This window comes from Desulfuromonas acetexigens, assembly GCF_900111775.1.
Classification (GTDB): domain Bacteria; phylum Desulfobacterota; class Desulfuromonadia; order Desulfuromonadales; family Trichloromonadaceae; genus Trichloromonas; species Trichloromonas acetexigens.
In genome coordinates this window covers 341,942-398,008 of sequence record NZ_FOJJ01000001.1, presented here as the reverse complement: position 1 = coordinate 398,008, position 56,067 = coordinate 341,942, and the positions used below count along the sequence as shown (strand labels likewise).

The window sequence follows — 56,067 nt, the reverse complement described above, 5'->3', positions numbered from 1 at the left end:
CTCAAGGAGTTCATCGCCGCCTTCGGCTTTGACGTGCTCGCGCTCCCCGACCTGTCGACCGCCCTCGACGGCCATCTCGGGGAGAAACAGGCGGCTCTCTCCAGCGGCGGCATCGCGGTCGGGGAGATCCGGCGCCTGGCCGACGCCGGGCTGGTGGTGAGCGTCGGCGATTCCATGCGCGGCTGCGCCGAAGCCTTGCAAAAGAAAAATCCCTTCATCCGCCACCGGCACTTCGCCCAGGTGAGCGGACTTTCCGGCACCGACGCCCTGGCGTCCTGGCTGCTTGCCGAAAGCGGCCGCGAGTTGCCGCCGCCGGCCGTCGTCCGCTGGCGCAAACGCCTGCAGGACGCCATGCTCGACAGCCATTTCTCCCTGGGCCAGACCCGGGTTCTCGCCGTCGGCGAACCGGATCAGCTGGCCGGTCTCTGTCTCACCCTGCACGAGGCCGGAGCCAGGGTCTCCGTCGCCATCAGCACGGTGGCTTCGTCCTCGTTGGAAAAGATTCCGGCGGAGCGTGTACTGGTCGGCGATCTTGAAGATGCCGAGAACCTGGGGGGCGACTACGACCTGGTCGTCGGCAACGGCCACTGCGAGGCCCTGGCGCACCGGTTGCACAAGCCCTTGGTGCTGCGCGGTTTTCCCAATTGGGAGGAGGTGGGAAATCCGTTAAAACATGATGTGTTGTATGAAGGTGGGGCCTACTTTTTATGCGAGTGCGCCAACGCGGCGGAGAAGTTTAGGGGGCATGGGTGATCCCCCTCAAACGGAAGGAAGAGGGGGGGCACGCGGTTTAACGGATATGGCAATAACGATCTGCGGCTGGATTAGGGCGTGAGGAGAGGGCAGACTGGCAGGAAGCGACCACCCCGAGAAAATTTTGCAACAGTTGCTCCCCAACCAGATGCAAGCTGAACTGCCGCCGCTGGAAATCGGTGATCAGTGGTCCTTTGTCCAGGGCCTTTTCGCACCAGTCCCGCATGATTGTCCCGTCGATCTCCGGGTGAAATTGCACCCCCCAGGCCTTGCCGTAACGAATGGCCTGAGCCGGACAATCGGCCGTCGAGGCCAGAAGCTCGGCCCCTTCGGGGACTTCGAAGCTGTCGTTGTGCCAATGGAAGACGGGAAAGCTGTCGGGCAGCCCGGCGAAGAGCGGATCTTTGCGCCCAGCGGCGCTCAGGGTCAAAGAATGGCAGCCCTGTTCACCGGAATGACCGGAGTGCACCCCGGCGCCGAGAGCCTCGGCCAGCAGCTGGCCGCCGAGACAGATGCCGAGGCAGGGCAGATTTTCCGCCAGGATCTCATGGACGAAAGCCTTGACCCGGGCCAGGAAGGGGTGGCTCGCCTGATCATGAACGCCCAACGTGCCGCCGAGGATGATGACGCCGCCGGCCCGGCGCAGGGGCGGGGCGGTTTCCCCGGCATAGGGACGCCACACCCCGTGGGAAACCCGCCAGTCCCGCAGGAGCTTGCCGTAGAGCCCCGCCGGACAGCGGGGGTCGTTTTCGACGATGAGAATCATGGTTCCTCCTGGTCTTCGTTGTTCATCTGAAAATCAAGACAACGCCCACTACGGAGGCACAGAGATCGCGGAGCAAGCAAAAACATCGAGTTAAACTCTTTTGCTAAGCATTAGCTTTTAACTGACTGTTTTTTCTAAGTGTTCTCAGTGGCTCAGTGGTTAAAAATCTTTTCCAAGTAACTACAAGGGCCGAAAGGCCGACGCCTTTATAATCGCGTAAATCTCCGCTCCCTCCCGAATGTCCAACTCCCTGGCCGCCTCGCGCACCAGTTGCGAAACGAGGGGCTGACCGCCGCAATCCAGTTCAATGCCGATGCGGTTGCCGCTCTCGAAGATCTGCGCGACTCGGCATGACAGAAGATTGCGGGCACTGCTCGCCTGGGGACGGCCTTTGAAGAGGGTGACATCCTTGGAGGAAAGCTGGAAAAGGGCCGATTTCCGAGCGGCACGTTCGGTAAGAATCAGCTGTTGCCCACCCCAGTCGTAAGCCCAAAGATCATCCGCCGGACGGGGACGTTCCAGGCTCAGCAGGTTGATGTAGCCCGCCTGCCGACTCCCCATCAGGCTTCGCGCTAGTTCTTCCGCCGGGGACTGGGAGATCAGCCGACCTTCGTCGAAGAGCAGAACGTCATCGGTCATCAGGCGCATTTCGTTGAGGGAATGGCTGATGAAGATCAGGGGGATGCCGAACTCGGCGAAGACCGCCTTGAGATCGGGGATGATTCGGTACTTGCTCCCGTCGTCGAGCCCGGTGAGGGGTTCGTCCATGAGGATCAGGCGCGGACAGGCCAGCACCGCGCGGCCCAGGGCAACCCGCCGCCGTTCCCCGCCGGAAAGGGTGGCGACATCACGCTCCAGCAGGGGGCCGAGGCCCAGCACCTCGCCGAGGGCTTCGGGGGCGATGCGGCGGTCGCGGCGAGGAAGGCGCTTGTAGCCGTAGAGCAGATTGCAGCGCACGTTCAAATGGGGGAAGAGATGGGCGTGCTGGAAAACCACGGCGATGCGCCGCCGCTCTGGCGGGATCAAGACGTTGCGCCCCCCGTCGTAGAGGGTTTCCCCGTCGAGGCGGATGAGACCGGAATCGGGGCGGACCAGTCCCGCCAGCATCCCCATCAGGGTCGATTTACCGCTCCCCGACTTGCCGTAAACCCCGATGCGTCGGCCTGCCACGGCGAAAACGGCGGAAAAGCGGAAATCCCCCAGACGTTTTTCCAGCGCGACTTCCAGTTTCATGAGGACTTCTCCGTCCCGGCGCGCCGACGGCCGACTAAGCGTTCGCTCCCCAGCAGAACGCACAGGGAGAGGCCGATGGCGACCAGGCAGAGGGTCAGGGCCTGACTGTCTCCCCCAGGCACGGCGGCATAGTCGTAGATCGCCAGCGGGATGGTGCGGGTCGAGCCGGCGATGTTGCCGGCAATCATGATGGTGGCGCCGAACTCGCCGAGCCCGCGGGCGAACATCAGCGTCGCGCCGGCCAGCAGCGACCGCCAGGAGAGGGGGAGGATCATGGTGAAAAGCTGGTCGTGCCAGGGGGCGCCCAGGGTCCGCGCCGCCGCGAGCAGGTCTTTGTCGATGCTCTCCATGCCGATGCGCAGCGACCGTACCAGCAGAGGAAACCCGACGACCAGGGCTGCCAGCACCGCCGCTTTCCAGGTGAAAATGACGCGAATGCCGAGGGTATTGAGCAGGCCGCCGAACCAACTGTCTTGTCCCACCAGCAACAGCAGCAGATAGCCGACCACTACCGGCGGCAGCACCAGCGGCAGATTGACCAGTCCTTCCAGCAGCGCCTTGCCCGGCAGGCGGACGAAGACCAGCAGGGCGGCGATGGCGAAGCCCGCCGGCAGGGCGAGCAGGGTCGCCAGGGTCGCCACCTGGGCCGAGAGCCAGATGGCCTGATAATCGTTGGCGGATAGTTCAAACATCGGAGCCTCCCCGGTCAGGGGCCTGTCGAACTCGTCAGGAAACCGTGCCGCGCCAGAATTCGCCGTGCCGCGTCACTCTGGAGGAACGCGAAGAATGACACTGCGGCCGGATTCTCCTGCCCGGACAGGGTCAGCGCCATGGGGTAGCTCACCGGATCATGCAAATCCCCGGGGATTTCGTAGAGTATTCGTGCCTGCCGGGCGAGGCGGGCGTCGGTGCGATAGACCAGGGCCGCGTCCACCTCGCCGCGCTCGGCGAGGACCACCGCCTGACCGACATCCTGAACCGGCACCAGGCGCTTGCGCAGGGGCTCATGGAGTTCGGCGGCCGTGAGCGCCTGCTCGGCGTACTCGCCGGCCGGCCCGCTTTTCGGATTGACCAGGGTGATGCGCTCCAACTTCAGCAGATCGTCCAGTCCGGTCAAGGTGGCCGGAGCGCGGCCGATGACTACCAGCTGATTGCCGGCGAGGACGGCGGGCGTATCATTGAGCAGCCCCTTCCTCGCCAGATAATCGAGCCATTTGCCGTTGGCCGAAACGAAGAGATCGACCGGGGCGCCCTGCTCGATCTGCCTGGCCAGGGTGCCGGAAGCGCCGAAATTGCTCGAAAAGCGAACTCTGTCGGTTTCGGCGGCGTACTCTTCGGTCAATGCCCCCATGACTTCGCGCAGGCTCGTCGCCACCGACAGCCGCACCTCGTCGGCCATGGCCGGCGAGACAAACAGGAGCAGTCCCAACAACCCGACCGGGATGATCGCTTTCATGGGACCCTCCTTCAAATGGCTTGGGCGTGCAAGGCTTCCAGATCGATGTCCCGTCCCACCACCCCGGCTGCGTCGGCGCGGCACTGTTTGCAGTGGCGGGCCTGGGAGAGAATCAGTTCGGCCTGGTTTCGCACCATCTCCATCACTGCCTCCGACGGGGGTTCGATCTCCTTGAACAGGCCCAGGGGGATAACCGGGATGATGTTCATCATCGTCGCGCCGAGTTCGCGGACCCTGACCGCCAGATCGAGGGTTTCGTGGTCGTTGACGCCGGGGATGTAGACGTGGTTGATCTTGACCATCAGCCCGGCTTGGGCGGCCGCCGCGACCCCGGCCAGTTGCCGTTCGAGCAGCACCGCCGCGCCTTCCGCCCCACTCAAACGGCGGCCGTCGAGACGGATCCATTCGTAAACCTTGCCCCCCGTCTCCGCCGTCAGGGCGTTGATGGTGACGGTCAGGCTATGGACGCCAAGGTCGACGATTTCATCGAGCCGTTCCTCCAGCAGCAGGCCGTTGGTGGAAAGACACAGCATCAGCTCGGGAAAGGCCTGTTTCACCAGTTGGAAGGTGGCGAAGGTCTTTTCGTTGGCCAGAGGATCGCCGGGGCCGGCAATGCCGACCACCTTCAGGCGCGCTTCCCCTTGTTTTTCCATGTGTCGCCGCACCAGGCGTACCCGTTCCAGGGCCTCGTCCGGCAACAGCACCCGGCTGGTGACGCCGGGGCGGCTTTCGTTGGCGCAGTCGAACTTGCGCTCACAGAAGCCGCACTTGATGTTGCATCCCGGCGCGACGGGGAGATGCAGACGACCGGCTTTATGATGGTCGCCGCCGAAGCAGGGGTGGTCGGTCTGGGCTTTCATTCGCATCATCGGGCAGCCGTTGGCCATGGGATTCTCCTTTCCGCCGGGTAAGCCGGAGTCGCTACATTTCAAGGGTCGTGAAAGTGAAACACTTCTTTGGGCAGGTCACGCCGCAGCCGGCGCAGCCGATGCAGTTGTCGGAGTTGACGATGGTCATGACCATGCGTTCGGTATCCGTTTCTTCATCGTAGATATCGCCGGGGCCGAGAACCTTACGGGAGCAGGCTTTGAAACAGCGGCCGCAACCGATGCATTTTTCGGGGTCGATGGCGTCGGCGAAGGTCGGGGTCCAGCTCTTGCCGCCGCGGGTGAGTCCGGTTAAAAGGGGCATGGGGATTTCTCCTTGTTATGTGTTCGATTTGTGTTTTTCTGGATGGAGGGGCGCAGCATGCTGCGCCCTTACTTCGTTGTCTACCGGCCTGTTTCCGGGAAACGCTTTCCTCTTCCCTACGCTTCCAATCCCGGCCGTTCCCCTTTCAGCAGCGCCTTGCGCAGCCAGGGGGGCGGGCTGTCGCGCAACACTTCCTGAAGTTTCGCGACGACGGTGGTGATCGGCTCCCGCTCCTTGCTCTTGATCGGATGAATCTTTTTCGCCACCAGGCGGGCGGCGGCCGGCCCGCCGATTTCCGCCACATAGACCAGGGCGCAGTCGGCCAATCCGGAACAGCGGGATTCGATGCGGTCGGCTTCGTCGTCCCCCTCGGTTTTGACCTGCACGACGCCGGTAAATCCGGCCTCTTCCGGACCGACTTCCCAGATCATGAACTGCTCGGCACGGCCGAAATGCTCATTCACATGAATCTTGTCGTTGCTGGCGAATGCCACTTTCATGCACAGACCTCGCTTTCTGCTGCTGTCGATGATGTCGAAACGTCGGGTGCGGATCATGTGACACCCTTTCGGGGAGAAGGTTCGAGGATAAAGGCTAAAGGAGAAAGGTAATGCCAAATCCTTTTTCCTTTGACCTTTATCCTTTTGCCTTTTTTACCTCATCATCTCGAACCACTGGTTTTCACAGGTTTCATCCTTCATATCGAGGAACTTGTTGGCGATCATGGTCAGCATGTTCACCGCTCCCTGATAGCCGATCACCGGGCTGCGATGCAGGTTGACCCGGTCGATGATCGGGAAACCGATGCGGAAGAGGGGGATCTTCGCATCGCGGGCCGCCCATTTGGCATGGGTGTCGCCGATAATGCCGTCGACGGGGTCGGTCATCAGCAGGGAGCGCAGGTGCCAGAGATCCTTGTTGATGTAAACCTTGCCCGTCGCGCCGAAGGGGGAGGTCGCCAAGAGCGCCTTCATCTCCTTTTCGAACTTCTTGGTGGTGCGCGAGCAGAGCACGTGGTAGGGGATCGCGCCCATTTCCAGCAGGAAACTGACGATGCCGAGCAGGTAGTCGGGGTCCCCGGCGACGGCGAACTTTTTGCCGTGCAGGTACTGGTGGGCGTCGGTCATGGCGTCGACGGCGCGGCCGCGTTCGGCTTTAAGTTCTTCCGGAACCGGCTTGCCGAAGAGTTCGGCGAGCTTCATCAGGAATTCGTCGGTCTTCTTGATGCCGAAAGGCATGGGCATGGCCACCTTTTCGCCGCTGTACTCTTCCTCGATCCACTTCATGGTGTTGGTCGTGGAATATTTCTGCAGGGCCAGCGTCACCTTGCCGTTGATCGACTCGGCCGCATCTTCGAGTTTGGTTCCCCCGGGATAGAGGCGGTAGTGGCCGTCGCAGGGGGAATCGAAGACCTCGGAGATGTCGGCCAGCACCGTGTAGGGGATACCGAAAAGTTCGAGGATGCGCTTGTACTCGCGGATGTTGGCGGTATTTCCGTCAAAGCCGGGGATCAGGTTGAGCTTGCCGGTACACTTGCCTTCGATCTTTTGTCCCGCAGTCAGGGTTTCGAGGATGCTCTTGAGCATGGAGTCGTAGCCGTGGATGTGGGTGCCGTTGAAGCTCGGGGTGTTGGCGTAAGGGATCGGCAGATCCTCGGGCACATGCCCTTGCAGCCGGGCATTTTTGATGAATGCGGTAAGGTCGTCGCCGATGACCTCGGGCATGCAGGTGGTGTAGACCGCCAGCATCTTCGGCTTGTACAGGGCGTAGGCGTTCTCCAACCCCTCGAAGAGGTTGTTCTGGCCGCCGAAGACGGCGCCGTCCTCGGTCATGGCGTCGCAGGTCGCGGCGGCCGGCTCGCGGAAGTGGCGGCTGAAGGTGCTGCGGAAGTAAGAGGCACAGCCCTGGGAGCCATGCACGAAAGGGAGTGTCCCTTCGAAAGCGGTGGCGACCATCTGTGCTCCCAGCGGCTGGCAGGCGTGGGCCGGATTGACCACCAGGGCCTCGCGGGCAAAGTTCTTTTCTTTGTACTCCTCGGTGTCGATCCATTTCTCGACCCGCGCGATCTCTTCGGGTGGAGTTTCGGTCACTAATTTCACGGCGGCTTCAGCGCTCATATAGAATCTCCCTTTGGGCGTTTTACTTTAAGGGCGAGGCGATGCCTAGCCCAGGGCGACCCGGCGGGTCGCCCCTACGTAGGGGCGGATTGCATCCGCCCAGGGCGCATATCGGTGCACCTCTACCGTTACATCCACTTAAAACGGACTCTTCACCAGCTTCCAGGTCGGCGAGTTGATCGCCATGTCGATATCGCGGGCGAAGATCTTGAAGCCTTCGTAGCCGTGATAGGGCCCCGAATAGTCCCAGCTGTGCATCTGGCGGAAGGGGATGCCGGCCTTCTGGAAGACGTACTTCTCCTTGATGCCGCTGCCGACCAGGTCGGGCTTGAGTTCCTCGACGAATTTTTCCAGTTCGAACTCGGAGACGTCGTCGTAAATCAAGGTGCCCTTTGCCATCTCCGGCGAGGTGCGATCGTAGTCGTCCTGATGGGCGAACTCGTAGCCGGCGCCGGTGATCTGGATGCCGAGGTCCTCGTAAGCGCCGATGGTGTGCCGGGGGCGCAGGCCGCCGACGAAAAGCATGGCGGTTTTGCCTTCCAGGCGTGGCCGGTATTCATCGAGCACTGCCTGCATGGCCGGCTGGTATTTGGCGATGACCGCTTCCGCCTTCTCCTGGATGGTTTCGTCGAAGCGGGCGGCGATGGCGCGCAGGCTTTCGGCGATCTTGGTCGGGCCGAAGAAGTTGTACTCCAGCCAGGGGATTCCCCACTTTTCTTCCATCACTTTGCACATGTAGTTCATCGAGCGGTAACAGTGGATCAGGTTGAGCTTGACCTGATGGGTGGCACCGATCTTCTCCACCTCGCCGTCGCCGGTCCAGACGCTCTTGACGTTGAGGCCGATCTCTTCGAGGATCGGTTTGGCCGCCCAGACGTCGCCGCCGATGTTGTAGTCGCCGATCAGCGCCACGTCATAAGGCCCGACCGGCTCTTTGAACTCGAACTTGCCGATGATGTGGTCACGGATCGAATCGTTGGAGATGTGATGTCCCAGAGACTGACTGACGCCCCGGAAACCCTCGCAGTTACAGGGAACGACCAACTTGCCGAGTTCGGCCTCCATCTTCTTGGCGACGGCGTTGATATCGTCGCCGATCAGTCCGACGGGACACTCGGAGAGGATCGACAGCCCTTTGTTGAGGGGAAAGAGTTCGTCGGCCTCGCGCAGGAGCACTTCCAGTTTCTTGTCGCCACCGTAGACAATGTCCTTCTCCTGGAAGTCGGAGGTAAAGTCCATGGGAAAAGAAGTTACGCCGGGAATCCCTTGCATCAGGTTGCGCCGCGTCCCCCAGCTGTAGACGCCGCAGCCGATAGGACCGTGAGAAACATGAATCATGTCGCGGATCGGCCCCCAGACCACCCCCTTGGCGCCGGCGTAGGCGCAGCCGCGCTGGCTCATGACGCCGGGTACGACCTTGCGGTTCGACTTGACCGCGCAGCAACTCGCCGTCGGGTCGTTGGCACCAAGGTGGGGTGCCCGTTTTTTCTGGGCCTTCTCCGGCATCTCGGCGAGGGTTTCCGCGATGAGCTTCTCGGTTCTTTCCGTGGTCACGCCCGGGACGGGCTTTCTTTCGTGCTTATCGTCACCTTGGTACATATAAGCTCCTATATCGGTCATTGTTCCGTGATTCCCGTAGGGGCAAGGCATGCCTTGCCCAAGGCGACTCATGCGTCGTCCCTACGCATTTTCCGCCAGGCCGACGACGGTTTCGTCCTCGGCTTCCATGATGCCGAACTCCATGAGTAGCTCTTCGAGTTCCTCCATCTCCAGCGGCGTGGGGACGACGAACATCTTGTTATCGGCGATTTTCTGGGCCAGTTGCCGGTATTCCTCGGCCTGTTTGTGTTCCGGGGAGTACTCGATGACCGTCATGCGCCGTAGCTCGGCGCGCTGCACCTGATTGTCGCGAGGGACGAAGTGGATCATCTGGGTGCCGAGTTTTCGGGCCAGGGCTTCGATGAGATCGGCCTCGCGGTCGGTGTTGCGGCTGTTGCAGATTAACCCGGCCAGGCGGACGCTGCCGGAGGCGGCGTACTTGACGATCCCTTTGCAGATGTTGTTGGCGGCGTACATGGCCATCATTTCGCCGGAGACGACGATGTAGATTTCCTGGGCTTTGTTTTCGCGGATCGGCATGGCGAAGCCGCCGCACACGACGTCGCCGAGGACGTCGTAGAAGACGTAATCGAGGTCGGGGGTGTAGGCGCCTTCTTCTTCGAGAAAGTTGATGGCGGTGATGACCCCACGCCCGGCGCAGCCGACTCCTGGCTCGGGGCCGCCCGACTCGACGCACATGATGTCGCCGTAACCACGCTTCATGACATCTTCCAATTCCAGGTCTTCAACGGTGCCGAGCTCGCGAACCTTGTCCATGACCGTGGCCTGGGCCTTGGCATGGAGGATCAGGCGAGTCGAGTCGGCCTTGGGGTCGCAGCCGATGATCAGCACTTTCTTGCCGAGGGAGGCGAGACCGGCCACGGTGTTCTGGGTGGTGGTCGATTTGCCGATGCCGCCTTTGCCGTAAATCGCGATCTGCCGAAGTTTTTTCTCTGCCATGGGTTGATTCCTTTCGTTCGCGGATTGAATGGTTGCGATCAGCCTGTCGGCGCCTTCGGATCGACCACCGGTGGTCGTTTGCCAAGGAACTCCGTCCAATGCCCCGCAAGTCCTTTTGACGTAAAACGCCCCATCCGGACCGTCCGGATGGGGCGTCATCGCCCGGGCGCGGCCGCCATGGCCACGCAAAAAATCCCTTTGATGAAAAAACGCCCAGAAGAAAAATCCCCCGGGCGCCTTTGCCTGTGTGACTTGAGCACTGCGTTGTGCCCTTTGATCAACTCTAAAGCAGAGACCGTGCCAATTTGTTTTATCGATAAAATACAGCAACTTGAAGATTTTTATGTTTTTTTAATCATTTTTTTGGAAGACGATTTGCCTATTAATTGAACACCGCCTGCCCGGTCCCCGTGCAGAGTTTTCTGAAGGAGCCTGTGCACCGATCAATCCGTCTTCGCTGAACACCACCAGGGGGATAGTTCGATCAAGGTTTCAGCGGCCGTTTCAACTTCCCGCCGTATCGCTCCATCAAGCTTGCGAACCCAGCTTTCAGGAATCGATTGCCGACCGTAATGGGCGCCGGCGAGCATGCCGGCGATGGCGCCGGTGGTGTCGGCGTCGCCGCCTTGATTGACCACGGCGATCAGACATTCTTCGAAGGTAGAGGTGGTGAAAAAGTGGTGGAAGACGGTGCGCAGGGTGTCGACCACGTACCCCGAAGCCTGGCCGTTATAACGGTTAAAGCGGAAATTGGGGTGATTCCGGATCAATTCACGGGTGATTTCATGCAGCGCCACGGTGTCGGCGCCGAACAACGCTCGATGTAACATCTGCCCAATACAGAGGCAGGCGCTGTCGGAAAGGGGATGATGATGGGTGAGGCGGGCCTGTTCAAGGGCACAGCGCCGCAGCAGCTGGTCGTCTCCCAGGGTGAACAGGGCGACCGGCGCCATGCGCATAACCGCGCCGTTGCCGGCGTCCCATTCGTTGCAGGGAGTTTCGAGGACGCCGTTGAGCAGGTAGTTGCGGATACCCTTGCGACAGGTGGAACCGATATCGATCGGTTTGCCCTTCATCCAGGCGACGAAGTTATCGGCGATGCCGGTGAGATCCCAACCCTTCGCGGTGATAAGAGCGCGAGCGATACATAGGGACATTTCCGTGTCGTCGGTCACCTGCCCCGGCTTCAGTCCGAGCCAGCCGCCGCCGCGGATCTTGCGATGGACGCCGTATTGGGCCTGGATTTCCCTCGGGGTCATGAACTCGGTGGTTGCGCCCAGGGCATCACCGACGGCCAGGCCAAGAAAGGCCCCCTTGGCCCGCTCACAAACCTCTTCACGCCATGCCGAGATAGTCATTTTTGCTTTCAGCCGCCGGTTAAAACCTGGACTTCATACTCGCCGCCGATAACCAGCAGTTCCCCTTCGCCATGCAACAGTGAGGTCGGCAGCAGATTTCCGAGAAAGGCGATCTTCACCAGTGGCACTTCGGCGCGCAGAACCTTGTTGCCGAATTCCCAGGCCCGTTCGAAGTCGTCGGTGAAGGAGTTGAGGTTGTTGAGCCGCAGCAGATAGCAGTGTCGGCCGAGTTCTTTGAGGATCAGGTGTTCGTCCAAATCGTTGATGCCGCGATAGAGGGTGAAGTGGGTCCGTTCCGGGTGACACCGGGCCAGCTCATACTGGACGAATTCGAAGAGAACATCGAGTTGGCTGTTGATAGCGCTGGTGCGAGCCGAGCCCTGCATGCGGTCGACCAGATAACGGAAGTAGGCCTCGCCGTGGATATCCCTAATCGTCTCGCGATGAAAGGTCGGCGGCAGGCCGAAACGGCTTTCCACCCAGCCCTTGAAGACCGCGCCTTCCCGGGAGTTGGCGTCGAACATCCAGCCGCGCAGAAAACGCAGATAACTGTTCTTCAGGCTTTTGCGCGCCGAAGCCGTGGTCTCTCCGGCCCACTGATGGAGCTGGAAGGTCACATCCATGTAGTCGTGGAAATAGACGCCGCGCTCAGCGGCATCGTCGAGTCCGTCCAGATGTTCGAAGAGCCGGCGGTTGGCTTGCCGCACCCCCTGAATCTCCAGCCGTTGCGGATGGTGATTGAAATGGCGCGAGGCGATGGCCCAGGGGGGCAGGTTGCAGAGATTGAAGGAAGCGGAGAGCATCGCCGCTCAGTCTTCCATCAGCAGAATGGCTTCGGCGACTTCCCGCAGGGTTTTACGCTTATCCATGGATAGTTTTTGCATGCGCCGGTAAGCTTCGGGTTCGGACATCCCCTGCCGGATCAGCAGACCTTTGGCTCGTTCGATCAGCTTGCGCGCCTCGAGACTTTCCGTGAGCCGCGCCACTTCCTTCCGTAGTCCGGCGATCTCCTCAAAATGCTGCAAGGTCAGCCTGATGCCGGCAATCATCTGGGCCGCCGAAAAAGGTTTAAGCACCAGATCCAAAACCCCCGCCGCCCGGGTACGATCGAAATCGATCGGGGTGTGCGCTTCCGCCAGAAGAATGATGGGAATCGGATGCCGTTTGCTTATTTTTTCAGCGACAGTGATGCCATCCCAGGCAGGTAGCGCAGCATCGAGGATGATCAGTTGCGGCTTCCGCACCAAGGCGAGGTCGACCGCCCGGGGACCGTCTTCGCTTTCGAGGATGTCGTCAAATCCCTGGTTTTTCAATATTTCTGATAAGTTATGGCGGAGCTGGGGGTGCTCGTCGGCGATCAGGGCAAGATTCATTAACAGGCTCCTCCAAGTTGGGAATGGGTGGGCAGGGTGCCCGCGAACTGTCCTTTTTGCATAAGGAGTGCCGGGATCAGAAGGTGAGGGGAAGAAGGTGAGGGGAAGAAGGTGAGGGGAAGAAGGTGAGGGGAAGAAGGTGAGGGGAAGAAGGTGAGGGGAAGAAGGTGAGGGGAAGAAGGAAAACGCCGTCCTCTTTCGAAATGACGGGAGGCATGCAATCATAATTGTCGAAAGCAGTCAGCTTTAGCCTTTATCAAAAAAATCGCTCGATGCATTAAAAAGGCTTTCCGGGTTGCGGATTTGTGCTATAAAATTAAGAAAATTTCGGGAGGTCACGCCATGATGATCCGGGTCGTCTATCACGATGGTCGCTATGACATGGTTAAACGCTGGGCGTTTGAAACCCTGCTGGCTCAACGTAAAATCCAGGGGTTTCGCCGTTCCAGTGGCTGGGTGCGGATCGATCGGGATCCCCTACGCGGTTCTCGTCAGACCCTCGACTATCAGGGAGAAGATCGTCGGGTTCCAGTCGAGCATCCGGCGGTTATGGAGATGTGAACGCTCCCGGTTAATAGAAGCATGTTCCCGCTGCGGGGGAAGAATTCCTTCCCCCGCCGTTTTTTAATCCTGCTTTTTTTCTTCCTTCCGTCAGACAATAATCTCGGTAAGTTACGGCGTTACCACATTTTCGGGTCGTTTTTGGGGTTGCCAGGGGTGTCCGGGCTTTGTTATAACTGCTCAGTCTCGACTGGAGGCATGCTCCAAAAACTACCGAAAAGAGAGATATTTTGCCGATGTCCGATGTCCTGTTGCCTGGGTCTCCAAACAACAGTATTTCGCGCCGCACTTTGTTAAAATCTGGTTTGATCCTCCTGGCCGGCGCGGCGCTACCCACCGAGGCCCTGGCCCGATTGGCCCAAAAATCCCTGCCCGAACGTTCCCTTTCCTTTTACAACACCCACACCGGCGAACAACTCAAGCGCGTGGTTTATTGGTCGAACGGTCGCTACGTTCCCGAACATCTGCGGCAGATCAATCGTATTCTGCGCGACCACCGCACCGATGAGATCCGCAAGATCGACGTCGAGCTCTTGGACATGCTCTTTTCCGTGCAGAATCGTCTCCAGGTCCGGGAACCGCTGCATATCATCTCCGGCTACCGTTCCCAGCAGAGCAACGCCCAGTTGCGTAAGAAGTCGAAGGGGGTGGCCAAGAAGAGTCTGCATACCAAGGGGCAGGCCATCGATTTCCGCATCCCCGGACGGGATCTGCGCGATGTGCGCAAGGTCGCCCTGGCGATGAAGCAGGGGGGCGTCGGTTTCTATCCCGGTTCCGAATTTGTCCACATCGACACCGGACCTTTTCGCACCTGGTAGACTTTCTCCATCACCAAAACACTCAAGCCCGCGCCGAACGCCGACGCGGGCTTTTTTGTTCCCGATGATTTCACGGGTGCCGGGCGACAATTCCGGCGAGGCTCCCCCCTTTGCTCGACGGTTCCAGCCCTTCCTCGTGCAGCAGGATGTCCCAGCCCTGGAAAATGGTTGGCAGTTCCCCCGGCGCGAGGACGAACTCGGGGTGGCGGGGTTGGCCGGGAAAGTTTCCGGCAGAACTGAAGGTGCGCACCACCAGCGTCCCGCCGGGGCGCAGACACGCCATCAGCGCTGCGAAGAGGGGACGATGCAGATAGAAAAAGTCGATGACCAGATCAAAGGTCGCATGGGGCAGGTCGGGGGCCGCTTCCAGATCGAGGCGCTGGGTCGTGATCGCCAGGCCCCGTTCTTTGGCAGCGGCGCGTAATTGGAGGAGTCCTTCTCTGGAATGATCGACGGCGGTCACTCGGTACCCCCGCTCGGCCAAATAAAGGCTGTTGCGCCCCCGGCCGCAGGCAACATCCAGCGCCTCACCAACCGGAAGCAGAGGGAGAATCCTGACCAGCCAGGGATCGGGCGTGGATGTCTCGCCGTTTTTCTCTCGCCAACGGGTGTTCCAGTCGACCGGCGTGGTGGCGTTATGGTTGGGATCGGAAGGGTTCATAGGTTTCAGCGAATGTAGGCCTCGGTCACGTAGCGGCGCATCATGACATGGGTGTTGAAGTAATAAGCATTCTTGCCGATGGCGTTTTTCATGACCCGGATCCAGCCCGGACGATTTTCATAATAGAGGGGGAGGATGACCTTTTCCAGCTTGGTGTAGAGATCTGCCACATCCTCGGCTCCGTGGTTTTCCGTGACCGAAGTTTCCGTGGCGGCCGGGCCGATGGACCAGCCGGTGACCCCCTCGATGTGCCCTTCGATCCACCAGCCGTCGAGAACGCTGAAATTGGGGACGCCGTTGAGTGCCGCTTTCATGCCGCTGGTCCCCGAGGCTTCGAGGGGGCGGATTGGGGTGTTGAGCCAGAGATCGACCCCGGGGATAAGCTGGGAGGCGACCTCCATATTGTAATTGGGCAGATAGACGACCTCGATCTTGCCGCGCAACTGTTCGCCGTCTTGGATAATGTGCTCGATCATGCGTTTGCCCGGCTCGTCCTGGGGATGGGCCTTTCCGCCGAAAACCAGTTGGAGCTTGCCGCCGGCGATGCGCACCAGTCGCTCCAGATCGGTGAAGATCATATCCCCCCGTTTGTAGGTGGCCGAGCGGCGGGCGAAGCCGATAGTCAGCAACTCGGGATCGAGGCGGCGGCCGGTCGTTTCCTCGATGTACTGAAAAAGAAAGGCCTTGGCGCCGCAATGGGCGTCCCAGATCTCCTCGTCGGGAATATTGTCGACCCGCACCAGCAGTTCCGGTTCGTGCGCCCAACTCGGAATATATTTGTTGAACAGATTGACGAAAAAGGGGGAAGCCCAGGTGAAGGCGTGAATGCCATTGGTGATGGCGTGAATCTCGAAGCCGGGAAAGAGATTCTGCGAAATCTGGCCGTGTTTTTTCGCCACACCGTTGACGTAGCTGCTCAGGTTGAGGGCGAGCATGGTCATGTTGAGCTCGTCCGCCCCGGCCAACTCTTTCAGTAGCCCCATCGGCACCGGTTCCCCCAGCACCCGCCTTGCCAGATCGTAGGGAAAACGGTCATGTCCGGCCGCGACCGGGGTGTGGGTGGTGAAGACGCACTGTTCGATGACCCGATGGGTGTCCCAGGCGGCACGCTCGTCCCAGGTGCTTTCCAGGGGATGACGGGAGCGGTCGAGCAGTTCCAGGGTCAGGAAGGCGGCGTGCCCCTCGTTCATGTGATACTTCTTGATGGAGAAGCCAAGGGCGTCGAGGATGCGGGCGCCGCCGATGCCGAGGACGATTTCCTGCTTGAGCCGATAGGTGAGGTCGCCGCCGTAGAGATCGTCGGTGATGTGGCGGTCGGATTCGACGTTGCCGGGGATGTCGGTATCGAGAAAAAGTACCGGAACGACGCCGCCGGTGGGGCTTTTGACCCGATAGAGCCAGGCCTGCACCTTGACGTCGCGGTCTTCGATGGTCACCAGGGTCTTCGCCGGCAAAAGTTCCATGACCGCGCCGGGATCCCAGATCACCGGAGACTCATGCTGACGGCCGGATTCGTCGAGGCTCTGGCGGAAATAGCCGTGGCGGCTGACCAGGGTTACCGCTACCAGCGGCAGCTTCAGATCGGCGGCACTCTTGATGGTGTCGCCGGCGAGCACGCCGAGGCCGCCGCTATAGGTCGGGATTTCGGCGGAGAGGCCGATTTCCATGGAAAAATAGGCGATACGTGGTTCCTGGGTGAAACGTTTCCATGTGTGCATGAATCCTCCTGGGACAGCTGGACGACGGCCTTATAATCCTAGCAAAAAATGGCGCTGCCGCCAGAGTTTCCCCATACTTCCGTAACGAGTTTGATCTTGAAAAAGCGCCTCTCCTGTGGGAGAGTTCACGGGCAGGCCACGTTCACCCCGGTCCCGGAGCTGCGTACCGATTCATGTATCTGGATTTTTACGGCTTTCAGGAAAAACCCTTCACCCTTACGCCGAATCCCCGCTTCGTCTATCTGAGCCGGAATCATCGGGAAGTTCTTGCCCACCTGCTCTACGGCATTGAGGACGGCTGCGGTTTTATCGCCATCACCGGCGAGGTCGGCACCGGCAAGACCACGGTGCTGCGGGCGCTCCTCGAAGATCTGGACAACGACCGCTACCGTCTGGCTTTCATCTTCAATCCCAGCGTCAGTGCTCTCGATCTGCTGCGGGCGATTCAGCGGGAATTCGCCATCGAAGGGCCGGTCGCCGAAGCCGGCGATCTGCTCCATCTGCTCAACGAATTTCTGCTGCGCCAGCGTCGGGAAGGGCGCACGGTGGTGCTGGTCATCGACGAGGCCCAGCATCTTGACCCGGCGGTACTGGAACAAATTCGCCTTCTTTCCAATCTTGAAACCCAGACCGACAAGCTGATCCAGATCGTTCTCGTTGGTCAGCCTGAACTCGGCGCGCTGCTCAAACGGCGGAACATGCGCCAGCTCAATCAGCGCATCAGCGTGCGCTATCACCTCGGCACCATGGATTTGAAGGATACTTGCGAATATGTGCGCCATCGCCTGCGCGTCGCCGGTGGTGACGAAGAGATTTTCACCCCTGCCGCCCTCAGAAAAATCCATCGCTATTCCGGCGGATTGCCGCGATTGATCAACCTGGCCTGCGGTCGGGCACTGCTCTTGGGTTATGCCCGGGAAGAGCGGGTGATCACGGCGAAGATGGCGGCGCTCGCCATCCGTGAACTAAGCGAGCCGGGGCGGTGTTGGTGGCGGCGGTTGCGTTTCTGGAGATAGGGTAAGGCGACGTTTTACGGTGGCTTTTCAGGAAATTTTGATCAGGGATAGAAGCGATGAGTTCGATTCTGAAGGCGTTGAAAAAACTCGAAAACGAACGGCAGCAACCGCCGATTGGACAGACTCCTCTGTCACGGGAGGTTTTTGAAGGAATTTCTCGGGCGGACGTGACCAACCGCTCCCGTGCACCGTTGTTGCTCACCCTGATCGCTCTTTTGCTTGTCGGGGGCGGTTTGGGGGCCTGGCTGCTGCGGCAACCCCCGTCGACGGAGCAACGCATCGTCGCGCAAGGGCAAAAGTCGCTTTCGGCGTCCCCCGGATCAGAAGTCCCTTTGCCCAGCTTTTTCACCCCCATCGTTGCGGTGAAAACGGTCGAAGGGCCCGTCGTTCCGCTTTCCGCGAACGTCGCTGTATCGGAACCGGTGACTCTGCCCGAGGAGGTTTCCGTACCGGTCGCCGAGGCCTCAAAGCCTGCCGTGGTAGAGCCGTCGGCCCCAAGTCGGCCCAAGAAGCTGGTTGCGAAAGTCGTGACGACGACCAAAGTCCCTGCCGTCGCGTCGCCAAAGGAGACGGTTTCTTCAGCGGAAATCTCCCCTTCGAAGATTCCTGCCGCCGCAGCCGTGCCCAGGACAAAACCGGCGAGACCGGCCGTCGCCTCAGTTTCGTCCAAAAGTCCCGTCCGCGCCACCTCGATCCCGGTGGCCGTCGCCTCGCGCACGCCGGGCTGGGCCATGCCCGGTGCTGAGAAAGCCGTTCCTCCGGAATTGCGGGTCAGTGAAATCCACTACAAACCCGTCGCCCAGGAGCGTCTGGCGGTCGTCAACGATCTACCGGTGCTCGAAGGGGTGGATATCGACGGTGCCCGGGTTGATCGCATCTTCAAGGATCGCATCCGCTTCGTTTTCAACGGCCGCTATCTTGAAGTAAAGGTCGCGGCGCCTACACCCTGATTCAATAACCCCGTTCCCAGCTCCCTTCCCCTTCGTCCAACCACAGGTAGTCGGCATCTTCCACTCTAGCCGTGCGGCGGTCCAGTCGTCCCGGCATTTCCGGAAGGATGACCCGGTAATTCAACCCACTTTCCGTCAGGCGGCTGGGAATGCCGTATTTCCAGCTGTGCCCGCTCCCCGCCAGCACCACCATTTTTCGTTCCGGATACTCCCGCCGGTAGTCCGTCAGGTTGCGGGCCATCACAACATCCCAGAGCAGTTGCGCCTCGCAGAAATAAAGAAAGGTGGTGCCCATGCCGCCGTGGCCACCCATCGATTGGCGGATGAACTGCATGTAGTCGGGATCAACGACGCAGGGGATCGGTCCGAGGGCCTCCCGAGCTTCCTCGGGCAGGGAAGCCAGACCCTGGCTTGCCACCTGCTTGGTCAGTTCCCGGGAGGTGTTCAGTCCGATCAGGGGAATCCCTGCGTCCCGAGCGCTGGTAAAGATCTCCCGGTAAAGGGGCCACATGCTCCAGTTTTCCTTGTAAATAGGCAGAAATGCCGCCTCGTCCAACTCCCCGGCGCTCCAGCGATTCAGTTCGTGCTGCTGATCGGCGCGAAACATTTCCAGGCCCACGGCGATATCGAGCCCCGCCTCATGCAGGGCGCGAATCACTTCCAGTTGCGCCCGATGATGGCCGGCATGATTGTGCAGTTCGCCGATCAGAACCACCTCGGAGGTCTTGAGATCGTCGAGCATTTCCTCGAAGGCGATCACCTTCCGGTCGGCGAGACGCAGCAGATGGGGGTGGGCGAAGGCTTGTCCGGAAAAGCTCAGAAGAACTATTAGAAAAAGAACAAAATGTCTTGTTTTCATTTGCTATTCTCCAGATTGAAGAGATATCGCATGGGGTTTGATAACGGTGGGGAGACCCCCTTGACGCGGTTTTCGCCGGCGACAAAGGCAAGATAGCCGTACTTGCCGTAATGGGGGATTTTCCGCGCCGCCACGCGGGTGCCCTCGGCTTCGGCGGGAAGAAAGAGGGCGCAGGCTTTATCGCCCACCAAAGGATGGGGGAGGGCGACGAAAAGATCCGTCTCCGTGCGGGCGAAGCTCTGTCCGTCGAGGATGAGTCGACTTTCTTCGATCAGCGGTTCTCCCGGCCAACGGGGCCGGATCTCGGCACGTTTCGGCAGCCCGATGAAGAGCAGGTCATGCCGTCGCAGCAGCTCCGGATCGGCCTCTGTCTCGGTGATGATTTTTCCGCGCTCCTGGCGCAGGGCGCCAAGCAGGCTCAGCGCCGCCGTGCGCAGTTCCGGCGTAAGCCCTGCGGCGACGATCACCAGCAGATTGTTGGCGCCGCGGATACCGTTGACCAGCGGCGGAATCTCCTCTGGCGCGATGCGGCGAAAGAGATCCGCCTCGGGATCGATCTCCATGGAGCGGGGCGGCCAGGGGAGATCGATGCTGAAGGAGGTTTCCGCCTCGGTGGCGAGAATCACCCTCTCCTCGACGGCGTTTTCCCCGGTGAAACGGATCGGTATCGCCAGCCGGTAGGGCTTGCCCCGCTGCCGCAGGCTGCCGCTTACCCGCCAACTTCCATCCCGCTCTTCCCGGCGGATGTCTCCCCAACCCAGAACCGGCGCGTCGCTACGTTCCAGCCACTGTCGGAAAAAATCTTCCAGATCTCGACCCGACGTACCTTCGAAGGCGAGGCGCAGGTCGTCCCAGTCGGCGCCGGTGTGCATCCGCTCCGCCGCGAGCGTCCGCAGTCCCCCCCAGAACGCCTTCTCGCCGATTTCCTTGCGCAACATGTGAAAGAGCATCGCGGCTTTGCCGTAGCCGATGGCCTGGCTCGCCTTGCTCTCCCGCCGGGTGAAATCCCCGAGGGGGAAATCCTCGGCGTCGTCAACCAGGGTCGCGTAGTCGCGCAGGATATTGCGTCGGTACTCTCTGGCGGCATCCGAGGATTCCCGTTCCTTGTAGAGGTGGTCGGCAACGTAGGTGGTCAACCCTTCCGCCCAGTTGCCCCGGCTGCGGTCGACGGCGACGCCCGAACCCCACCAACTGTGGGCGATTTCGTGGCCGAGGCTGGTCTCGACGATGAAGGGGAGGCGGATGACGCTGCCGCCAAGCAGGGTCCAACCGGGAAAGCCGTAGCCGGTGGGGAAGAAGTTCTCGACCACGGCATATTTTTCAAAGGGATAGGGGCCGAAAATTTCCTGATAGAGTTCCAGGTAGCGGCGAACCGCCGCAAGATAGGTCGCGGCCAGTTCCTGATTGCGGGGATGGAAATAGCCTTCGATGAGGAGGTCGCCAAAGGGTTCGCTGCTGACCACATAAGGTCCGGCGGCGAGGGCCAGGGCGCGATGTGGATAGTCGGTGCGCCAGGTGGTGATGGAACTCTCGGCCGTTTCCTCGCTATTCATGCGTGTGCCCGAGGTTACCGCCAAATAGCCCCTTGGCGTTTCGACCCGCACCTGGTATCGGGCCGGATGTTCCAGCCACAGGGGATACCAGGCGCCGGAGAGAAAGGCGCCCCGGGTCGTGATGCTGGCGGTGACGCCGTAGCTCGGATCTTCGTCGTGGGCGGGATTACTCGGCGGATGGTCGGAAAAAACCGCCCGGTAATCGATGCGGATCTCGGCGGGAGGGGGGGCGGGAAGATCGATGACTAGCATTTCCCCGGAACGTTTCGCGGGCAGGGGACGCCCGTCGGCGGATGCGCCGAGAAGATCGCACTGGGGCGCCAGGCGCAATAATAAGGGGTCGTCCGCGCCCTCCGGCAGCGCCAGGCGTATGGAACCGTCGAGCCGGGAGCGCTCGGGATCGAGACGGATATCCAGCACATGAAGGAGTGTTTCGGCGCGGAGGGGGAGGGCCGAGACGAGGAGCGCGCAAGCCGAGATGAGGGTGAGAAGAAGGGTTTTCATGTTTTCATTATTAACCGGAGACGATCAATTGCAACTTTTTTACTCCATTTTTTGTCGTCGAATATTCCCCTTGCTGCTGTTGAATATTCGCCAATCTATTTCTTAAGTTTTTTTCTGATAAACTCAACATGCCGTTTTATAGATGGATTTTCGTTCGGCACGAAATGTGATTAATGAGTTCCGTAAACCACCTGACACGGAGACTGGTTATGTTTCTGGAACATTTTCGCTGGTTGCTTGTTTTTGGGTTGCTGGCAACTTCAATCCCTCCGGCTCGTTCTTTCGCGACCGATGCCGATCCTCTGACGGCGCTGATCGCGGAGGCCCTGGCCAACAATCCCGAAGTCCATGCCTCCCAGGCGCGCTGGGATCTCTTCGAAAGCCGCATCGCCCAAGCTGGAGCCTTGGAAGACCCGATGCTGATGCTGCGCATCGACAACGGCTTGCTACGCGATCCCCTGAGTTTCGACCGGGACAGCGCCACCGCCAAGGTCATCGGCATCAGCCAGGCTTTGCCCTTTTACGGTAAACGGGAGTTGCGCCGACAGAGTGCCGAACTCGACGTACAAAGTTCCCATTTGGATACAGAGGAACGCAAGCTGAATCTGCGGCGCATGGTGAGCGAGACCTGGTACCGGCTGTTTCTGGTGGATAGGTCGTTGGCACTGCTCGATGAGAGTATCGCTACCCTCGACGATCTCAACCGTTTCGCCGAAACCCTCTACGGGGTCGGTCAGGGGGGGCAGCAGGATGTTCTGCTGGGGCAGGTCCGACGCTCGAAAATGGAGGATGAGCGGCTGGAGCTGCGTCGGCAACGCCGGTCGCTGGCGGCCACCTTGAACATTCTTTTGAATCGGGAAGCGGATAACGAGCTGCCGTCCGTGATCGAGGTAACTTTAAAACCGGTGGTTCTTGGGCTGGTCGAACTGGAGAGTCTGGCGGAAAAACATCAACCGCAACTGCGGGGACTGACGCTTCAGGAGGAAAAATCCGAAGTGGGGCGAAAACTGGCGGAAAAGGAATTCTATCCCGATGTGACCGTCGCCCTGGAATACATGCAGCGCGACCCTTCCGAAATGGACAAGGAAGGTTACGACATGTATTCGGCGGGATTGACCTTCAATCTGCCGGTCTTCAGGGAGCGGCGGCGGGCGATGCTGGCCGAGGCCGAGGCGGAAGGCCGGATGGCCCGACAGGAACGGGCGATGATCCAAAACCAGATTCGCCTGACCCTGGCCGACGCCCTGGCGCGCCTGGAGCGTCTGGAAAAAAGAGCCGAACTCTATAGCGCCGGGCTGATCCCCCAGGCCGAGCAATCTCTCGAAGCCTCTCTGGCCGCCTATCGTGCCGGACGGGCCGAATACATGACGGTGCTCGACAGTCAGATGAGCCTGTTCGAATACAATCGGGACTATTTCGAGGCGATCACCGAACACCAGATGCAGCGAGCTCTGATCGAGGAGGCCGTCGGCACGGTTCTCCCTGACGTAACTACCGACAAGGAACAGCCATGAAACATTCTGGACTGATCTCAAAATTTTTGATTCTGATCGCCCTGCTGGCGGCCTTGGGCGGCGGCTATTATTGGGGGAGCTTTCGCCACATCGGCCATGACGACCATGCCGGCGAGGGCACAGAGGCCAAGACTCAATACACCTGCGGTATGCACCCCTTCATCATTCAGGACGAGCCGGGCCTCTGCCCGATCTGCAACATGCAGCTGACTCCGCTCAAGGGCGGTGCGGCGGCGGGGACGGCGCCGGCCGAACGGCAGGTCAAGCACTGGGTCTCGCCCATGGACCCGACCTATGTGCGCGACACACCGGGGCAGGATGCCATGGGCCACGATCTGGTGCCGGTCTACGAGGGGGGCACGGCGGGGAGTGTTCAGATCGATCCCATAACCACCCAGAACATGGGGGTTCGTACCGAAACAGTGCGCCGGGCCGCCTTGGCCCGGACCGTCCGTACCGTCGGCCTGGTCGCCTTCGATGAACCCCGGCAGTATTCCATCAACAGCAAGAGCGACGGCTGGGTCGAACGGCTGCATGTCAATCAGGAAGGGCAGCCGGTAAAAAAAGGGCAGCCGCTCATGGAAATCTACAGCCCGGAACTGGTGGCGGCTCAGCAGGAATATCTTCTGGCCTTGCGCGGTTATCAGCGCCTCGCCGACAGCAGCCTGCCGCAGGTCGCCGACAATGCCCGACGGTTGCTGGAGGCCTCTCGTACCCGCCTCCGTTATTGGGACATCAGCGAAAAGCAGATTACTGCCCTGGAGCAGAGCGGCGAAGTTCGCAAGACCCTGACCCTCTACAGCCCCCAGGGGGGGGTGGTGACGATGAAGAAGGTGCTTGAAGGGATGCGGGTGATGGCCGGCGAAGAGTTGTTGCAGATCGCCGATCTCTCCCGGGTCTGGGTCAACGCCGACATCTACGAGTATGAACTCCCCTGGGTCAAGGTCGGGCAAACCGCCCGAGTGGAGCTGCCTTTCGCTCCCGATCAGGTTTTGAGCGGGAAAATCACCTACATTTATCCCTTTGTTCAGAACGAAACCCGGACCGTCAAGGCGCGCATCGAGTTCCCCAATCCGGGGCTCGCCCTCAAGCCGGAGATGTACGCCAACGTGCTCATCGACACGGCGGCCGTCGCCGACGCCCTGGCCGTTCCCGAGAACGCGGTGCTCAAGTCGGGCAAGGGGCAAACGGTCTTCGTCGCCCTGGGCGACGGGAAATTCGAACCCCGAGCCGTCGTGACCGGCGTGACCAATGACGAAGGGCTGGTGCAGATTCTCTCCGGTCTCAAGGACGGGGAACAGGTGGTGACCTCGGCCCAGTTCATGCTCGATTCGGAAAGCAAGCTGCGCGAGGCGATCGAGAAGATGCTGGCGCCGAAGGCTGAGATGCCGGCAGCTGCGGAAGCCAAGGATAATCTGGACGATCTGTTCAATTAACCGTGTCCCGTGAGGAGTGAGGTGTGAGGCGGATTTAACCAGGATCTGGTTTTCCCCTTCACTCCTTACGCCTCACCCCTCACCGTACAAGGTTCCGATATGCTCGAAAAAATCATCGACTGGTCGATGCACAATAAATTCATGGTGATTCTGGCGACGGTCTTTCTCATCGTCTTCGGCCTCTATTCCCTGAAAAACATCCCCATCGACGCCATCCCCGACCTCTCCGACGTGCAGGTGATCGTCTTTACCGAATACCCGGGGCAGGCACCGCAGGTGGTGGAGGATCAGGTCACCTATCCCCTGACCACCCAGATGCTGGCAGTGCCCGGCGCCAAGGTGGTGCGCGGCTACTCCTTCTTCGGCTACTCCTTCGTCTACATCATCTTCGAGGACGGCACCGACATCTACTGGGCTCGTTCCCGGGTGCTGGAATATCTCAATTATGTGTCCGGGCGGCTCCCCCAAGGGGTCACGCCGACCCTCGGTCCCGACGCCACCGGGGTCGGCTGGGTTTTCGAATACGCCCTGGTCAGCGACCGTCACAACCTGCAGGAGCTGCGGGCCATCCAGGACTGGTTTCTGCGCTACGAGCTGACTTCCGTGGAGGGCGTGGCCGAAGTCGCCAGCCTCGGCGGTTTCGTCAAGCAGTATCAGGTGGCGGTCGATCCGAACCGGCTGCTGGCCTACGGCATGTCCCTGCCGATGGTCGAAATGGCGATCAAGAACAGCAATCTCGATGTCGGCGGCGGCGCCATCGAAATGGCCGAGACCGAGTTCGTGGTGCGCAGTCGCGGCTATATCCAGTCGCTGGATGATTTGAAGCAGGTGGTGGTGGGAACCAACCAGCGCGGCACCCCGGTGCTGCTGCGGGATATCGCCGACGTGCGCCTGGGGCCGGAGATGCGCCGGGGGATCGCCGAACTCAACGGGGAAGGGGAGACGGTCGGCGGTATCATCGTCATGCGCTTCGGCGAAAATGCCCTGAAGACCATCGACAACGTCAAGCGCAAGCTGCAGGAGCTCAAGGCGGGGCTGCCGGAAGGGGTCGAGATCGTCCCCGTCTACGACCGCTCCGGGCTGATTCTGCGCGCCACCTCCAACTTGCAGGAGAAGCTGCTGGAGGAGAGCATCGTCGTCGCCCTGGTGATCATCCTCTTCCTCTTTCATCTGCCGAGCGCGGCGGTGGTGGTGCTGGCGCTGCCGGTGGCGATCCTCATGTCCTTCATCATCATGTACGCCCAGGGGATCAACGTCAACATCATGAGCCTGGGGGGGATCGCCATCGCCATCGGCACCATGGTCGACTCGGCCATCATCATGGTCGAAAATGCCCACAAGCACCTGGAAAATTACCGGGGCAAGCGCCCGCGCTCGGAAATCATCGCCCAAGCGGCCAAGGAGGTCGGGCCGACCATCTTCTTCGCGCTGCTGGTGATCACCGTCTCCTTCGCTCCGGTCTTCACCCTGCAAGAGCAGGCCGGACGCATGTTCAAGCCGCTGGCTTTCACCAAAACCTACGCCATGGCCGCCGCCGCCATCCTCTCGATCACCCTGGTGCCAGTGCTGATGGCCTGGTTCATTCGCGGTAAGATCCATTCGGAAGAGCGCAATCCTATCAACCGACTGCTGATTCGCCTCTATCATCCCCTGGTCGATGGGGTGTTGCGCTGGCGCAAGACGACGCTGCTGGTGGCGGTGCTGCTGGTCCTCTCCATTGCCTATCCCCTCTCCAAGATGGGGACCGAATTCATGCCGCCTCTGTACGAGGGGGATCTGCTCTACATGCCGACCACCCTGCCAGGGCTGTCGGTGACCAAGGCCAAGGAGGTGCTGCAGCAGACCGACCGCATCATCCGCCAGTTTCCCGAGGTGCATCACGTCTTCGGCAAGATCGGCCGGGCCGAAACCGCCACCGATCCGGCGCCGATGATGATGATCGAAACGACGATCATGCTCAAACCGGAAGAGGAGTGGCGGCAGGTGCCCACCCACCGTTTTTACAGCGGTTGGCCCGAGTGGAGCGAGTTCCTCAAGGTTCCCCTGCGCTGGGCCTGGCCCGAGATGGCGCGTATCTCTCCCGAGCAACTCATCGACGAGCTCAACGCCGCCATCCAGTTCCCGGGGCTGACCAATGCCTGGACCATGCCGATCAAGACCCGCATCGACATGCTCTCCACCGGCATCAAGACCCCGGTTGGCATCAAGGTCATGGGGCCGGATCTGGAAGTGCTCGGCCGCCTCGGTGAGGAGATCGAGGCCCTGGTGCGGCCCCTGCCGGGGACCCTTTCGGCCATCGCCGAGCGCTCGGTGGGCGGCTCCTACCTCGATCTGGAAATCGACCGCCTCGCCGCCGCCCGCTACGGCATTCAGGTCGGCGATATCCAGTCCGTCATTCAGGCGGCCCTCGGCGGCATGACCGTGACCGAGACCGTCGAGGGGCTGGAGCGCTATCCGGTGAGCCTGCGCTACGACCGGGATTTCCGCAGCGACCTCCCGGCGCTTAAGCGGGTGCTGGTGGCGGCCCCGAACGGCGCTCAGATTCCCCTGGAACAGCTGGTGACCTTCAGCATCTGCAACGATTCGGACAGCATCAAGAGCGAGAACGCCCGGCGTACCGCCTGGGTCTACGTCGACATCAAGGGGATCGACGTCGGTACTTACGTCAAAACCGCGCAGAAGACCGTGGCCGAGCACATCAAGCTCCCCTCCGGCTACAACATCGTCTGGAGCGGCCAGTACGAGTACATCGAGTCGACCCGCGCCCGGCTGCTGCTGATCGTTCCCCTGACCCTGGTGATCATCTTCGTTATCATCTATCTGAGCACCCGCTCGGCGGTGAAAACGGCCATCGTCTTTCTAGCCGTTCCCTTCTCCCTGGTTGGGGCCTTCTGGTTGCTCTATCTGCTCGATTACAATATGTCCATCGGCGTCTGGGTCGGACTCATCGCCCTGGCTGGACTCGATGCCGAAACCGGGGTGGTGATGCTGCTCTACCTCGATCTCGCCCACAAACGTCGAACGGAAGAGGGGCGGATGCTGACCCGCGGCGATCTGGTCCAAGCGGTGCATCAGGGTGCGGTCAAACGTATCCGGCCCAAGGTCATGACGGTGGTGACGATCATCGTCGGCCTGTTCCCCATCATGTGGAGCACCGGCGCCGGGGCCGACGTCATGAAGCGCATCGCCGCGCCGATGGTCGGCGGCTCCATCACGTCTCTGGCGCTGGAGTTGCTGGTGTACCCGGTAATCTTCTATATCTGGAAAGGCAGGCAACTCGATCCGTCGATGCTACCGAGCGGAGAGGTGCCGTTACAGGAACATTAACAACCGAATCCGGGCATAGGCCCGGTAAATTCATCAAGGAGATGACATCATGAAAAAACAATGGATTTATTTGCTGGTCGGGACTTTGCTTGGGACCGCACCGTTTACTTCGGCGGCAATGGATGAGCACAAAGGGCATGGCCTTAAAACCGAGACCGAGAAGGAAGCGCATGCCGGACATGCTCAGAAAAGCCATTCCGGCATGGAAATGGACGGCGAGACCATCATGCTCGGCGAGCAGGTGGTGGAGGAGGTCGAGGCGATGGCCCACCTCAAGGATGTCAAGGCGGCCATGGCCAAGGTCGGGATGGACCATACCCATCATCTGATGGTGGAATTCTATCGGGTTTCCGATGGAGAGCCGATGGAACAGGGACTGGCGGCGGTCAAAATCATCGATCCCGCCGGCAAGGAAAGTGGCGCACTCACTCTGGTTGGGATGGACGGTCATTTCGGCGCCGACCTGACCCTAGCCGAAAAGGGGGAATATCTCTTCAAAATCGGGACAAAATTGGCCGACGGGAAGAAACGTCAGTATGAGTACAAATTCAGCATGAAATGACCGAAGCCGAAATAAAAAGGGGGAGCCACTTGCCGGCTCCCCCTTCGGTTTTACGCTGAATTTTGGATCGAATTACTTAACGTGGCACTCGGAACACTTGGTGGGGCCGGCGCCTTTTTCCTGATGACAGCCTTTGCAGGCGGCGTGGGCGGCATCTTTGCCCATGTCGAGGGCGCCGGGCTCGCCTTCACCGTGGCAGAGGGCGCAATCAAAGGCTTCGGAGTGAACCGTGTGATTGAAGGTGACCTTGCCGTAGGTGTTCTCGATGACGACGCTGTCGCCGGAAGCGGCTTCGGCAACGGCAGTGGCGGTTTCGGCAACGGCCTGGGTCGCTTCAGCGGCTTTTTCCTCGACGGCGCCGGCGACTTCGGCAGCCTTCTCCTCGGTGGCAGCTACCGCGCCGGCAACGGCGGCAACGGCGGCGGCGACAACTTCTTTACCGGCCTCGGTGGTCTCGGCGGCTTTTTCCTCAACCTGAGCGGCGACTTCGCCAGCCTTTTCCGTGGCAGCCTGAACGGCACTTTCCGTGGCCGCGGCAGCTTCTACGGCTTTCTCTTCAACCTGGGCAGCCACATCTGCGGCCTTCTCTTCTACCTTTGCACCGGCTTCGGCAACTTTTTCAGTGACGGCTGCGGCACTGGTTTCAGCGGCTTTCTCGGGTGCCGGCGCTTGAGCTTCCTCTTTTTTGCTGCAGGCGACCAGCGACAATGATGCAACCAACAAAACGATAAGCAGGGCTGTTCTTTTCATCTACTCTCTCCTTTTTTGCATTGTTAAGGTTGATTTGCAATGGTAGGCATTCTACCATTAAATTTTTTTTGGACAACCGTTTCTTGTCTCCAACTCAGGAGGACCGAGTCTTATGGAAGTTTTATCGGATGACCAATGCTTTGTATGCGGACCCGCCAACCCCCAGGGATTGCATGCCGATTTTGTCGTGGATAAAGAAGGACGCCGCGCCCATTGCGTGATCCGTATCCCCAGCCAATTTCAGGGGTGGCAGGGGCTGGTCCATGGTGGAATTCTCGCGACCCTGCTCGATGAAGCAGGCGTATACGCGTGCCGCGCAACCGGCGAGCATTTTGTCACAGCGGAACTGACAGTCAAGTATAAATTGCCTGTTCCCGTTGAGACCGAACTCCTTGTTTTCGCCGAAGTGGTTGAACAAAAAAAGAAAATTCACTTTGTGCAGGCCCGTGTCGAAGCCGATGGAAAACTTCTTGCTGAATCTTCTTCGCGGATTTTTGCGATTACACCCAAGGGATGAATATCTCTGACCGGAAGCATTGAGAGTTTGCCGTGCAGTCGTTTCGACCGAGGATGATAATTTCGAAATAGGGTGGTATTTTTTCTTGACTGTATAGGGCTTCTCTGTTAAAAACAGCTTCCGTTCTTGGGGTGTAGCCAAGCGGTAAGGCAACGGACTCTGACTCCGTCATCCCTAGGTTCGAATCCTAGCACCCCAGCCAAGGATATTTAAGCGGTTACCGCTCGAAACAATTTACGCGCTCATCGTCTAGCCTGGCCTAGGACACCGGCCTTTCACGCCGGCGACAGGGGTTCGAATCCCCTTGGGCGTACCACCCTGGGGGTGGAGCTTGCTAAAAGCTCCACCTCTATTTTTTTATCGAAGGAGTATCGATTGGCCGTCGAGGAAACGGAATGGGATGCGCGTTGCCGCCGATGCGGTCGCTGCTGTTTCGAGAAGATCGACTACGAAGGGGTGATCTATTACACCGACACCCCCTGCGAGAAGCTTGATCTCAAGACCCACCTCTGCACTGTCTATCCCGACCGCGCCTTGGCCCGACCCGGATGCACCCCGCTGACGCCGGAGATCGTCAAACTCGGCGTTCTCCCCGCCGACTGCCCTTATGTGGCAGACTTACCGGATTACAAGGCGCCCAAGCTTTTCGGCGAAGGCGAATTGCCCGATTCAGAAGATTAAATAGGTACAGATGGAAAAGGCCGGATCGCTCGATCCGGCCTTAAGTCGTTTTATCCTACCTCGTTGTATTCCCTTTCGCGAAAATTCACTCCCAATTCCTTGGCGACAGCCCGGCAGGCGGCGACATCGATCCCCGGCAGCGTCACCGCCGTGGCGATGACCTCGGGGATGTGCGCCGGCGCCCGTCGCAGGAAATCCTTGACCCCCTCGTAGGCCTGTTCCCCATAGGGGGAACGGCAGATGCGCTGATAGGTCTCGCCGTCGGCGGCATTGAGGGAAACGGAGAGGGTATCGACCAGCCCGGCGAGTTCCGGCAGGATGTCGCGTCCATGGACCAGGTTCGCCTGGCCGTCGCTATTGATGCGCACTTTAACTCCCCGCTGGTGGAGCCAGGTAGCGACCTCTTTGACCAGTTCGATGCGCAGCAGGGGCTCGCCGTAACCGCAGAAAACCACCTCCTTGTATCGGGTCGGATCGCCGATGGCCCGGATCACTTCGGTGAAATCGGGTTCGTGGTCGAGCTTCAGCGCATGCCCCTTGACCACGAATTCCTTGAACTTGGCGCAGAAGGTACAGGCGTTGGAGCAGCGGTTGGTGAGATTGAGGTACAAAGAGTCGCGGATGCGGTAGGCGATCTTGCCGCTCTGGTCAATTTCGCCGATGCCGAAAAGCGTGCAGGCGTTGCGGCTGGTGATGCGAGCGACATCCTCAAGGGTCAGGCCTTTGATCTCGGCGATCATCGCCGCCGTCTGGCGGACATGGGCCGGTTCGTTGCGCTTGCCGCGAAAGGGCAGGGGGGCAAGATAGGGGCAATCGGTTTCGACCAGCAGATGATCGATCGGGACAGCGCGTACCACCTCACGGGTGGCATCATTTTTGGGATAAGTGATGGTCCCGGGAAAGGAAAGATAGAAACCGAGATCGAGGCAGGCGCGAGCCATCTCTTTATCGCCGCTGAAACAGTGCAGCACGCCGCCAACCTCGGCGGCTTTTTCCTCACGCAGAATTTGTAAAACCTCGTCGTGGGCATCCCGGTCGTGGACGATGATCGGCTTTTTCACCTGCCGGGCCAGGGCGATCTGACGGCGGAAGGCGAGGCGCTGCACATCCCGGGGGGCACGATCACGATAGAAATCGAGCCCGATCTCGCCGACGGCGACGATCTTTTCCGATTGTTCCAGCAATTTCGTCAGTTGGACGATTCCGGCCTCATCCGCTTGCGGCGCATCATGGGGATGAATGCCGACGGCGGCGTGAATGTTGGGGTAGGTTTCAGCGAGGCGGACATTGGCTGCGGAACTTTCCAGGTCGCAGCCGACGCTGAGGATGTGGGAAATTCCCTGATCAAAAGCGCGCTCAATGACTGCTTGTCGGTCTTCGTCGAACTGGCCGTGATCGAGATGGGCATGGGTGTCGATCAACAGGGGGAGGGACTCTTGCATGGTTCTTCTCCAAAAAAGCAATGGGGCGCGGCGCGCCCCATTGTGGATAAAACAATTGCTGAAACGGGAATTTTATTCCGTTTCGATGCGCGGGAAGAGGGGAGCGGCTTTGGCGACCTGGATTCCCGGCGGTAATTGCCCCCAGCGGTCGTTACCGTCAAGTTGCAGTTCTTTTGTCGGAACTCCCAGGGTTTGCAGAATCGACGCGCCGGTTTCCGGCATGAAGGGCGCGACCAGCAGGGCGATGATCCGCGTGCCTTCGAGCAGGTTGTACATAACCGTCGCCAGGCGGGGGCGCAGGCTCTCCTCCTTGGCCAGGGCCCAGGGGGCGGTCTCGTCGATGTATTTGTTGGCGGCGCCGACCAGTTCCCAGATGGCCTGGAGCGCCTTGTTGAACGCCAGCTCATCCATCAGTTCGTCGACCTTGGTGATGGCAGCGGGAAATCGTTGAATAAAGGCTTCATCGAGCGCCTCGTTGGCCGCCGCGGCCGGGAGGGTTCCGCCGAAATATTTGCCGAGCATGGCGGTCGAGCGGCTGACCAGGTTGCCGAGGTCATTGGCCAGATCGGAGTTGATGCGATGAACCAGGGCAGCGTGGGAGAAATCGCCATCGAGGCCGAAGGGGACTTCGCGCAGCAGGAAGTAGCGGATGGCGTCGACCCCGTATTTGTCGATGAGCATGTTCGGCTCGACGACGTTGCGCAGGCTTTTGCTCATCTTCTGCCCCTCCACCGTCCACCAGCCGTGGGCAAAGACCTTTTTCGGCAGAGGGAGCCCGGCGGCGAGGAGGAAGGTCGGCCAGTAGACGGTATGGAAACGCAGGATGTCCTTGCCGATGACATGGGCATCGACTGGCCAGAACTTGGCGAAATTACCATCGACGTCATCGGGAAAGCCGAGGGCGGTGATGTAGTTGGTCAGGGCATCGAACCAAACGTAGATGACGTGACGCTCATTACCCGGCACCGGAATCCCCCAGGAGAAGGTGGTGCGGGAGATGGAAAGGTCGCGTAATCCTTCTTTGAGGAAACTGATAATTTCGTTGCGCCGGCCCCGAGGCTGGATGAAATCAGGATTAGCTTCGATATGAGCGAGCAGCGCCTCCTGGTATTTGCTCATGCGGAAGAAGTAGGACTCTTCCTTGAGTTTTTCCGTGGGACGGCCGCAATCGGGGCAGGCGCCGTTGATCAGCTGAGTTTCGGTCCAGAAGGTTTCGCAGGGGGTGCAGTACCAGTCTTCGTATTCGCCGAGAAAGATATCTCCCTTCGCCTCGATGCGCCGAAAGAGTTCAGAAACCCCTTTCTTATGGCGCTCCTGGGTGGTGCGGATGAAGTCGGTGTGGGAAATGTTCAGCTTTTCCCACAGCGCCTGAAAGCGCTTGACCACACGGTCGGCCAGTTCCAGCGGGGTCTCGCCGGCGGCGATGGCGGCTTTTTCCACCTTCTGCCCATGCTCGTCGGTGCCGGTGAGAAAAAAGACTTCATAGCCGCGGGCCCGCTTATAGCGGGCGAGGACATCGCAAGCCAGGGTGGTGTAAGCGTGCCCAATATGGGGAACATCGTTTACATAATAGATGGGCGTGGTGATATAAAAACGTCTATCCATGGGTGTTCTCCTTGGCTTATTTGCGACGGGGGCGGCGGCGACTGCGACTCCGCTTGCGGCTGGTCTTGGCGGCTTCTTCGCCTTCGGACGGCGGTTCCGGGGCTTTGACCTCGACCGGTGGGGCCGGTTTCGCCGGTTTCGCCGGTTTGGTCGGCGGGACGGGCGGGCTTGGCGGCGCGGCGGGGGACTGGGAGCGGCCTTCGCCCCGTCCCGGCTTGCCCCGTCCCCCCGACGATGGCCGGTTGCGGCGTGGGGCTTCCTCGCCCATGGCCGGGGTCGGCCCCTTTCCTTCTTCGATCTGCTCGGAGGTTACGGCGACGCTGCGGCCGTCTTCAAGGCGTACTTGCACCTTTTGCCGCAGAACGTCCTGATTCACCACCTCACCCTTGATCCCGTCAAGCTGTACCTTGCGACCGCACTTGGGCAGACATTTTTTGAGACTGCAGTAGGTTTCGAATTCGTAGCTCAGGCAGCAGAGCAGGCGTCCGCACTGGCCGGAAATCTTGGTCGGGTTGAGCGCCAGCCCCTGTTCCTTGGCCATGCGCACGGAAACCGGAGTGAATTCGGTGAGGAAGGTGCAACAGCAGAGTTCCCGCCCGCAAATGCCGATGCCGCCGATCAACTTGGCTTCGTCGCGCACGCCGATCTGACGCATCTCGATGCGGGTATGGAAATAATGGGCCAGATCCTTGACCAGCTCGCGAAAGTCGACGCGGCCATCGGCGGTGAAATAGAAGATGATCTTCGAGCCGTCGAAGAGGTACTCGGCCCGCACCAGCTTCATCTCCATGTTGCGTTTGTGGATGCGATCCTGGCAGTAGAGGTAAGCCTCCCGTTCCCGCTCGACATTGGCCTGGGCCATGGCCAGATCTTCGTCGGTGGCGATCCGGACGACACTTTTGAGATCAGCGGGAAGCTGGTCCTCCGCTCGTTCTTCCGGTGGGACCACGACCGTGGCCAGCGCCCGACCGCGGTCGGTTTCGACCACGACCCGATCACCCTTGGCCAGTTCGAAATCAAGGGGGTTGAAGAAATAATGTTTTCCGGCATCGCGGAATTTCAGGGAAACGATTTTCGGCATGTTATCGGCGAACCTTCCGGTTGAATTTTATCAGGCGGCCAGCCGCATCAGCAGTACTTCCAGGGCGAGCTGGCGATTGACGTTACGTTCCAGGTGGCGACGGCCGGCGTCGATGGCGTCGAGCTTGGCCAGCAGCGAGGGGAGGCTTTCCCGCGCCGCGACGCGACGGATCTTCTCGGCCAGGTCGATGTTGACCAGTTCCTCTTCCGGGCGTCCTTGCCGGTAAAGAAGCAAATCCCGGTAAAAAGCCTGAAAAATGTCGAGGATATCGAAAATCCTGTCCTTGTCATCGGCCAGGGTTTGCGCCAGCTCGAAAAGAGGCAGAACCCGCCCGGGGGCCAGGGCGGTCAGGGCCTTGAGCAGCTCCCGCCGTTTTTCCAGGTAGAGATCACGATCCTTGCCCAGGGCCTTTTTGAAGCTTCCTTCGGAGAGGGCCGCCAGAATGTGCCCCTGGGTGGCATCGAGGGCCATGCGCTCGAGCAGTACTTCTTTGAGCTGCGCCTGAGGCAAACGGGTAAAGGGGAGGCGCTGGCAGCGGGAGCGGATGGTGCTCAGAATACTTTCGGGGCGGCTGCTGAGCAGGATCAGCAGGGCGTCGCCGCTCGGTTCCTCCAGGGTCTTGAGCAGGGCGTTCCCCGCCGCCGCGTTCATCCGTTCGGCGCCGTCAATCAGGCAGACCTTGCGCGGCCCTTCCAGGGGTCGAAAGGCCAGTTCCTTCTGCAACGCCCGCACCTGTTCGATTTTGATCGTCTGTCCTTCCGCCTCAAGAATGTGCAGGTCGGGATGGTTATGATGATCGATCTTGCGGCAGGCCGGGCAACTGCCGCAGCCTGTTTTTTCCGCGCAGAAGAGCGCTCTCGTCAGTGCGATCGCCATGAGCCTTTTGCCGACCCCCTCGGGACCTTCGAAGAGATAGGCGTGGGCGAGGCGGCCGTGGGCGAGGGCGCGCCGCAGGATATCCTTTTGCCGGTCGTGGCCGAGGATCTGGCTGAAGGTCACAGTTGGATGCCTCTTTCCGCCAGAAATTCATCGAGAACCCGGTCAATCCGTCCGGCAACGGCGGCGACTGTCCCGAAGGCGTCGACGACGCGAAAACGCTCGTGACTCTCGGCGAGTTGCTGGTAGACCACGCGCACCCGCTGATGAAAGGCCAGCGTCTCCGCCTCGAAGCGCCCTTCATGGGCGGTACCGTCCTGGTCATTGCGGCCGATTGCCCGGCGCAGACCTTCTTCCACCGGCAGATCGAGCAGGAGAGTGAGGTCGGGTTGCAGTCCGTCCGTGGCGATTCGGTTCAGGGTCTCAATGGTGGCCGACGGCAGTTGCCGTCCCCCGCCCTGGTAAGCGACGGTCGCGTCGGTGAAACGATCGCAGAGCACCCAGGTGCCCTGGCTCAGGGCCGGTTGGATGACTTCATCCACATGCTGGGCGCGGGCGGCGGCGTAAAGGAGCAGTTCCGCACGGGGAACCAGGGTGGCATTGGCCGGATTGAGGAGAATGCGGCGAATGGCGTCGGCGATGGCGCAGCCGCCCGGTTCGCGGGTCGCCAGCACCGGTATCCCCCGGTTGGTCAAGCGCGCGGCCAGGGCCGCGATCTGGGTCGACTTGCCGCAGCCTTCCCCGCCTTCAAAGCTGATGAAAAGCGCCATGGATTCCAATCTTCCGGTAAAATCGGGATATTATAGGTAGCCCCCCGGGAAGAATCAAGGAAAACCTGTATTCACGCGGTTTCCCGGGCAATCCCTGGTTGACCTTTGCCAGCGCCCGGTGTAAAACAGGCCCCATGTCAAAAACAGTTGCCAATTCAGACTCTTGGGCTCTGGTCTATTCACGCCGCTTTGACGATTTCACCTTCGGCGAAGACCATCCCTTCAAGGTGGCGCGCTACCGGCTGACCTATGAGCTGTTGCGCATGCTCGGCCTTTTGGATCTTCCCGGCGTGCGCCAGGTCGAGTGCCCCTTTGCGCCGGAAGAGTTGCTGGCCGGGTTTCATGCCCCCGGCTATCTGGCGACGCTCAAGGAATTCAGCCGCGACAACACTCCCCGGGCGAATTTCCGCTATGGCCTGGGAGATGTGGAAAATCCTGTTTTCCAAGGCGTTTATGAATGGTCGCTGCTCGGTTGCGGCGGCACCTTGGAAGCCGCCCGTCAGGTCGTGGACGTGGGTTGCCGGGTCGCCTTTTCCCTGGCTGGCGGCTACCATCATGCCCACGCCGCCCGCGCTTCCGGTTTCAGCTACCTGAACGATGCGGTCATCGCCATCCAGGAGCTCGTCCGCCGGGGCTTGCGGGTCGCGTATGTGGATATCGACGCCCACCACGGCGACGGCGTGCAGGAAGCTTTTTATACCAGTAACCAGGTTCTCACCATCTCCCTGCATGAATCCGGGGAAAACTTCTTTCCCCAAACCGGCTTTCCCCAAGAGTTGGGAGAAGGGGAGGGGTACGGCTACTCGGTGAATCTCCCTTTTCGTGCCCATTCCGACGATCTGATTTTCGAGCAGGGCTTTCGCAGCGTCGTTCTCCCCATGTTGCGGGCTTTTGCCCCCGATGTACTGGTGACCCAGATGGGGGTCGACACCTTGCGCACCGACCCCCTCACGCGCCTGGAAATGACCACCGGCACCATCGAATACGCCGCTCGTGAGTTTCTCGCCACGGGCCTGCCCTGGGTCTGCATCGGCGGTGGCGGCTACGAAAAGCTCAACGTCGCCCGCTCCTGGGCGCTCCTTTGGGCCGCCATCGTTGGGGCCGAAGTTTCTGATCACCTTCCCGACGACTTTGTTGCGTTGATCCGCGACCTGGGCTACGACGACACCCGTTTGCGCGACGTGCCCCACCTGGCGCAGCCTAACGACTTCGCCCGCGCCCAGGAATCCCTGGAAAAAAATCTGCGGGTGCTTGAACGGAAACTTTTCCCATTGCACTGCATTTCTACCGGAGGTGGCCGATGAAGGCCGCCGGCGGTCATCTCCTCGATCCCGACGGCTTTCCCCTCTTCAGTCTGAAGGATATCAATCGCCTGCCGATGGGGGCAAAAGAGACAATTTATCGCCGCCTGGTTCCCGAGGTTTTCTTTGAGCGTTTCGCCATCGATCGCGAAACCGGGATGGGGGTTGATGGACGAAAGCGGATTACGACCATCTGTCCCGATGGTATGGGTCTTTTGCGTATCGAGGTCCGGCGCGATCCCGGGGATGAGGATTGTCTCTTTTTCGTGGAAGTGGCCGACACCCCTTTTCGCCAGATCGAATTGAGCTTCTGCCTGATCAACGACCCTGACGCCCCGCGCTTCGACATCGACCGGGACGAACACGGGCGGGACAACTGCTTCGGCACGTTGCGCCGCAATCTCGATGAGGAGGTGAAAGCCATGGCCGCCGGGCTCTCCCCCAATCAGGTGCGCCGCGGTTTGAAGATGTTCTCCGGCTTCTTCCGTCAGTTCGAGGACTTCGTCACCTCCCTCGGCATTGACATCATCGTCGCCGAACCCCTCTCCTACAGCAACGCCATCCGTTACGAGCGCTACGGCTTCGATTACATCACCGGCAAGCAGCTGATGCTCTGGATCAATCAGGAATTTCACCCCGGAGGTGAGCTCTTCCGGCGTCTCGACGGCTCGACCCCCTTCCGGCAACCGGGGATGGAAGAGACCGTGCGTGGCCGCGCCTGGGCGATCCACGACGGCATCCTTTCCGGACCCTGGGACGACATAAAAATCTACAAGACCGTCGGCGTCAACGCGGGGATCGACACCTTTCCCGAACGGCTTTTCTGATCGAAAAGCTTAATCCATTACTTTAAGGATTTTTGCCATGTCACCGTATTCAAACGAACTTTCTCTCGATCCCGAACATTTCACCCTGTGGGCTCCCGAAGCGGGGATGACCGTGCCGGTGGGCCCCGAACAGACCCCTGTCCCGTTGCCGGTGATTCCGCTGCCGATCCATCCCGAAGCCCTCAAGGATGGAGCTCCTTCCGCCAATGCCATCGGCGAAGGAATTTACGACTATCTGCGCCAGTTTCCCGACTGCCTGCGCAATCGTCCCTATGCCGAACTCCTGCGCGATGCCTACCCACACTATCTTGCCGACCTCGGCGCCCAGATCCTCATGCTCGATCACAAGGAAGTGGACAGTTTCTATATCCGCCGCAAGATCACCTACATGAAGATCCTGGCTTTGCTCGACGCAGAGAACCTCGGCCTGCGCCTGCGTCTGGGCATCGAATATTTTCAGCTGTCCCAGATGTTCAGCGAGTTCGCCGAGGCCCGGGCCTATCTGCTCAAAGCCATGGGTTATCTGCAGGAGGTGGTGAAAGCGCAACCGGACAATCTTCAGGCGCAAAATGTGCTGGGACGCATCGATTATCTCTTCGGCGATTACCCCTCGGCCGTCACCCGCTGGCGGCAGGTTGTCGACAAACTCCCCCCGGGGGAAGCCCGCGCTGCCCTAAGCGAAATGGTGGCGCGCCTGCAAGGCCAGGAATTGCCCGAAACACCGCTGATTGACGATTATGAACACATCGGCGCGGCGATGGAGCTTTACGGCCAAGGGCATTTCGAGGAGGCGGTTACCACCCTTGATATCATCGAGGAACGGGGCCGATTCACCACCGAGATTCCTTGCTGCGAGTTCTTTTATTTTCTCGGGATGTGCCGGAGTCGGATGGGAAATACCGGTGGTGCCTTCGAGGCGTTGGAAAAGGCGCTCGAACTCAATCCCGACTATACTCCGGCGCGGGAAGCGATGGATCGCTTGCTGGAGACGGGAAAAGCCGACTGAGCGGTTGCCGCAAAGTTTGAATCCGCACCGGGCTATTGTTGAGTTTAATCCTGTCCCGTGCTAGGATCGACCCGCTTTTTATTAAAATGTCTTTGTCTTGCGAGGAAGTCCTTGGGCAACACCTCCTTCACGCCCTTTATGCCGCTATTGCTGCTCCTTTGTACGCTGTTGTTGCCGGCATTTTCTTCCCCGGTCCAGGCGGAGGAGGAGGGGTCTGTCCGGACGTTGTGGCCGCTCTTCGATTACCGCGCTTCCCCCGTTTCCGACTACCGGGTTCTGCATCTTCTCGGGCCGCTGCTCAAGTTCGAGAGCAAGGGGGTAGAGCGGGAATTCGCCTTGCGACCTTTGCTTTACCGCGCCACCGATGGCGAGGATGAGCGTTTCGTCCAGGTGCTCTATCCGCTGCTGACCACGTCCCGTTCCGCCGAGGAAACCAACTGGCGTGGCCTGCAGTTCCTCGATTATCGCGCGCGGCACGACGAAAAAGAGGAGGGGAGCCGTTTCACCCTCTTTCCTTTTATCTTTTCCCGGCAGGGAGCCGGGGAGGGGAAGGATTATTTCGCCTTCTTTCCTTTCGGCGGGAAGCTGCGGGAACGCTTTGGCCGGGACGAGATCCGTTTCACCCTCTTTCCCCTCCATGCCCGGACGATAAAAGATGAGACGCAGACCGAGCATTGGCTGTGGCCCTTCTTTTCCCGGAGTCAAGGGCCGGACGAGTCGGGGGTCGGCATCTGGCCACTGTGGGGGAGCAGCCGCAAGGATGGGGTCTATCGCAAAGACTATTTTCTGTGGCCGATCTTTTTTTCCGAGGATCTCCAGCTTGACGGCGACAATCCCCGACGGATTCGCGCTGTCTTCCCCTTTTATCTGACCGATGACTCACCGGCCTATTCCCGCAGTACCTGGCTCTGGCCTTTCTTCGGTCATGTCATCGATCGGCGGCGGAATTTCGAGCAATGGGATCTGCCCTTTCCCCTGGTGCGTCTCACCAAGGGGGAAGATCGTGAAGGGCTGCGCTTGCTTCCCCTCTTTGCCGACGAACGGGTCGGCGAGCAGCGCAAGCGCTGGTTTCTTTGGCCGCTCTATAAAATTGAGGAGAACCGCAACGAAAACTATCGCTTTCGCCGGGATCGGGTCCTTTTTTTCCTCTATTCCAACCAAGAGGAAACCCTGGCAGATGAATCCGTTCCCTATCGTAAACGCATCGATCTTTGGCCCCTGGTTTCGTTTCGGCGCGCCAATAACGTCAATCATCTGCACCTGCTGTCGCTATTGGAGCCGATCTTTCCCGAGCAGCCAGGCATCGAACGGAACTGGGCTCCCCTCTGGCGCCTTTATCAGCACAAGTGGGACGATTCGGGCAACAGCGCTTCCAGCTTTCTATGGAATCTCTACTGGCAGGAGCGGCGCGGCGAGGATCGGGCGGTGGAGGTCTTTCCCTTCTTCCGCTACACCCGTCGGGACGGCGCGGGGACGGACCTGAGCCTGCTCAAAGGATTCTTCCGCTACCGCCATGACGGCGACGGCGGGCGCATCAATCTCTTCTATCTCCCCTGGCCTCTGGCCTGGGGCGCTGCAGCGGCAACGGGAGAAACCCCATGATCGAGGCGATCGGCCGGCAACTCATGAATATGGCCCAGACTGCCGGCGAGATGGTGCGACTCTTCGCCCAGACCATCTATTTCTTCCGCGCCGCGCCGCGCAATCTGCCGTCGATCTTCCGGCAGACCGCTGAAGTCGGCATCGGCACCCTGCCGGTAGCTTTGGTGCTGGCCCTCTTCGTCGGCATGGTGCTCGCTCTGCAGACCGGATCGGAGCTGGCTCTTTACGGCACCCAGGAAGTGATCGGGGCGATTGTCGGCCTTTCCATGGTCAAGGAGTTGGGGCCGGTGATGACCAGCCTGCTGGTGGCCGGGCGGGTCGGCTCGTCGATGGCCGCCGAGGTCGGAGCGATGCAGGTTTACGAGGAGATCGACGCCCTGCGCACCCTGGAAATCAACCCGGTGCGCTATCTGGCCATGCCCCGTCTGCTCGCCTGCCTGCTCGCGGTTCCTTGCCTGGTGATCTTTTCCATGCTCATCGGCATCGCCGGTGGGGCCTTTATCAGCAACGTCAATCCGTTGATCGATGTACCCTACAACGTCTATTACGAAAACCTGATCCGTGCCATCGGCTATGAAGAGATTTTCAAGGGTCTGACCAAGGCTACGGTCTTCGGCGGCATCATCGCCCATGTCGGCTGCTATGTCGGCTTCAAGACCAAAGGCGGGGCGCGGGGCATCGGCCAGTCGACCACTCGTGCCGTGGTCATGTCCTTTGTCATGATTCTGGTGGCCGACTATTTTCTCAGTCGGATGATGATGTGAGCTTTTTCCCGGGAGGAGCGATGTTCAGCGGACTGTTCGCCGACTGGTTTGTTCCCGAGTCGCACGGGGTCACCAACTATGCCGAACCGCGTGGGGTCAGCCTGCGCATCGAGGGGCTGAGTAAATCCTTCGACGGCCGGGCCGTGCTGCGCGACATCCATCTCGATATCGCCCCTGGGGAGACCTTTTCCATCATCGGCCCCTCGGGCACAGGGAAGAGCGTGCTGCTCAAGCATATCGTGGGCCTGATCGAGCCCGATGCTGGGCGCATCCACATCGATGGCGAGGATATCTCCGCCGCCGACAAGGGCGCTTCAAGCTACCGCTACAGCATGGTCTTTCAGACCTCGGCGCTCTTCAACTCCCTGACCGTGGGGGAGAATGTGGGGTTGTGGCTCAGGGAAAAGCGGGTCTGTCCCGAAGAGCGCATCCGCGCCATTGTCGCGGAAAAGCTCGCCCTGGTCGGGCTGGAGGGGAACGAGGAGAAACTCATTTCGGAGCTTTCCGGGGGGATGAAGAAGCGGGTCGCTATCGCCCGCTCCCTGGCGATGAATCCCGATCTGATCCTCTATGATGAGCCGACCGCCGAACTCGATCCGATTACCTCCGACGAACTCGCCCAGGTGATCATGGATCTCAAGGCCAAGGTCAACCTCACCACCGTCATCGTCACCCACGACCTGAGTTTCGCCCTGTATCTCTCTGATCGTATCGCCATGATCGACGGCGGCGAAATCGTGGTGGTCGGCACACCGGATGAAATCAAAAACAGTCAGAATCCCGTGGTGCGCAAATTTCTTTACACCAACACCAAGGGGATCAAGGGAGACGTCTGAATATGGCCATGTCTACCGAAAAACGGGTGGGGATCTTTTTTCTGCTAACGCTTTGCGTCCTCGCGGTGATGATCGAGCTTGCCGAAGACTGGCGCCCTTTCAGTAAAAGCAAGGACTATCACACCTTCTTCCGGACGGCGGTGGGCCTCAAACTCGGCGATCCGGTGCGTATGGCCGGGGTCGAAGTCGGCAAGATCCAGACAATCGCCATCGTCGATTCGCGCGTACGCATCGACTTCCAGGTTTCCGAAACAACTGAAATCCGTGAAGATTCCATTGCTGAAATCCGCCAGACCAATCTCTTGGGCGGTCAGTTTCTCGGCCTGGAATTCGGCTCGCCGGACCGGCCGCTCTTGCCCTCCGGCAGCGCCCTGCCATCGGTGGAGCGGGCCAATATCGACCAGTTGATCACCAGCTTCGACCGCAACCAGGAGCGAGTTTTCGGTGAGATCGGCGCCCTGGTCGGCGATAGCCGTGATTCCATCGTCAACGCCTCGACCCGACTGGAAAACATTCTGCTCAAGATTGACGAGGGGAGCGGCAGCCTCGGCCGTCTGGTCAATCACCCCGGTCTTTATGACGATTTCAACGGCGTGCTGAGCGAACTCAAGACCCTGCTCGCCGGATTGCGCAACGGTGAGGGCACTCTCGGCCGGTTGATGACCGATCCGACCCTGCACGACGATGCCGTGCGGGTCGTCGCCGACCTGCGCGATATTGCCGACGGTCTGAAAAACGGGGAGGGGACCCTGGGCCGCCTGCTCACCGATGACCAGCTCTACGACCGGGCCAATGAAGCCGTCGCCCAACTCGGCGAAGTGGCGACCAAGGCCAATAACGGCACCGGTTCCCTGGGCAAACTGGTCAACGACGAAGCCCTGTACAACGAAGTGCTGGCGAGCGTCGAGCGCATCAACAGCATCGCCGCCAAGATCGATCGGGGGGAGGGGAGCCTCGGTCGGTTGGTCAACGAGGACAGCCTCTACCGCGATGCCGTCACTACCTTGCGCAAAGTGGAAAAGGCCATGGACGGCATGAGTGACGCGGGTCCGGTGTCCGCCCTGGGAACGGTGGTCGGCACTCTGTTCTAGGAGGCTGATGAAAAACACCCATCTGCGGCGTTGTCCTCATCCCTCGTCAACGACGTACCTTTCAGGTACGCCTTATTCCTCAGGATTTCGTCCGCCTTGCATCTGGGCATTTTTGATCAGCCTTGGAAAGCAAGCACCTGCTAGGCTGAGGGAAAACGTCCATCTGCGGCAAGGCTCGGTCATATCCCCCGAGGCCGTTGCGCCAAATGGCGGAACGCTTCCAACGGTGAGAAGTCAAAGCGGATAAAAAGTCCAGTAATCAGGCCATTCACTCAAGATGTGCTGATTTTCATGTTTCTTGCATACCCGACATGTTTTGTCGTACTGCATTTACGGGAGATTTCGTCGTGATCGTTAAATTGCTGCTGCCCGCCTGTTTGCTGGCTGTCGTCGGGTGTTCCGACCTCCACCAGTTGCGGAGCGACAATCCGTTGCTCCCCATCCGTGAATACGAACAGATGATCGTCGGGCGCCTCGACGCCGATTACGTCGGGGATGAAAACTGTCTCGGCAAATGTCACTCCCATCAGCCGATACACGACGATTTCCGCCGTTCGGTCCATGGCGAGCAGATTGCCAGTGATACCGGATTGCCGCTGGTCAACTGCGAATCCTGCCACGGTCCGGGGAGCCTGGCGGTCAAGGATGTCGGCTCCAATAAAGAGGATAAGTGTAAATTCGACACCCTGCTCCAACTGGAGCAGTTACCCGCCCCGGCCCAATCCCTCATCTGTCTCAAATGCCACTCGGCTTCGTCGACCCCGGTCCTCACCTACTGGAACGCTGGTACCCATGCCAACAACGACGTCAGTTGTTTCGACTGTCACGCCCTGCATCTGGGCCCGCAGCAGAAGGTCAGCCGCAAGGAGATGGACGCCATGTGCTTCAAGTGCCATCCCGAAGTGCGGGCGGAATTCGCCCAGTTCTCCCACCACCCCGTCCCTGAGCACAAAATGGCCTGCATCGATTGCCATGAGCCCCACGGCTCGGCCCAGGATCATCTGCTGCGCGGCCTGACCCGCAAAGACACCTGCACCCGCTGTCACATGGAATACCAGGGGCCTTTCGTCTTCGAACATGCCGATCTCAACGAGAATTGCGGCAATTGCCACGCCTCCCACGGTTCGCCGAACCGGCCGTTGCTGAAGAGTTCCCAGCCCTTCCTCTGCATGCAATGCCATTCCGGACATCTCGGCGAGCATGTGCCGTCCCTGGAAGAGAACAATCCCGCCATGAAGGGGGCCTTTTACAGCCGCTGTACCGATTGCCATTCGTCTATTCACGGCACCGATGTCCCGTCGTCCCGGGGCCGGGGCACCTTTATCGCCCGCTGATCGAGGGATTCAGCCCGTATACAGGAGTTCGCTGTGAAGATCATCAGATCGACCTTTTTTCTGACCTGGAGCCTGTTGCTCTGCTGCCTTGCCGGGCAACCGACCTTGGCGGTGGAAGCTGCCACGAGCGACCCCACCTTGCGTTCCTCGCGCATTTCCCTCGGTTATCGCGCCGTCGATGTTCAGGACCAGGCCGGTCGCGCCGCCCAGTACACCCTCTTTGATTCAGGGGCGACGGTGGCGACGGAGATCAAGTATCTCAACCCCAGCCTGCGTTTCATGATCGAAGGGGAATATCTCAACGACAGCGATTACCTGCTCGAAACCGACCTCGATTATCGCGGACTGGTGCGGCTGCATGCCTCCACGGAAAAGCTCTACCATCATCTCGACTATATTTCCTATGATCGCCCCGATGCCGTCGGTACCACCCTGAGTGAAGAAGGGCTCGAACAGGTTGAGATCCTCTTCAGCGACCGTTCCCCCGGGGAGACGGCCGGCCTCGAAGTCGGCATCGACAAGGTCAATCTCCGGACCAAACTTCCCGTTTATCCCGTACACCTGAATCTCGGGTACTGGCGCCTGCAACGCTCCGGGCATAAACAGCTACGTTATCTCAACGAAGATTGCACCGCCTGCCATCTGGAGAGCAAAAGGCAACAGGTCGACCGGGTGACCGAGGAAGTGACCCTGGGGCTCGATGCCCATGTCGGCTATGTCAATGTCGCCGTCGAGCAGGTCTTTCGCGAATTTCGCAATCGTGAATCCGTCCCTTTCGACAGCTTCGGCGCCATCGGGGAAGACGGTGATAATTACCGCGCCGCTGGCGACTACCAGCACGACGCAACACCCGATTCCCGCCTGACCGCCACAACCCTCAAGGTCAGTACCTCCCCCTCGGGCGGATTCAATGCCGCTGCCGGGTACACCATCGGCAAGAAGGAGAATCTCTCTCGCCTCGCCGATGTCTCTTCGGCCGATGCGGAAACGGACTTTCACAAGGCGTCGGCCGATCTCACCCTGACCCCCCGGCCCGAATTTACCCTCAATTTCCGTTACCGCATGCTCGACCAGGAAAGCAGCAGCGCGGCGCAACTGCTGGTCGGTGGTCTGCTCGGGGCCGACTCCGTCACCACCCGTCAGAACATGGATCTGACTCGGGCCAGCTATTTCGGCAAGCTCTCCTGGCGTCCCGTCCGCCCGTTGACCCTGATGGTGGAATTCGAGCACCGCGACCTCCATCGGGACCGCACCGGGGAGTTTTACGATTCCACCAACCCCTATTACGATCCCCTCTGGGAGCTGCCCGAGGACGAGCGGATCAACCGCTTCCGGGTCAGTCTCATCGCTCGGCCCCTCGGTACTCCTCGACTGAAGGTCAACAGCTGGTATGAACTCCAGACTTCCGACGCCCCCGCTTACGGCGCTTCCCTGGAAGAACGCCATCGCTTCTATGCCGGAGTGGCGTGGAATCCCACGGACCGTTTCGGCGCTACCGCCAACTTCCGCCTGACCGACGGGCGCAACAGCAACTTTGATCGCGCCGGTTGGAACCGATCTCTCGATCGCCGGCAGCAGCAGGAAGATGTTACTGCCGGTTTTTGGGCCCAACTGACCGACAGCGTCAGCACCAATCTCTATTACGGTTTTCTTCGTTCCGACCTGCGCCAGGATCTGACCTACGGCTTCGGCGCCGAAGACGACAACAGTCTTTTCGATAGCGATGTCGACTATCGGCAGCGGGTTCATACCCTGACCTTTTCCACCAGTTGGCAGCTGCGCGAACGGCTGCGGACGCTCTTCGAAGCGCGCTATATCCGCTCCCGGTCGTATTTCAATCCTGGCTTCCTGCCGGAGAACCTGCCCAATGTCGGGCCGGTCGATGCCTCCGATCTGCGCTCGCTGAGCGAGTTGGAAATCGTGCAGATGGGGCTGGGACTGGGACTGGAATGGACGCTGGCCAAGGGGTGGAACTGTTCGGCCCGTTTCTCCCATGACGATTACGAAGACCGGAACAACAGCCATTTTGATGGAGCGGCCCAGCTGTATATGCTCAGCGTCGCCCGCTCCTGGTAAACCATGACCCCGATTAAGGTCTTTTTTGTGCGGATAACCCAAGTTATTTCACGATACTTCCTCTGTGGGCTGCTGTTGGTGCCGGTTCTTTTCGTTACCAACGCCGGTTCCGCCTGGGCCAAGGAGAAATCCTTCGTCGCGGTGATCATCACCGGTGACCTCGAGCGCTATCGTCTGGCGCACGAAGCCTTTCTCGAAACGGTGCGACAAGCAGGGCTGGAACAGAAACTGGAAGTCTACGTGCAGACGCCCAATCCCGATACCATGTCCTGGACCAACAGCATCCGCAAGGCGGTGGGGATCGGCGCCGACGTCATCGTCACTTACGGCGCCCCGGCGACGCTGGTGGCCCGCAAGGAGGCGCGGGGGACGCCGGTTCTTTTCGGCGACGTCTATGATCCGGCGGCCTTAGGCATCCTTCCGGAATCGAGCAAGAATCTGACCGGCGCCAGCGGCAAGACTCCCATGGAGACTCTGGTCAAGGCCTTTCGCGAGATCTTCCCCGTACAAACCATCGGCGTCCTCTTTTCCTCGTCCGATGCCGGCTCGGTTTTGCAGGTCCGGCGCCTCGGCGAGATCCTGTCCAAAGGTGGAGTGTCGCTGGTGCCCAAGGATATTGCCGCGGCCGGGGAAATCGACTCGGCGTTGAGGGTCATGAGCGGCTCTGTCGACAGCCTCTTCGTTGCCGACAGTGCCGTTCTGCACCTGGGTCTCGGCCGGATCATGGCCTTTGCCGCGCGGGAAAACCTGCCGGTGATTTCCCAGATCCCCTCTCTTTGCGATTTGGGTGCGCTGGTTTCCCTGGAAGCCGATCCCCAAGAGCAGGGGGAGGTCGTGGCGGAGATGCTCGGCAAGATTCTTTCCGGGGTTTCTCCGGCAGAGATGGAACTGCATACGCCGCGCCGGGTCTCGTTGGTTATCAATCTGCAGGTCGCACGACGACTCAATCTCAAGGTTCCCTTCCAGACCCTGGGGATGGCCACCCGGGTTATTCGCTAGGCGTCCCGGGGAAAAGAGCCGCCGGGCCGCACCTGTCCTTTTTTATCGTATACGGAATCCGCGAACACATTCCCGTTGACAAGCTTCTCGCATTGCTGATTTAATTCCGGCTTGGCGCGGTTTCTTCCAGATTCGCGACCTTAAATGCTTGGATACCACACCCCAGGAGGACCATGATGAATCCATTGGCAGTCGAACTCAACGAACAGCTTTCCCAACACAATCCCTATGTTCTTGAGATGCTCTCGGACCTCGGCAAGAACCTCTTTTTTCCCAAAGGGATTCTTACCCAGTCGGCCGAAGCCAAGGATAAAGCGCACAAATATAACGCCACCATCGGCATCGCCACGGAAAAGGGCGGCCCGATGTTCCTGCAGTGCATTCAGGACAAGCTCTCGGCCTTCGATCCCAAGGACATCTATCCCTACGCGCCGCCCGCCGGCAAGCCGGAACTGCGCTCCCTGTGGCGGGAGAAGATGCTTCGCGAGAATCCCAGCATGCAGGGGAAACACTTCAGCAACCCCATCGTCACCAATGCCCTGACCCATGGCCTCTCCATCGTCGGCGACATGTTCCTCGGCGTCGGTGATCATCTGGTTCTGCCCGACATGCTCTGGGGTAACTACAACCTGACCTTCGGCACCTGCAACGGCGCCATCGTCAAGAAGTTCCCGACCTTTACCGCCACCGGCGGCTATGACGTCGCCGCCTTCAAAGCGGTGCTGACCAACACCGCCGCCGAGAAGGGCAAGGCCGTGGTGCTGCTCAACTTCCCCAATAACCCCAGCGGTTACACCCCGACCATCGCCGAAGGGGACGCCATCGTCGCCGCCATCAAGGAAGTCGCCGAGTCCGGCTGCAACATCGTCGCCATCACCGACGACGCCTATTTTGGTCTCTTCTACGAAGACTGCATGAAAGAGTCGCTCTTCGGCAAACTGGCCAACCTGCATCCGCGCATCCTGGCGATCAAACTCGACGGCGCCACCAAGGAAGAGTTTGTCTGGGGCTTCCGCACCGGCTTCATCACCTTCGCCGACGGCAAGAGCGGCGAGAATGCCCCGGTTCTGACCGCCCTCGAAAAGAAGACCATGGGCATCATCCGCGCCAAGATCTCCAACTGCCCCCATCCGTCGCAGACCTTCGTTATCGAGGCACTGCGCTCGCCCAAGTTCCTGGAGCAGAAGGAAGAGAAGTTCCAGGTCATGAAGGGCCGGGCGCTCAAGACCAAGGCCGTGCTCAACAGTGGCAAGTACGATAAGGCCTGGGATTACTACCCCTTCAACTCCGGCTACTTCATGTGCCTCAAGCTCAAGACCGTCGACGCCGAGAAGCTGCGCGTACATCTGCTCGACAAGTACGGTGTCGGGGCCATTTCCATCAACAAGACCGACCTGCGCATCGCCTTCTCCTGCATCGCCGAGGAGAATATCCAGGAGCTCTTCGACATCATCCATCAGGGCGTGCTCGATCTGGCCTGATCCTCTTTCGACCCGCAAGGCCCGCTTCGGCGGGCCTTTTTTTTACCTATGGATAACCTTCACACCCAACTTGTCGCCGCCCGTATCCTGCCGGACCTGCTCGACGTCCTTTCCGGCCGTCCCTGTTGGCTGGTCGGCGGCGCCCTCCGTGATGCCTTGCGCGGCGAAGCCTCCAAGGATTTCGATCTGGCGACGCCGGGCGACCCCACCCCGATAGCTAAGGCCTTTGCCGCGCGCATCCGTGGCCACTGGTTTCTCATGGATTCACTCCGTCACCAGAGCCGGGTGGTCGTTCCCGCGCAAGCGGGGGGCTGGGCCTTCGATTTCGCCCCCCTGCGCGCTGCGACTCTGAACGAGGATCTGCGCCTGCGGGATTTTACCGTCAACGCCGTCGCCTGGCCGGTTGCCTCTTCCGTGACCAGCGCGGAGTTTATCGATCCCCTCGGCGGCCGGGGCGACATCGACAGTTGCCTGCTGCGCGCCTGTTCCGTCGGCGTCTTCCACGACGACCCCTTGCGGGTGCTGCGCGGGGTTCGTCTTGCCGCCACCCTGGGGATGGAGATTGAAAGCGAAACCTTCGCGCTCATGGGCGAAACCGCACCGGAATTGGCCCAGGTCGCCGGCGAACGCATCCAGGGGGAACTGGCGCTGATTTTTGGCGTCAAGAAGGCAGGGAAGAGCCTCGCCCGGTTGCGCGACCTCGGCCTGCCGCCGCTCCTTTTCGGCCCACCCGAGGTCCAGGGCTCCTGGGAAGAGGGCGTGCGCCTGACGGCGCGGATCGTTGCCGGGCTTGCGCAGGGGGCAGGAGAACTGCTCGCGGAATTCCCTGAAGAAGAGGGGGAGGGGGGCTGGAGTGCCGCGGCCCTGCTCAAGTTGGCGGCGCTCCTCGCCGGTTATCGGCCGTCCAGCGACGTCGGGATGCATCTGCGCCTGAGTCGGCGCGCGGGCAACCTTCTTCGCCGGTTGCGAGAATTGCCGCCTGAAACCCTGGACGAACTGCGGCTTTTGCGTGACGCCGCCCCGCGCCGGCGCGCCCTCTGGGTCGAACAGTTGGGCGCCGAGCCGGTGCTGGGGCTGACCTGGCTCCTCTCTCAGGCCGATGACCCGCGCCCCTGGCTACCCGAGGCGCGGCGAGCACTGAACGACTATCACGATCATCTTCGTCACGGCCGTATTCCCGACCTGGTCGACGGTGCCTGGCTGCGGCAAAAGCTCGGGCTGAGCGACGGCCGGAGGATCGGCGAGACCCTCCGAAAGCTGCGCGCGGCGGAGCTTTCCGGCCAGGTCAAAACCCCGGATGAAGCCTGTAAGCTTCTTGAATCATTGGCCGAAAAAAACATTGACAAAGAAATAGATCCCCCCTAGAATGCACCTCCATCGCGGGAATAACTCAGTGGTAGAGTGTCAGCTTCCCAAGCTGAAGGTCGCGGGTTCGAATCCCGTTTCCCGCTCCAAGAAAAGTGCAAAGGCCCGGTCATTCGACCGGGCCTTTTTTTCGACTCTTTCCTTTGGGGATAAATCCCTCCCGAAATCTTTACATTTTTTTATGGATGATTTAGCCTGCTCGGGATTGATTCAAGTGCATTCATGGGAGGGCAAAATGACGGGCGGTAGGTCTTGCAGCGGGGAAGTTCTACTGTTTCAAGCCGAGGATGGCAAGACTCGGCTTGAGGTTCAGCTTGACCACGAGACGGTTTGGCTGAACCAGGCACAAATGGTCACGTTGTTTGAACGCGATGTATCCGTTGTTTCCCGGCATATCCGAAATGTTTTTGCCGAAGGTGAGTTGCCTGAAAAAAGCAATTTGCAAAAAATGCAAATTGCAAATTCCGACCGTCCGGTTGTTTATTACAGCCTCGACGTCATCATCTCTGTCGGCTACCGGGTAAAATCCCGACGTGGCACGCAGTTCCGGCAATGGGCGACGCGCGTCCTGCGCGATCACATCGTCAAAGGCTACACGGTCAACGAACAACGCCTGCGGGATGAGACGGCCAAACTTCGGGAGATGCAACAGACCGTCGATCTTCTCGCCCGCACCCTGACCACCCAAGAGCTGGTGACCGAAACCGGCAGGGATGTGCTGCGGGTGATCAACGATTACGCCTATGCCCTGGCTACCCTTGATCGCTACGACCATGGCTCCCTGAGCATTGAAGCGACAACCGGCCAGGCGCTGCGCGTGATCGACTACGACGAAGCCATCGGTATCGTCTATGCCATGAAGGGAGAGTTTGATGGGCTCTTCGGCATCGAGAAGGATCAGGGCTTCAAGAGCGCCCTCGGCACTATCTACCAGACCTTCGACGGCAAGGAACTTTACCCCAGCGTTGAAGAGAAGGCCGCCAATCTCCTCTACTTCGTGGTCAAAAACCACGCCTTTTCCGACGGCAACAAGCGCATCGCCGCCGCCCTGTTCATCTATTTTCTCGCCACCAACGCCATTCTCTACCGCCCCGACGGCTCCAAGCGCCTGGCCGACAACGCCCTGGTGGCACTGACCCTGCTCATCGCCGAGAGCCGTCCCGAGGAGAAAGAGACCATCGTCAAAGTCATCGTCAACCTGATCAACCGGAGCAACGATTAATCCTGCCCCAGCCGCAAACTCTGCGGATGTGAATGCGCCAACGCTTGAACGCTTGGCTTCCGTTTCGCTAACAGGTAAGATGACCACCAAACTTGTCACAGGATGCACCCATGACCGCCAAAGTAGAAGTTCTCAAGGTTCGCTGCCCTCGCTGCGGGGCGCGGGTGAGTTGGGCCGGCAATGAAAACCGGCCCTTTTGTTCGGAAAAGTGCCGGCTGATCGACCTTGGCCGCTGGGCCGACGAAGAGTACAGCATCGCCGGGCAACCAGTCATGCCCGTCGACGAAGAGGATTCAGAATCTTACTGAAATAAAAAGGATAACATCATGTATCGCCTGAAAATTCATACCCATTTCGCCGCCGCGCACAATCTCATCAACTATCAGGGGGATTGCGAAAACCTGCACGGCCACAACTGGAAGGTCGAGGTCACGGTGACCGCCCGCGAACTGGACAAGGCTGGGCTCGGCATCGATTTCAAGATTCTCAAACGCGAGACCAAGGCCGTGCTCGATCTGCTCGATCACAAGTATCTCAACGAGATCGAGCCCTTCGTGAGCAACAGCCCGTCCTCGGAGAACATCGCCCGCTTCCTCTTCGAAAAGCTCACCGCGCGCCTCAATACCGACAATGTGACGGTCTACAAGGTCAACGTCTGGGAATCGGAATATGCCTGCGCCAGCTACCTCGCCGACTGACGGCCACCTGATCGAGGTCTTTTCCTCCATCCAGGGGGAAGGGCTGATGGTCGGCTGCCGGCAGATTTTTGTGCGCCTGGCCGGCTGCAACCTCGATTGCGCCTATTGCGACACCCCCTTCGCGCCAACGTCCGACTGCCTGGTCGAGGAAACCCCCGGCTCGGGCACCTTCCGTGCGCTGCCGAATCCGGTTTCTTTACCGACTCTGCTCACTCTTCTCGAAGATTGGCTGGTGCGGACGCCGGGAGTGCATCACTCCCTGAGTCTCACCGGCGGCGAGCCGCTGCTGCACGGCAAACTGCTCGGGAACTGGCTGCCCGAACTGGCGCGACTATTACCGCTGCACCTGGAGACCAACGGCACCTTGCCCGAGGCCCTGGCGCCGTTGTTGCCGCATCTGGCTTTCATTTCCATGGATCTCAAACTGGCGTCGGTAACCGGGTGCCCGACCCCCTGGGACGTTCATCGGCGTTTTCTCGAAGTCGCACGAAATAATCCCGGACAGGCCAAGGCGGTGGTGGGGCCCGATACCGCCGGGGAAGAAATCGAAGCCGCCGCTCGGCTCTTGCGGGAGACGGCCCCGGAGTGGCCGTTGATTTTACAGGCGTTGACGGTCGACGGGAAGGTGGCCGTTTCCGGCCGCGAGCTGCTCGTTTTGCAGGAGACGGCGGCGCGGATTCATCCGCCGGTGCGGGTCATCCCCCAGACCCATCGCCTGCTCGGGGTTTTGTAGGGGAGGAAAAAGAATGATTATAGAAGAGCTGACCATGCCCGAGTTCGTCGCCGGGCTGGAAAAGACCCGCACCGTCCTCATTCCCTTCGGCGCCACCGAGGAGCACGGTCCCCATCTGCCTTTGTCGACCGATACCCTGCACGCGACCGAGGTCGGGCGCAAGCTGGCGGCGCGGCGGCCGATCTTCATCGCTCCGCCGATTCCTTACGGCGTCTGCCGGTCGACTTCCTGCCATCCCGGTACCATTTCTATTCGCACCGAAACCCTCAAAGCCCTGGCTTTCGATATCGTCTCTTCCCTCTACGGGCAGGGTTTGCGTACCTTCGTGCTGCTCACCGGCCATGCCGGCGGCACCCATCTGTCGGCGCTGATCGATGTCGGCGAGGAGTTGCTGGTCCGTTTCGCCGACTGCCGGATCGCGGTTCTGACCGAGTACATGCTGGCGGCAAAGGAGGGGAGGGGGTTGATCGAGACGGAAGGGGATTCGCACGCGGGGGAGATCGAAACGTCGCGGATTCTGCACAGCCATCCGCAGTTGGTCAAGGGGACGGCGGCGCGGGAGTTTCCCGATTTCCCCGCCGGAATTCTGGTGCGGAACAAACGCCGCTGCTGGCCCGGCGGAGTCTGGGGCGACCCGGGCAAGGCGAGCGCGGAGAAGGGGGCACGGCTCGAAGGACTGGTGGTCGCGGCCCTGGAACGCCTGGTCGACCAGTTGGAAACGATGGAAGACTATTGAAGAAGAGTGCAGAGACATCCACCCTGCCGGCTTAGGTCTTTACTCTCCGTTTTTTCTCTGTGATCTCGGTGTTCTGTGGTGAAACGATACTGATTCAGGCGGCGCCGATGGCCCGGTTCAGTTCGGTCAGCAGGGCCTCGACATCGACCGCATGCACTCCCGCCCCATGTCCCACCTCCTCGAAAGCGGCAATCTGACATTCGTTGCAGTCGAGCCCGAAGCTTTTAAAAACAGCGATTGTTTCCGGGTGCTGCCGCATCACCTCTTCAATAATCATATCTTTGGTGATCATGCCGTTCTCCTTTTTCGCCTAGCGTCCGTGCTTGCGGTCGAGCGCCAGCTTGACCGCCGGGGGGACGAAGGGGTCGATGGGACCATTGTGGTTGGCCATTTCCTTGACGATGGAGGAACTCAGGTAACCGTAGGGAACCGAGGTCATCATGAAGAGGGTGTCAATCTGGTCGTTGACCGAATGGTTCATCTGGGCGATCTGGAATTCGTATTCAAAGTCGGAGACCGCCCGCAGGCCGCGCAGGATGACCCGCGCCCCTTTACGGGCGACGTAATCGATGAGCAGGCCCTGAAAGGAGTCAACTTTCAGTCGGGGGTTGTCGCCGAGGGCTTCGCGGATCATCTCCACCCGTTCGTCGATGGTGAAGAGGGCATTCTTTTCCGAATTGCGGGCGACCGCGACGATCAGCGTGTCGAAGACTTCCAGGCCGCGATGAATGATGTCGATATGACCGTTGGTGATGGGGTCGAAGGAGCCGGGATAGACGGCGATATGTTCGCGCATGCGGTTATTCCTCAGATTCCGGATAGCGGTAAAGGTGGATGCGGGTGATGCCGTAGGCGCGCTCATCGACCCGCACCAGAGGCTCGAAAGTATCGGGAAGAATTTCGTTTTTGCCCGTTTCGGCGCAAAGTACGCCGTTTCGGGCGAGAAAACGACCGGTGGCGAGGGTGCGCAGCAGATTCGGCAGCAGATCGCGGCCGTAGGGGGGGTCGAGAAAGATCAGGTCGAAGGGCTTGTCTTTTTCGAGAAGATTCAGGGCGCGAGCAGCCTCGGCGCGGACCAGGGTACCCCGATTTTCCACGTTGCAGGCGCTGAGGTTGATGGGGATGACCTGGCCGGCGTCGCGACCGGCATCGACCAGCCAGGCGTGGGCAGCTCCCCGGCTCAGGGCCTCGATGGCGAGGGCGCCAGTGCCGGCGAAGAGGTCGAGGACCTTCATCCCTTCCAGGGGGCCGAGGCGGCTGTAGAGCATACTGAAGATGGCGCCGCGCACCTTGTCGGGAGTCGGACGGATGGCCTCGCCGGCAAAGGTCGTCAGGCGTTTTCCTTTCGCCGTCCCGCTGATGATGCGCATGCGCAGATCCGTCCCTGTGATTAATCCGTTTAAATCTCGTAAGTTTCGGGAAAAACTAGCACGATCCCCCAGCAAGGTCAAGAACTTAGCCGTCTTTGTGCCTTGACGGATGGGGGTAAAAAGTGTTTAATGCCATTTTTTGAATATTCAGAGGAGCCGGCCATGGAACGCCCCGATCTCGCCCCCTATGCCGCCCGCGCGTCCCAGAGCCGCGGCCGCCGTCATTCCGAACCGTTCAAGGACGATCGCCCGCCCTTCGAGCGGGACCGGGACCGCATCATCCATTGCGCCGCCTTCCGTCGTCTCGAATACAAAACCCAGGTCTTCGTCAATCACGAGGGGGATTACTACCGCACGCGCCTGACCCACTCCCTGGAAGTGGCGCAGATCGGCCGGGGCATCGCCCGACAACTGCGTCTCAACGAGGATCTGGTCGAGGCCCTCTCTCTGGCCCACGACCTCGGTCATACCCCCTTTGGTCACACCGGTGAGCAGGTGTTGAACCGTCTGATGGCCGATTTCGGTGGCTTCGAGCACAATCAGCAATCGCTGCGGGTGGTGGAAATTCTCGAAGAACGCTATCCCGGCTTCACCGGCCTCAATCTCTGCTGGGAAACCC

56 protein-coding genes and 3 tRNA genes (2 of these 59 only partly in view) are annotated in these 56,067 nt (G+C 60.1%); 33 read left to right on the top strand and 26 right to left on the bottom strand.

All coding sequences use genetic code 11. From position 1 onward, the window contains the following. A protein-coding gene (gene nifN / locus BQ4888_RS01925) for a nitrogenase iron-molybdenum cofactor biosynthesis protein NifN (protein ID WP_092052925.1) crosses the window boundary here: on the top strand, positions 1-753 show its 3' portion. Its footprint begins 534 nt before the window's first position; 753 of the gene's 1,287 nt are visible here — the last part of the coding sequence; its start codon lies beyond the left edge, outside the window; it ends in the stop codon at positions 751-753. 37 nt (positions 754-790) lie between these two features. Here nifN and BQ4888_RS01920 read toward each other — a convergent pair whose 3' ends face one another. The 10 genes from BQ4888_RS01920 to nifH all read right to left on the bottom strand — a co-directional run bounded on the left by BQ4888_RS01920 (position 791) and on the right by nifH (position 10,075). After that, positions 791-1,519, bottom strand: a complete 729-nt coding sequence (locus BQ4888_RS01920) for a type 1 glutamine amidotransferase (protein ID WP_092052923.1) — start codon at positions 1,517-1,519, stop codon at positions 791-793. A 180-nt stretch (positions 1,520-1,699) separates the two neighbouring features. Further along, the gene (gene modC / locus BQ4888_RS01915; protein WP_092052920.1) at positions 1,700-2,752 is read right to left on the bottom strand and encodes a molybdenum ABC transporter ATP-binding protein; all 1,053 of its coding nucleotides are present in this window, start codon (positions 2,750-2,752) and stop codon (positions 1,700-1,702) included. After that, positions 2,749-3,444, bottom strand: a complete 696-nt coding sequence (gene modB / locus BQ4888_RS01910) for a molybdate ABC transporter permease subunit (RefSeq protein WP_092052918.1) — start codon at positions 3,442-3,444, stop codon at positions 2,749-2,751. Before modB ends, modC begins: the two co-directional genes overlap by 4 nt. Before the next feature lie 14 nt (positions 3,445-3,458). Continuing rightward, on the bottom strand, positions 3,459-4,208 hold the full coding sequence (modA, locus tag BQ4888_RS01905) for a molybdate ABC transporter substrate-binding protein (RefSeq protein ID WP_092052915.1): 750 nt from the start codon (positions 4,206-4,208) through the stop codon (positions 3,459-3,461). A gap of 11 nt (positions 4,209-4,219) precedes the next feature. Continuing rightward, positions 4,220-5,095: a radical SAM protein gene (locus tag BQ4888_RS01900; protein ID WP_092052912.1), complete on the bottom strand. Its 876-nt coding sequence runs from the start codon at positions 5,093-5,095 to the stop codon at positions 4,220-4,222. A 34-nt stretch (positions 5,096-5,129) separates the two neighbouring features. Further along, positions 5,130-5,399, bottom strand: a complete 270-nt coding sequence (fdxB, locus tag BQ4888_RS01895) for a ferredoxin III, nif-specific (protein ID WP_092052909.1) — start codon at positions 5,397-5,399, stop codon at positions 5,130-5,132. Positions 5,400-5,515: 116 nt separating this feature from the next. Then, positions 5,516-5,956, bottom strand: a complete 441-nt coding sequence (gene nifX, locus BQ4888_RS01890; RefSeq protein WP_240746290.1) for a nitrogen fixation protein NifX — start codon at positions 5,954-5,956, stop codon at positions 5,516-5,518. Between the two features lie 96 nt (positions 5,957-6,052). Next, positions 6,053-7,516 carry a nitrogenase molybdenum-iron protein subunit beta gene (nifK, locus tag BQ4888_RS01885; protein WP_092052906.1) on the bottom strand — a complete coding sequence of 488 codons (1,464 nt, stop codon included), beginning with the start codon at positions 7,514-7,516 and terminating at the stop codon, positions 6,053-6,055. A 138-nt stretch (positions 7,517-7,654) separates the two neighbouring features. Then, positions 7,655-9,115: a nitrogenase molybdenum-iron protein alpha chain gene (nifD, locus tag BQ4888_RS01880; RefSeq protein ID WP_092052903.1), complete on the bottom strand. Its 1,461-nt coding sequence runs from the start codon at positions 9,113-9,115 to the stop codon at positions 7,655-7,657. Positions 9,116-9,196: 81 nt separating this feature from the next. Next, positions 9,197-10,075, bottom strand: a complete 879-nt coding sequence (nifH, locus tag BQ4888_RS01875; RefSeq protein ID WP_092052900.1) for a nitrogenase iron protein — start codon at positions 10,073-10,075, stop codon at positions 9,197-9,199. A gap of 147 nt (positions 10,076-10,222) precedes the next feature. On the opposite strand from nifH, the gene BQ4888_RS17260 reads away from it, so the two are divergent. Continuing rightward, the gene (locus tag BQ4888_RS17260; protein WP_140396578.1) at positions 10,223-10,465 is read left to right on the top strand and encodes a hypothetical protein; all 243 of its coding nucleotides are present in this window, start codon (positions 10,223-10,225) and stop codon (positions 10,463-10,465) included. Positions 10,466-10,518: 53 nt separating this feature from the next. On the opposite strand, the gene draG is transcribed toward BQ4888_RS17260, so the two are convergent. The 3 genes from draG to BQ4888_RS01860 are packed head-to-tail and all read right to left on the bottom strand — an operon-like array spanning position 10,519 to position 12,806. Then, positions 10,519-11,433, bottom strand: coding sequence for an ADP-ribosyl-[dinitrogen reductase] hydrolase (draG, locus tag BQ4888_RS01870; protein ID WP_092052898.1), 915 nt, complete (start codon positions 11,431-11,433; stop codon positions 10,519-10,521). An 8-nt stretch (positions 11,434-11,441) separates the two neighbouring features. After that, positions 11,442-12,236, bottom strand: a complete 795-nt coding sequence (locus BQ4888_RS01865) for an NAD(+)--dinitrogen-reductase ADP-D-ribosyltransferase (RefSeq protein WP_092052895.1) — start codon at positions 12,234-12,236, stop codon at positions 11,442-11,444. 6 nt (positions 12,237-12,242) lie between these two features. Beyond that, positions 12,243-12,806 carry an ANTAR domain-containing response regulator gene (locus BQ4888_RS01860; RefSeq protein ID WP_092052892.1) on the bottom strand — a complete coding sequence of 188 codons (564 nt, stop codon included), beginning with the start codon at positions 12,804-12,806 and terminating at the stop codon, positions 12,243-12,245. Positions 12,807-13,148: 342 nt separating this feature from the next. Between BQ4888_RS01860 and BQ4888_RS01855 the strand changes: the two genes are divergently transcribed. Both BQ4888_RS01855 and mepK read left to right on the top strand, forming a co-directional pair. Then, a complete protein-coding gene (locus BQ4888_RS01855) occupies positions 13,149-13,367 on the top strand; it encodes a GSU3473 family protein (protein ID WP_092052890.1) in 219 nt (72 codons plus the stop codon). A gap of 236 nt (positions 13,368-13,603) precedes the next feature. Beyond that, on the top strand, positions 13,604-14,185 hold the full coding sequence (gene mepK, locus BQ4888_RS01850) for a peptidoglycan L,D-endopeptidase MepK (protein WP_092052887.1): 582 nt from the start codon (positions 13,604-13,606) through the stop codon (positions 14,183-14,185). Positions 14,186-14,255: 70 nt separating this feature from the next. On the opposite strand, the gene BQ4888_RS01845 is transcribed toward mepK, so the two are convergent. Together BQ4888_RS01845 and glgP are read right to left on the bottom strand one after the other, a co-directional pair. Continuing rightward, positions 14,256-14,846 (bottom strand): class I SAM-dependent methyltransferase, encoded by a 591-nt coding sequence (locus tag BQ4888_RS01845; protein ID WP_092052884.1) that lies wholly within the window; start codon positions 14,844-14,846, stop codon positions 14,256-14,258. A gap of 5 nt (positions 14,847-14,851) precedes the next feature. Continuing rightward, the gene (gene glgP / locus BQ4888_RS01840) at positions 14,852-16,564 is read right to left on the bottom strand and encodes an alpha-glucan family phosphorylase (RefSeq protein ID WP_092052882.1); all 1,713 of its coding nucleotides are present in this window, start codon (positions 16,562-16,564) and stop codon (positions 14,852-14,854) included. Positions 16,565-16,737: 173 nt separating this feature from the next. On the opposite strand from glgP, the gene BQ4888_RS01835 reads away from it, so the two are divergent. Together BQ4888_RS01835 and BQ4888_RS01830 are read left to right on the top strand one after the other, a co-directional pair. Beyond that, positions 16,738-17,580 (top strand): ExeA family protein, encoded by an 843-nt coding sequence (locus tag BQ4888_RS01835; protein ID WP_092052879.1) that lies wholly within the window; start codon positions 16,738-16,740, stop codon positions 17,578-17,580. A gap of 56 nt (positions 17,581-17,636) precedes the next feature. Continuing rightward, complete coding sequence (locus BQ4888_RS01830) at positions 17,637-18,530, top strand: hypothetical protein (protein WP_092052876.1); 894 nt, start codon at positions 17,637-17,639, stop codon at positions 18,528-18,530. A gap of 1 nt (position 18,531) precedes the next feature. On the opposite strand, the gene BQ4888_RS01825 is transcribed toward BQ4888_RS01830, so the two are convergent. Beyond that, complete coding sequence (locus tag BQ4888_RS01825; protein WP_092052874.1) at positions 18,532-19,389, bottom strand: ChaN family lipoprotein; 858 nt, start codon at positions 19,387-19,389, stop codon at positions 18,532-18,534. Next, positions 19,386-21,446 (bottom strand): M1 family metallopeptidase, encoded by a 2,061-nt coding sequence (locus BQ4888_RS01820; protein ID WP_092052871.1) that lies wholly within the window; start codon positions 21,444-21,446, stop codon positions 19,386-19,388. Before BQ4888_RS01820 ends, BQ4888_RS01825 begins: the two co-directional genes overlap by 4 nt. A 209-nt stretch (positions 21,447-21,655) precedes the next feature. Here BQ4888_RS01820 and BQ4888_RS01815 point away from each other — a divergent pair, with 209 nt between their 5' ends. The 4 genes from BQ4888_RS01815 to BQ4888_RS01800 all read left to right on the top strand — a co-directional run bounded on the left by BQ4888_RS01815 (position 21,656) and on the right by BQ4888_RS01800 (position 28,285). Beyond that, positions 21,656-22,960 (top strand): TolC family protein, encoded by a 1,305-nt coding sequence (locus tag BQ4888_RS01815; protein ID WP_170232765.1) that lies wholly within the window; start codon positions 21,656-21,658, stop codon positions 22,958-22,960. After that, on the top strand, positions 22,957-24,396 hold the full coding sequence (locus BQ4888_RS01810) for an efflux RND transporter periplasmic adaptor subunit (protein WP_092052866.1): 1,440 nt from the start codon (positions 22,957-22,959) through the stop codon (positions 24,394-24,396). Before BQ4888_RS01815 ends, BQ4888_RS01810 begins: the two co-directional genes overlap by 4 nt. A 99-nt stretch (positions 24,397-24,495) precedes the next feature. Next, positions 24,496-27,723: an efflux RND transporter permease subunit gene (locus tag BQ4888_RS01805; RefSeq protein ID WP_092052864.1), complete on the top strand. Its 3,228-nt coding sequence runs from the start codon at positions 24,496-24,498 to the stop codon at positions 27,721-27,723. Positions 27,724-27,772: 49 nt separating this feature from the next. Next, entirely contained in the window at positions 27,773-28,285 is a 513-nt protein-coding gene (locus tag BQ4888_RS01800) for a hypothetical protein (RefSeq protein ID WP_092052861.1), read from the top strand. 72 nt (positions 28,286-28,357) lie between these two features. On the opposite strand, the gene BQ4888_RS01795 is transcribed toward BQ4888_RS01800, so the two are convergent. Then, positions 28,358-29,035, bottom strand: a complete 678-nt coding sequence (locus BQ4888_RS01795; RefSeq protein WP_092052858.1) for a cytochrome c3 family protein — start codon at positions 29,033-29,035, stop codon at positions 28,358-28,360. Positions 29,036-29,147: 112 nt separating this feature from the next. Between BQ4888_RS01795 and BQ4888_RS01790 the strand changes: the two genes are divergently transcribed. From BQ4888_RS01790 to BQ4888_RS01775, 4 genes are all read left to right on the top strand, one after another. Next, positions 29,148-29,552: a PaaI family thioesterase gene (locus tag BQ4888_RS01790; RefSeq protein ID WP_092052856.1), complete on the top strand. Its 405-nt coding sequence runs from the start codon at positions 29,148-29,150 to the stop codon at positions 29,550-29,552. A 127-nt stretch (positions 29,553-29,679) separates the two neighbouring features. Continuing rightward, a tRNA-Gln gene (locus tag BQ4888_RS01785) sits at positions 29,680-29,754 on the top strand. A 36-nt stretch (positions 29,755-29,790) separates the two neighbouring features. Beyond that, positions 29,791-29,868 (top strand) — tRNA-Glu (locus BQ4888_RS01780). A gap of 59 nt (positions 29,869-29,927) precedes the next feature. Continuing rightward, positions 29,928-30,233 (top strand): CxxCxxCC domain-containing protein, encoded by a 306-nt coding sequence (locus tag BQ4888_RS01775; RefSeq protein WP_176374237.1) that lies wholly within the window; start codon positions 29,928-29,930, stop codon positions 30,231-30,233. Positions 30,234-30,283: 50 nt separating this feature from the next. Here BQ4888_RS01775 and BQ4888_RS01770 read toward each other — a convergent pair whose 3' ends face one another. From BQ4888_RS01770 to tmk, 5 genes are all read right to left on the bottom strand, one after another. Beyond that, entirely contained in the window at positions 30,284-31,675 is a 1,392-nt protein-coding gene (locus BQ4888_RS01770; RefSeq protein WP_092052853.1) for a TatD family hydrolase, read from the bottom strand. Positions 31,676-31,747: 72 nt separating this feature from the next. Further along, entirely contained in the window at positions 31,748-33,280 is a 1,533-nt protein-coding gene (gene metG / locus BQ4888_RS01765) for a methionine--tRNA ligase (protein WP_092052850.1), read from the bottom strand. A gap of 16 nt (positions 33,281-33,296) precedes the next feature. After that, a complete protein-coding gene (locus BQ4888_RS01760) occupies positions 33,297-34,361 on the bottom strand; it encodes a PSP1 domain-containing protein (RefSeq protein WP_092052847.1) in 1,065 nt (354 codons plus the stop codon). 30 nt (positions 34,362-34,391) lie between these two features. Beyond that, positions 34,392-35,360, bottom strand: coding sequence for a DNA polymerase III subunit delta' (gene holB / locus BQ4888_RS01755; RefSeq protein ID WP_092052845.1), 969 nt, complete (start codon positions 35,358-35,360; stop codon positions 34,392-34,394). Beyond that, positions 35,357-36,007 (bottom strand): dTMP kinase, encoded by a 651-nt coding sequence (tmk, locus tag BQ4888_RS01750; RefSeq protein WP_092052842.1) that lies wholly within the window; start codon positions 36,005-36,007, stop codon positions 35,357-35,359. Before tmk ends, holB begins: the two co-directional genes overlap by 4 nt. Positions 36,008-36,141: 134 nt before the next feature. Between tmk and BQ4888_RS01745 the strand changes: the two genes are divergently transcribed. The 18 genes from BQ4888_RS01745 (at position 36,142) to BQ4888_RS01660 (ending at position 54,078) form a co-directional block, all read left to right on the top strand. Then, positions 36,142-37,311, top strand: coding sequence for an acetoin utilization protein AcuC (locus BQ4888_RS01745; RefSeq protein WP_092052839.1), 1,170 nt, complete (start codon positions 36,142-36,144; stop codon positions 37,309-37,311). Then, a complete protein-coding gene (locus tag BQ4888_RS01740; protein WP_092052836.1) occupies positions 37,308-38,135 on the top strand; it encodes a hypothetical protein in 828 nt (275 codons plus the stop codon). Before BQ4888_RS01745 ends, BQ4888_RS01740 begins: the two co-directional genes overlap by 4 nt. 37 nt (positions 38,136-38,172) lie before the next feature. Next, a complete protein-coding gene (locus BQ4888_RS01735) occupies positions 38,173-39,141 on the top strand; it encodes a tetratricopeptide repeat protein (protein WP_092052833.1) in 969 nt (322 codons plus the stop codon). 111 nt (positions 39,142-39,252) lie between these two features. Beyond that, positions 39,253-40,743: a hypothetical protein gene (locus BQ4888_RS01730; RefSeq protein ID WP_140396577.1), complete on the top strand. Its 1,491-nt coding sequence runs from the start codon at positions 39,253-39,255 to the stop codon at positions 40,741-40,743. Then, positions 40,740-41,507, top strand: a complete 768-nt coding sequence (locus tag BQ4888_RS01725) for an MlaE family ABC transporter permease (protein WP_092052828.1) — start codon at positions 40,740-40,742, stop codon at positions 41,505-41,507. The genes BQ4888_RS01730 and BQ4888_RS01725 overlap by 4 nt, the downstream gene beginning before the upstream one ends. Positions 41,508-41,527: 20 nt before the next feature. Beyond that, positions 41,528-42,343, top strand: a complete 816-nt coding sequence (locus BQ4888_RS01720; RefSeq protein WP_092052826.1) for an ABC transporter ATP-binding protein — start codon at positions 41,528-41,530, stop codon at positions 42,341-42,343. A 2-nt stretch (positions 42,344-42,345) separates the two neighbouring features. Further along, positions 42,346-43,434, top strand: coding sequence for an MlaD family protein (locus BQ4888_RS01715; protein ID WP_092052823.1), 1,089 nt, complete (start codon positions 42,346-42,348; stop codon positions 43,432-43,434). A 311-nt stretch (positions 43,435-43,745) separates the two neighbouring features. After that, positions 43,746-44,768 (top strand): DmsE family decaheme c-type cytochrome, encoded by a 1,023-nt coding sequence (locus BQ4888_RS01710; RefSeq protein ID WP_092052821.1) that lies wholly within the window; start codon positions 43,746-43,748, stop codon positions 44,766-44,768. Between the two features lie 33 nt (positions 44,769-44,801). Then, positions 44,802-46,844 (top strand): porin family protein, encoded by a 2,043-nt coding sequence (locus BQ4888_RS01705; RefSeq protein ID WP_092052818.1) that lies wholly within the window; start codon positions 44,802-44,804, stop codon positions 46,842-46,844. Between the two features lie 78 nt (positions 46,845-46,922). Next, positions 46,923-47,843 (top strand): ABC transporter substrate-binding protein, encoded by a 921-nt coding sequence (locus BQ4888_RS01700; RefSeq protein ID WP_170232764.1) that lies wholly within the window; start codon positions 46,923-46,925, stop codon positions 47,841-47,843. 176 nt (positions 47,844-48,019) lie between these two features. Next, entirely contained in the window at positions 48,020-49,324 is a 1,305-nt protein-coding gene (locus BQ4888_RS01695) for an aminotransferase class I/II-fold pyridoxal phosphate-dependent enzyme (protein WP_092052812.1), read from the top strand. 48 nt (positions 49,325-49,372) lie between these two features. Beyond that, entirely contained in the window at positions 49,373-50,689 is a 1,317-nt protein-coding gene (locus BQ4888_RS01690) for a tRNA nucleotidyltransferase/poly(A) polymerase-related protein (protein WP_092052810.1), read from the top strand. A gap of 14 nt (positions 50,690-50,703) precedes the next feature. Further along, positions 50,704-50,778, top strand: a tRNA-Gly gene (locus BQ4888_RS01685). Positions 50,779-51,137: 359 nt separating this feature from the next. Further along, positions 51,138-51,911, top strand: coding sequence for a type II toxin-antitoxin system death-on-curing family toxin (locus tag BQ4888_RS01680; RefSeq protein WP_240746287.1), 774 nt, complete (start codon positions 51,138-51,140; stop codon positions 51,909-51,911). Positions 51,912-52,021: 110 nt separating this feature from the next. Beyond that, positions 52,022-52,219: a DNA gyrase inhibitor YacG gene (locus tag BQ4888_RS01675; RefSeq protein WP_092052805.1), complete on the top strand. Its 198-nt coding sequence runs from the start codon at positions 52,022-52,024 to the stop codon at positions 52,217-52,219. Positions 52,220-52,237: 18 nt separating this feature from the next. Continuing rightward, entirely contained in the window at positions 52,238-52,609 is a 372-nt protein-coding gene (gene queD / locus BQ4888_RS01670; protein ID WP_092052804.1) for a 6-carboxytetrahydropterin synthase QueD, read from the top strand. Then, positions 52,581-53,342: a 7-carboxy-7-deazaguanine synthase QueE gene (locus tag BQ4888_RS01665; protein WP_092052801.1), complete on the top strand. Its 762-nt coding sequence runs from the start codon at positions 52,581-52,583 to the stop codon at positions 53,340-53,342. The genes queD and BQ4888_RS01665 overlap by 29 nt, the downstream gene beginning before the upstream one ends. 13 nt (positions 53,343-53,355) lie before the next feature. Further along, positions 53,356-54,078 carry a creatininase family protein gene (locus BQ4888_RS01660; RefSeq protein WP_092052799.1) on the top strand — a complete coding sequence of 241 codons (723 nt, stop codon included), beginning with the start codon at positions 53,356-53,358 and terminating at the stop codon, positions 54,076-54,078. A 94-nt stretch (positions 54,079-54,172) separates the two neighbouring features. Here BQ4888_RS01660 and BQ4888_RS01655 read toward each other — a convergent pair whose 3' ends face one another. From BQ4888_RS01655 to rsmD, 3 genes are read right to left on the bottom strand one after another with little or no spacing between them, the layout of a single operon-like run. Beyond that, positions 54,173-54,370 (bottom strand): DUF1858 domain-containing protein, encoded by a 198-nt coding sequence (locus BQ4888_RS01655; RefSeq protein ID WP_092052796.1) that lies wholly within the window; start codon positions 54,368-54,370, stop codon positions 54,173-54,175. Between the two features lie 18 nt (positions 54,371-54,388). Beyond that, complete coding sequence (coaD, locus tag BQ4888_RS01650) at positions 54,389-54,874, bottom strand: pantetheine-phosphate adenylyltransferase (protein ID WP_092052794.1); 486 nt, start codon at positions 54,872-54,874, stop codon at positions 54,389-54,391. 4 nt (positions 54,875-54,878) lie between these two features. Next, positions 54,879-55,448: a 16S rRNA (guanine(966)-N(2))-methyltransferase RsmD gene (rsmD, locus tag BQ4888_RS01645; protein ID WP_092052791.1), complete on the bottom strand. Its 570-nt coding sequence runs from the start codon at positions 55,446-55,448 to the stop codon at positions 54,879-54,881. A 129-nt stretch (positions 55,449-55,577) separates the two neighbouring features. Between rsmD and BQ4888_RS01640 the strand changes: the two genes are divergently transcribed. After that, a protein-coding gene (locus BQ4888_RS01640; protein ID WP_240746286.1) for a deoxyguanosinetriphosphate triphosphohydrolase crosses the window boundary here: on the top strand, positions 55,578-56,067 show its 5' end (the start). Its footprint extends 677 nt past the window's final position; only the first 490 of its 1,167 coding nucleotides appear in the window; the start codon lies at positions 55,578-55,580; the stop codon falls past the right edge of the window.

Coding starts and splice junctions, on each gene's coding strand:
- BQ4888_RS01920 (WP_092052923.1), bottom strand. CDS start 1,519: ATGATTCTCATCGTCGAAAACGACCCCCGCTGTCCGGCGGGGCTCTAC.
- modC (WP_092052920.1), bottom strand. CDS start 2,752: ATGAAACTGGAAGTCGCGCTGGAAAAACGTCTGGGGGATTTCCGCTTT.
- modB (WP_092052918.1), bottom strand. CDS start 3,444: ATGTTTGAACTATCCGCCAACGATTATCAGGCCATCTGGCTCTCGGCC.
- modA (WP_092052915.1), bottom strand. CDS start 4,208: ATGAAAGCGATCATCCCGGTCGGGTTGTTGGGACTGCTCCTGTTTGTC.
- BQ4888_RS01900 (WP_092052912.1), bottom strand. CDS start 5,095: ATGGCCAACGGCTGCCCGATGATGCGAATGAAAGCCCAGACCGACCAC.
- fdxB (WP_092052909.1), bottom strand. CDS start 5,399: ATGCCCCTTTTAACCGGACTCACCCGCGGCGGCAAGAGCTGGACCCCG.
- nifX (WP_240746290.1), bottom strand. CDS start 5,956: ATGATCCGCACCCGACGTTTCGACATCATCGACAGCAGCAGAAAGCGA.
- nifK (WP_092052906.1), bottom strand. CDS start 7,516: ATGAGCGCTGAAGCCGCCGTGAAATTAGTGACCGAAACTCCACCCGAA.
- nifD (WP_092052903.1), bottom strand. CDS start 9,115: ATGTACCAAGGTGACGATAAGCACGAAAGAAAGCCCGTCCCGGGCGTG.
- nifH (WP_092052900.1), bottom strand. CDS start 10,075: ATGGCAGAGAAAAAACTTCGGCAGATCGCGATTTACGGCAAAGGCGGC.
- BQ4888_RS17260 (WP_140396578.1), top strand. CDS start 10,223: ATGGGGCGTCATCGCCCGGGCGCGGCCGCCATGGCCACGCAAAAAATC.
- draG (WP_092052898.1), bottom strand. CDS start 11,433: ATGACTATCTCGGCATGGCGTGAAGAGGTTTGTGAGCGGGCCAAGGGG.
- BQ4888_RS01865 (WP_092052895.1), bottom strand. CDS start 12,236: ATGCTCTCCGCTTCCTTCAATCTCTGCAACCTGCCCCCCTGGGCCATC.
- BQ4888_RS01860 (WP_092052892.1), bottom strand. CDS start 12,806: ATGAATCTTGCCCTGATCGCCGACGAGCACCCCCAGCTCCGCCATAAC.
- BQ4888_RS01855 (WP_092052890.1), top strand. CDS start 13,149: ATGATGATCCGGGTCGTCTATCACGATGGTCGCTATGACATGGTTAAA.
- mepK (WP_092052887.1), top strand. CDS start 13,604: ATGTCCGATGTCCTGTTGCCTGGGTCTCCAAACAACAGTATTTCGCGC.
- BQ4888_RS01845 (WP_092052884.1), bottom strand. CDS start 14,846: ATGAACCCTTCCGATCCCAACCATAACGCCACCACGCCGGTCGACTGG.
- glgP (WP_092052882.1), bottom strand. CDS start 16,564: ATGCACACATGGAAACGTTTCACCCAGGAACCACGTATCGCCTATTTT.
- BQ4888_RS01835 (WP_092052879.1), top strand. CDS start 16,738: ATGTATCTGGATTTTTACGGCTTTCAGGAAAAACCCTTCACCCTTACG.
- BQ4888_RS01830 (WP_092052876.1), top strand. CDS start 17,637: ATGAGTTCGATTCTGAAGGCGTTGAAAAAACTCGAAAACGAACGGCAG.
- BQ4888_RS01825 (WP_092052874.1), bottom strand. CDS start 19,389: ATGAAAACAAGACATTTTGTTCTTTTTCTAATAGTTCTTCTGAGCTTT.
- BQ4888_RS01820 (WP_092052871.1), bottom strand. CDS start 21,446: ATGAAAACCCTTCTTCTCACCCTCATCTCGGCTTGCGCGCTCCTCGTC.
- BQ4888_RS01815 (WP_170232765.1), top strand. CDS start 21,656: ATGTTTCTGGAACATTTTCGCTGGTTGCTTGTTTTTGGGTTGCTGGCA.
- BQ4888_RS01810 (WP_092052866.1), top strand. CDS start 22,957: ATGAAACATTCTGGACTGATCTCAAAATTTTTGATTCTGATCGCCCTG.
- BQ4888_RS01805 (WP_092052864.1), top strand. CDS start 24,496: ATGCTCGAAAAAATCATCGACTGGTCGATGCACAATAAATTCATGGTG.
- BQ4888_RS01800 (WP_092052861.1), top strand. CDS start 27,773: ATGAAAAAACAATGGATTTATTTGCTGGTCGGGACTTTGCTTGGGACC.
- BQ4888_RS01795 (WP_092052858.1), bottom strand. CDS start 29,035: ATGAAAAGAACAGCCCTGCTTATCGTTTTGTTGGTTGCATCATTGTCG.
- BQ4888_RS01790 (WP_092052856.1), top strand. CDS start 29,148: ATGGAAGTTTTATCGGATGACCAATGCTTTGTATGCGGACCCGCCAAC.
- BQ4888_RS01770 (WP_092052853.1), bottom strand. CDS start 31,675: ATGCAAGAGTCCCTCCCCCTGTTGATCGACACCCATGCCCATCTCGAT.
- metG (WP_092052850.1), bottom strand. CDS start 33,280: ATGGATAGACGTTTTTATATCACCACGCCCATCTATTATGTAAACGAT.
- BQ4888_RS01760 (WP_092052847.1), bottom strand. CDS start 34,361: ATGCCGAAAATCGTTTCCCTGAAATTCCGCGATGCCGGAAAACATTAT.
- tmk (WP_092052842.1), bottom strand. CDS start 36,007: ATGGCGCTTTTCATCAGCTTTGAAGGCGGGGAAGGCTGCGGCAAGTCG.
- BQ4888_RS01745 (WP_092052839.1), top strand. CDS start 36,142: ATGTCAAAAACAGTTGCCAATTCAGACTCTTGGGCTCTGGTCTATTCA.
- BQ4888_RS01740 (WP_092052836.1), top strand. CDS start 37,308: ATGAAGGCCGCCGGCGGTCATCTCCTCGATCCCGACGGCTTTCCCCTC.
- BQ4888_RS01735 (WP_092052833.1), top strand. CDS start 38,173: ATGTCACCGTATTCAAACGAACTTTCTCTCGATCCCGAACATTTCACC.
- BQ4888_RS01725 (WP_092052828.1), top strand. CDS start 40,740: ATGATCGAGGCGATCGGCCGGCAACTCATGAATATGGCCCAGACTGCC.
- BQ4888_RS01720 (WP_092052826.1), top strand. CDS start 41,528: ATGTTCAGCGGACTGTTCGCCGACTGGTTTGTTCCCGAGTCGCACGGG.
- BQ4888_RS01715 (WP_092052823.1), top strand. CDS start 42,346: ATGGCCATGTCTACCGAAAAACGGGTGGGGATCTTTTTTCTGCTAACG.
- BQ4888_RS01710 (WP_092052821.1), top strand. CDS start 43,746: ATGTTTTGTCGTACTGCATTTACGGGAGATTTCGTCGTGATCGTTAAA.
- BQ4888_RS01695 (WP_092052812.1), top strand. CDS start 48,020: ATGAATCCATTGGCAGTCGAACTCAACGAACAGCTTTCCCAACACAAT.
- BQ4888_RS01690 (WP_092052810.1), top strand. CDS start 49,373: ATGGATAACCTTCACACCCAACTTGTCGCCGCCCGTATCCTGCCGGAC.
- BQ4888_RS01680 (WP_240746287.1), top strand. CDS start 51,138: ATGCAAATTGCAAATTCCGACCGTCCGGTTGTTTATTACAGCCTCGAC.
- BQ4888_RS01675 (WP_092052805.1), top strand. CDS start 52,022: ATGACCGCCAAAGTAGAAGTTCTCAAGGTTCGCTGCCCTCGCTGCGGG.
- queD (WP_092052804.1), top strand. CDS start 52,238: ATGTATCGCCTGAAAATTCATACCCATTTCGCCGCCGCGCACAATCTC.
- BQ4888_RS01665 (WP_092052801.1), top strand. CDS start 52,581: ATGCCTGCGCCAGCTACCTCGCCGACTGACGGCCACCTGATCGAGGTC.
- BQ4888_RS01660 (WP_092052799.1), top strand. CDS start 53,356: ATGATTATAGAAGAGCTGACCATGCCCGAGTTCGTCGCCGGGCTGGAA.
- BQ4888_RS01655 (WP_092052796.1), bottom strand. CDS start 54,370: ATGATCACCAAAGATATGATTATTGAAGAGGTGATGCGGCAGCACCCG.
- coaD (WP_092052794.1), bottom strand. CDS start 54,874: ATGCGCGAACATATCGCCGTCTATCCCGGCTCCTTCGACCCCATCACC.
- rsmD (WP_092052791.1), bottom strand. CDS start 55,448: ATGCGCATCATCAGCGGGACGGCGAAAGGAAAACGCCTGACGACCTTT.